Here is a 57,671-nt window from a genome sequence, read left to right on the forward strand (position 1 = left end):
GAAGACATGAACTTCAGAAGATATTTGTATAAGGGGACGAAGAATGTTCTTGCACAAAGTGTGTTGCTTGCAATCGGATTCGATATCAATAAACTGCATCACAAGATCATGGCCGGCCGAACAGGAACTCATCTTTTTGAGCTAAAGAAAACGGCATAATTTTTGATCCTTAAAAAACAAACTCCTGTATCTGATCCGAAGATATCTTCGGACTATTAAGTTACTCTAAAAATATGAGATATGAGCAGAAAGCAGATATAAGTACCGATTTTTAGGCCTGAAAAAGGGCCATCGCCCAGATGATTCAATCATCTAATGCGACAGCCCCTTTTTGTTTTTGTTTAAATCAAAGTGCTGTATGGCATGTACGTGCGATAACGTCGAGCTGCTGCTCCTTAGTAAGGTTGATGAACTTAACAGCGTATCCAGATACACGGATAGTGAAGTTAGCATACTCAGGCTTCTCAGGATGCTCCATAGCATCAATGAGCTTCTCCTTACCAAATACGTTAACGTTAAGGTGATGTGCACCCTGGTTGAAGTAACCATCAAGTACGTTAACAAGCTTATTTGCTCTCTCTTCGTCATCATGACCAAGAGCGTTAGGATTCATTGTCTGTGTGTTTGAAATTCCATCAAGAGCGTACTCGTAAGGAATCTTAGCAACAGAGTTAAGTGATGAAAGAAGACCGTTCTTCTCTGCACCGTATGATGGTGAAGCACCAGGAGCAAATGAAGCAAATGCTGGTCTTCCATCAGGTGTAGCACCTGTAGCCTTACCATAAACAACGTTTGAAGTAATTGTAAGGATAGATGTTGTAGGCTCTGAGTCACGGTATGTGTGATGCTTCTCGATCTTCTTCATGAATGTCTTAAGAAGCCATACAGCGATCTCATCAGCTCTCTCATCATCGTTACCGTATCTTGGGAAGTCTCCCTCTACCTTGTAATCAATTACAAGACCGGACTCATCACGAACTGTTGAAACCTTAGCATACTTGATAGCTGAAAGTGAATCTACAACGTGTGAGAATCCTGCGATACCTGTAGCAAATGTACGTCTTACGTTTGTATCGATAAGAGCCATCTCAGCTGCTTCATAGTAGTATTTATCATGCATATACTGGATGAGGTTGAGGATATTTACATAAAGTCCTGCAAGCCAATCCATCATGATATCGTATTTGTGCATAACTTCATCATAGTCAAGGACATCTGATGTGATAGGAGCCATCTCAGGTCCAACCTGCATGTGCTTGCCATCTTTTGTAAGGAATTTCTCATCCTTACCGCCGTTGATAGCGTAAAGAAGACACTTAGCAAGGTTTGCTCTGGCTCCGAAGAACTGCATTTCCTTACCTGTCTGTGTAGCAGATACGCAGCAGCAAATGCTATAGTCATCGCCCCAGATAGGTCTCATAACATCATCGTTCTCGTACTGGATTGAAGATGTTGTAACTGAGATCTTAGCAGCATACTTCTTGAAAGTAGCTGGAAGCTTTGATGTGTAAAGAACAGTAAGGTTAGGCTCTGGTGAAGGTCCCATGTTCTCAAGTGTGTGGAGGAATCTGAAGTCGTTCTTTGTAACCATGTGACGACCATCCATACCAAGTCCACCAACCTCAAGTGTTGCCCAAACTGGGTCTCCTGAGAAGAGGTTGTTGTATGAAGGGATACGAGCAAACTTAACCATTCTGAACTTCATTGTCATGTGGTCGATAAGCTCCTGAGCCTGAGACTCTGTAAGAGTACCCTCTTTAATATCTCTCTCAATATAGATATCAAGGAATGTTGAAACACGTCCAACAGACATAGCAGCACCGTTCTGAGTCTTGATAGCTGCAAGATATCCAAAGTAAAGCCACTGAACAGCTTCTTTTGCATTCTTAGCTGGCTGTGAAATATCGAATCCGTATACAGCAGCCATTTCTTTCATTCCCTTAAGAGCTCTGATCTGCTCTGAGATCTCTTCTCTCTGACGAATGATGTGATCAAGCATTGTGCCGTCACCGCAGTTGTTGAAATCTTCCTGCTTTTTCTTGATGAGGTAATCAATACCATAAAGAGCTACTCTTCTGTAGTCGCCTACGATACGTCCACGGCCGTATGTATCTGGAAGACCAGTTACGATGTGGCTGTGTCTGGCTGCTCTCATCTCAGGTGTGTAAGCATCAAATACTGCCTGGTTGTGTGTCTTGTGGTACTCTGTGAAGATCTTGTGGAACTTCTCATTTACCTTGTAACCATATGTTTCAGCAGCTTCTTCTGCCATCTTGATTCCACCGTAAGGCATGAATGCTCTCTTAAGTGGCTTGTCTGTCTGAAGACCAACGATCTGCTCAAGGTCCTTCATAGACTCATCGATGTATCCAGGGCCATAAGCTGTAAGGCTTGATACAACTTCTGTCTCGCACTCGAGAACTCCGCCCTTTTCACGTTCCTGTTTCTGAAGCTCCTGAAGCTTGCCCCAGAGCTTATCTGTAGCTTCTGTTGGGCCTGCAAGGAAGCTTTCGTCTCCATCATATGGTGTGTAGTTGTTCTGAATGAAGTCTCTTACATTAACGTCATCCAGCCAGTGGGTTCCTTTAAAACCTCTCCATGCTTCGTTCATAATGTACTCCTCTCAAAAAGCAATAACATTGTTTGTTAATTATTTATCTAGTCATTTACGAAGCATATATTAACACCTAGCCACAGAGTGAACATTGATTACAATCAAGTTTTTATTTATTTTTTATTTTTCACAAAAAGTTCAAAATTTTCTCAGATCACCACCAAAATGCTCCACTGCTGCAAAACAGAAGTCAGCACCAAAATGATCAAAAGGCTATCTCACTGCCTGTAAGAAGCTTTGATTTCATAGTTTCCTTTTGAGAATGTTCTTTTCACAAGTTCGTCAAAAGAGATACTATCACCATTTAATGTAATGTCAGTGATTTCCTTGTCAGGTACAAATACAGCTTCACCATCAAATGGCACAGTAAATGAATAAGTTACTGTGTCGTTATTAATTTCCCATCCTGACTCATATTTACCAACCGGCATGTCAACAGAAGCTCTCGCAAAGCTTAATCTCTCGTCAACATGCGGAGTTATACATACTTTTTTGCCTGCAACATGATCTTCATCAACACTTATGCCGCAAACCATTGTATATATCCACTCAACAATTGCACCATATGCATAATGGTTCAAGCTGTTCATCTCAGTTCCGCTTATACTTCCATCAGGCAAAAGAGAATTCCATCTTTCCCAAATGGTTGTAGCTCCAAGATTCACTTCATAGAGCCAGCTAGGATAATCCTCATTTAAAAGAAGTGTAAATGCCTCTTTTGCGTGTCCCGTCTTAGTTAGAGCGCTGCACAGAAATGTCGTACCCACAAATCCTGTTGCAAGGTGATATTTCCATTTTTTCAAAATCTCTATCAGATTGTTTCCGGCTACTTCCGTTTCATCTTCGTCAAAAACATCAAACCATATAGCTATAGCGTAAGCTGTCTGAGTGTTTATACTGATAGTCCCATTGCCGGTCCTATACTTGTCCCTTATAGCCTTCCTTACCTCAAGTGAACGAACATGATACTTTTCCGCATCTTCTTTTTTTCCAAGTATTGCTGCTGCCTTTGAAGTAATCTCAAGGGAAGTCATGTAATAGACTGATGAAACAAAGTATTTATCGGTTCCACCTTCTAGGTTATCCATTCCGGCTGCATCGCCCTCAACGTCAAGAGACAGCCAGTCTCCAAAATGGAATCCGCAGTCCCATAATCTCTTACCCTGACAATGCTCTTCCTCCATATGGATCATGAAATCGCACCAGGCCTTCATATTTGCATACTGCTCAGAAAGCCATACTTTATTTCCATAGTGTAGATACATGTTCCAAGGAATAATTACAGCAGCATCTCCCCAAACGCTGGAGCCTGCCTCTCCCCACTTATCTTCTGTAAGGTCATGTTCAGGCTCAGCCATTTTTTCTCTTCCAATGGTAAGTACATCAGGAACCACATAGGGAACTGCTCCATTTTTCTCCCCCTGCTCAAAAAGCATATCTTTCAAATACTTTCTAAAGAAGGAAGGTGTCTCCATGTGATAGGAAGCAGAACCTGAAAAGATCTGTGCATCCCCGGTCCATCCACATCTCTCATCTCTCTGTGGGCAATCAGTTGGAATGTCTACAAAGTTATCTTTTTGGCTCCACTTGGTATTGGAAATCAGCCTGTTTATCTTTTCATTTGAAGTCTCAATGAAACCAGTCTCTGCAATATCGGAATACAGTGCTACTGCCTCAAAATCAGCTCTCTTAATTTCCTCAAGGGTCATGCCTGAAACTTTTACATATCTAAATCCAAAGAAAGTAAAATGGGCTCTGGCCCTGTCTTTATCGCCCGAACTGATATAAGTATACTTTGCCTCTGCGGTGCGAAGATTATCCCTGTAAAAGTTTCCCTTTTGCAAAACTTCGCCATATTCAAGGACTACTCTGTTATCCTTTTCTGTTTCATTGGTAAACTCAACCCATCCGCTTATTTCCTGGCCAAAGTCAATTACATACTCACCTGCTGGAGTCAACAGGATCTCACTAGGTTTTATCCTTTCATGGGCGCGGAGCGGTGTTCCTATCATTGGAGTAAGTTTTCCAACCGGCTCTTTAGCCGCTACTGCTTTTGAAACTTCTCTTCCCTGTGCACCCAAGATATTCTTTTGTTTTCTAAAATCCCAAACCTCACCATCATATATTCCTGAAGATGCAACAGGTGACTTCAAGCAATCCCAGCTTTCATCAGTACATATACGCTTCTCAAAGCCATCACCCGATAGGATCATATCTGCTATCAGCAAAAATTTATCGCCATAATACTCACACATCTGCCCATAAGCCATATAGCCGAATTTACCTTTATACCAGCCATTTGCAAGATATACAGTTACAGTATTTTCCCCTTCTTTTAAAAGTTTTCCAATATCATAGGTCTGGTACTGTATCCAATATCTGTAATCTGTAAAATATGGTGTAAGGTAGTCGTTACCTACTTTCTGCCCATTAATGTAAGCTTCATATAATCCGAGTCCACATATATACAGTCTGGTTTTTTTTATTTTCTCAAGCTCATCCTTTGTAAGTGAAAAGACCTTTCGCATAACCGGATGCAATTCATGCGAAAACTTTGGTGTTATCCACATTCCACTGAATTGTCCATCGGGATGTCCACCTTCAAAAGAGCTTACTCCACTTTCACAGTAGTCTCCCGCATCATCCGTCACGCATACTTTCCAGTAATATGTTTTTCCTGCATCACAAATAAATTCAGGATGATATGGGCTTGCTATCTCACTGCTCTCTTCCTGGTGGATAACCTTTTCAATTTTGTCATCTTCCGCGATGATAAACCTGGTCTTAACACTTTTTGTTCCAAGTGTCTCTACGCACTTCCATGTAAAAACTATATCTTCCAGACTTATACCTATTGGATTAAACTGATAGTTACATTTTTGATCAACGATTTTCATGTCACCCTCAGTCCCTTTGTCCGTTCAATATCTCTCTTGCGTTATCTACTCTCTCCTGTGAAGGAGACTCAACTCCTTCGAGCTGGTATGGAATACCAAGCTCTTTAAATTTCATCTGTCCCATGGAATGATATGGGAGAACTTCTACCCTTTGTACATTAGAGAATTTCTCAATAAACTTTCTTGTTTCTCTCAAGTAGTTGTCGTCATCTGTGATTCCCGGCACAAGCACGTGGCGGATCCAGATTGGTTTTTTAATCTCATCAAGGTACTCAAAGCACTCTTTGATATTGTCATTAGGAAGACCTGTAAGTTTAATGTGCTCTTCCCTGTCGATATGCTTGATATCTACAAGGAGCAGGTCTGTATACTCCATAAGCTCTTTAAACTTTGAAAAGAAAGGCTCCTCTTTTGTAAATGGCTGCGCAGCAGTGTCGATACAGGTATTGATTCCGCGCTCTTTCGCCTTTTTGAACAATTCCAAGAGAAAGTCTATCTGAAGAAGTGGCTCTCCGCCACTTACTGTTATTCCACCATCTTCACCCCAGTAGCTTCTGTATCTTTCTGCAAAATCAAGAACTTCATCTGCAGTCCTGAGGTCGTCTGATTCAGGATTCCAGGTATCTACGTTATGACAATATTTACATCTGAGATTACACCCTTTTAAAAATACTATAAATCTTATTCCGGGTCCGTCTACTGAACCAAAAGTTTCAATTGAATGAATTCTTCCCTTTACCATAATACTCCTTACTAAATAACACAATGTTGCAGACAAATATAGATTTATCTGCAACAATAATTACTGCGAAATATATATTTCTCTCAACGTATCTCTGTCGAGCACCTTGATCCTTGCATGTCCCAGTCTCTCGATCAGTCTCATTTTTTCCATTTCTCTAAGTTTCCTGCTGACCGTTTCTGTTCTAAGGTTGACACTTGCAGCAATATCGTCGAGCTTTAATACTATATCATCTGATGGGCTTCTGTCTACTCTATACATCAAAAATCCTGCAAGCCTTGCCATTGGGTCTTTTGTGGATAAAAGCATGTTTCGTTCATTGGCATCATGCAGCTTCTTACTGAGAAGAATTATGATATTCATCGCTGCTGTCGGATTGTCTACAACTTTTATGAAGTCATCTCTATGAATAAGACAGATAGAAGCATTTGTAAGACACACCGCAGAGTATGGATAAATACTTCCATCAAGGAACATGCCTTCCCATATTATGTCATGATCTGCAAGAATTGTTATGATCTGTTCCCTTCCAAGTGAATCATATCGGCAAAGCTTAACTCTTCCTTTTCGTATTATACATATGGAATCAACAGGTTCACCTTCCCTAAAAAGATAACTATTCTTTTTTAGGGTTTCATGAATAGAATGCTCCATTAGGCTTACCTGCGCATTTACAGGAAGTCCTTCAATAAGTGGAACGCTCTCAGTACAAAAACCTCCGCACTCCTCACAGATATTTAAACCAATGATTCCTCTTTTCAGCTCCTCGCCATGATCTTCTTTCTGATATATGCCCCTTTGTTTATTATCTTTGTTATCAAAACTACTTTTCATATACTATAACCTGACTGTACATAGCCATCACTTTTTTACCCACATATAGCAATATGCCTGTGTCCTGACTGCAAAAGCCTCTGTTTCAAGAAGTTTTTTCACCTCTTCTTTGGTATACCACCCCGGAACTATCTCTTCCTGTGTAGATGTACTCTTTGAAAAAGTTCCATCAGCCACTCCTACGCAGCACGCATTTCTTTCATTTGAAAACCCTATTGCACTATAGCACTTTCCCCACCATTCATCTATACGCACAATGTCGAGTCCTGTTTCCTCTTTAAGTTCTCGCCTTGCGGCCTGTTCCCTGTTCTCGCCTTCATCGATGAGTCCGGCCGGAAAATTGTAAACCCACTCTCCCGGAGCCATTCTGAATTCTTTATTGATAAGTATTTTTTCTCCGGTTACGTCATGCATAATTATTGCAACTGCATCTTCTTTGGGATTACTTAAGTCTTCTCTGCTCTTAAGATCCGGGTTTCTGCTTATCATCTCATAAACTTTTTCCTGTTCATCCACTGTTTTGTAGTGAATATCATATCGTGTGATAAACTTGCCCTGTTCTTTTTTCTCTAAAAACTCAAACTCCATAGCCTATTTTTCCCTGAATTAGTATTTTACAGCCGGCAGTCTGTACTTTCTCTCATAGAAATCAACAGCCTGCTCAAATCCATCATTCTTCTCTGCCTTAAGTGTCTCAAGATATCCATGAGCAAAATAGTTATCCTCATGAGATTCAATTATGCCAACAGCAATGTTACTGCAATGATCTGCGATTCTCTCGAAATCTGTACCGATATCGCTAAGGTCAAAGCCCTGTTCTATTGTACATTTCCCTTTACGGAGTCTTCTGATATGGCGACGCTTAACCTCTTTCTGGATCTCATCAATTGTCTCCTCAAGTGGTTCTATAGTCTTGGCAAGCTTGGCATCCTGATTGTCAAAAGCAGTAACTGAAGTATCTACGATATCGATTACAGCAGATGAATATATATCCATCTCAGCCTGCGCCTTTGGAGTAAACTTTCTGCCATTCTCCTCCATGTTTCCGGCTTTCTGGGCAATATTAAGAGCATGATCACTGATACGCTCATAGTCTGTAATACAATGCAAAAGAAGTGACAAAGTATGGCTGTCTTCCTGTCCAAGGTGATGAGAGTTTATCTTCATAAGGTATGTTCCAAGCTCATCCTCATACTTGTCGACCTGGCGCTCAAGATACTCAACTTCACCTGCAACTTCATCGTTATAATCTGTGATAAGTCCAATAGCCTTTTCCAGTGACTCTTTCGTCATCACTGCCATAGTAACGGCTGCCTGCCTTGCCTGTTCAAGAGCAAATGGAGGGTTTGACAAAAACAGTGGATCCAATGTGCGGATTCCCTGCATTTCCTCGTGCTCTTTCTTTTCCTTATCGTCGATAGGGATTGTCTTAAGAGCAAGGTTAACCAGAACACCCGAAAATGGCAGCATAAGTGGTGTTGCTACAAGGTTGATAAGTGTATGAATTCCGGCGATTCCTGCCATTCCTATCTTTTCATCCATAAACTCAAAGTGGATAACTGCATTTAAGCTGTAGAAAATGATCATGAACAGAACTGCCTTTATTATATTGAAATAAAGGTGCATAAGAGCAGTTCTTTTACCGTTTTTATTGGCACCAAATGATGAAAGGATGGCCGTAATACATGTGCCTACTTCTGCGCCCACAACAACAGGTATAGCAACAGAATGCTTAACCTTAACTGATAAAGATAAAGCCTGAAGCACACCGATAGTACCTGCTGAGCTCTGAATAAGCATTGTGAAAAGAATACCTACCAGAAAACCAAGTATAGGATTTGAGAATGTTGTCAAAAGAGCTTTGAATTCTTCTACGTCCTTTAATGGAGATACCGCATCAGACATTGAGCTCATTCCAAACATAAGTACTGCAAATCCCAGAAGGATTGTTCCGATATTTCTCTTTTTCTCATTTTTGGAAAACATATAGAGCCCAATTCCAATTATGGCCAAAAATGGCGTAAATGACTTGGGTTTTAAAAGATTTATAAAGAAGTTATCACTGCTGATCGCGTTCAATGAAAGAAGCCATGCTGTAAATGTAGTACCAAGATTGGCACCAAGGATTACGTTAACGGCCTGCTTAAGAGTCATGATTCCTGAATTAACAAGACCTACAACCATTACGGTTGACGCAGATGATGATTGTACCAGTGCAGTTACTCCTACACCGAAAAGATACGCTATTACCGGATGCTTTGTGACCTTTGCAAGGACACTCTCAAGCTTTCCGCCGGCAGCCTTTGTAAGTCCGCCGCTCATTACATTCATTCCATAAAGGAACATCGCAAGACCACCTATGAGTCCTGCCACAAGTGTAAATAATTCTAGTGAGTCCATTTTACCTCCGATAGATGCCCTCCCTTAAGAGTCCTCTAACTCTTTGCATCTATTTTCCTAAGTTTTTCCATCTGTTACAAATATATCTTATAGGAAGAACTTAAAAATTACCATAAAAACTTAACCATTCTTACATATTTCCCAAAATGTGCTTCACTAAGCGGCACATTTTTGTCAGTTCTGTACTCTTTCCCATATATATTCTCTTCAACATCCACTGTGTCTGTGGTCTTAAATCCAAGCTTCTCACAAATATGGATAGACACTACATTCTCTGCTTTTACAAGAGTCTGAACCTTATCAAAAGAAAGCATATTCTTTCCATATTCAAGTATGGCCGAACATGCCTCAAACGCATATCCCTGCCTTTGATACTTTTTACCTATCAGAAATCCCAGTTCTATATCGTCAAAACCATTTCTGATAGAGAAACCTGCTCTTCCTATAACTTTTCCATCTTCTTTTCTTATAACTGTCCATACTCCAAAGCCCATAAGGCCATATACTTTTTCAATATAGTCTTTTTGGTATCTCTTTTCATCTTCAGGATTCTCAAAAAGACCTTCCATGTACCTGGTCATTTCAGGATCCTTATACAGTTCATAAAACTCATCAACATCTTCAAGTGTGGTTTCTCTTATAAGAAGTCTTTCTGTCTGTAGTACTTCCCAGGGCTCACCAACATATCGCTGGTAAGCCTTTACATAAGAATCAATCTCCACATCATCTATATCTGCGAAAACATACTTCAGTCCTTCAAAATCCTGATCCTTATTATAATCTCCGGAAACACCAACTACAGGAACTTCTGCTTCCCTAAGCTGCTGCGCAAAGCTCCCTTTGTCTGTAACGATAAGGATACTTTCTTTTGACGGAACAAATTCGCTCACAGTTACAGCCTCTATGGATTCATATGTTGACTCATATCCACATTCTTTGATATAAGTACATGCTTCCTCCGTAGACTTTAGGACTGAAGGAATTTTTAAGTTGTTTTTGGAAATAATAAAATAGACTTTTTTCAGCACCGTAGCCACCTCTATCAATCATTATACAATATAATACGCCTATATGCTTCACAAACACTGAAGCCATAGGCGTTAACAATTTGTTTACAATTAATTAAAAGAATGGTTACTTCAAATCATCTTTTAGACATATAGACTTGTTAATATAATATTGTCAGATGAGTTAAGACAATACCAAATAAAAACTTTTTCATAATATGCCAGGTAAGGAAGCTTACCTGGCATCCTCCCTTTTATGGGGTTTTTTTATAATTATGTCTTATTTATTTCCGTGAAGGAACTTTTCCATATCAGCTACTGCTAATTCTTCATCGCTTCCATCAGCAATAACAGTAACCTGCTCACCAGATGTGAGATTAAGTGTCATCATTCCCATGATGCTCTTTGCGTTTACCTTTTTAGACTGAGCCTCAATATGTACTGTGCTATCGTACTTACTGGCAAGCTGAACAAGCTCTGCAACAGGCCTTGCCTCAAGTCCTCTAGGCAATTTGATTTCGATAGATTTTGTTAACATAATTCCCCTCCTTTAGGATCTGATCTTATCCGCAAGTTCGCTTAGTTTCCTAAGCCTATGATTAACTCCTGATTTACCAACCGGTGGATCAAGATATGTTCCAAGCTCCAATAGTGTTGCATCCGGATGTTCTAGTCTTACCTCAGCCATTTGTCGTAGGCTCTCCTGTAGCTTGTTAAAACCATAATGGTCTTTGATATAGGTGATATCTTCTATCTGTTTTGTAGCTGCATTAACTGTTTTGGTAATATTGGCTACTTCGCAGTTAACTCTCCTATTAATTGAATTCCTCATCTCTTTAACGATTCTGAGATTTTCAAGATTCATGAGACTTACAGGCGCTTCCATAATATTGAGCAGATCGACAATTCCTGCTCCCTCTTTTACATAAAGCACATAGTATTTTTTACGTCTGACTATTTTGGCCTCTATGTCGAAGCTCTCAATCAGACTTTGTAAAAATAATGCCTGAACTTCTAATGAACAGTCAAATTCAAGATGATATCCCTTGTTTGGATCACTTATAGAACCGACACACAAAAATGAGTCACGCAGAAAAGCTCTTTTACAGCAGGAATTCTTCGTAACCATTGGATTGATACCTTCTGTCAGGTCTTTGATGTTGCCATCAGAGTCCATTATTTTAATTGCCTTCAAAAGATCTTCTATAAGTGCCGTATCCTCTACCACAGGCTTTAATTCATGCCCATTTTGAGGAATACTATTTCTTATATTAAATGCTTTCCTAATTATTGTAAAGAACTTTCTAAACACCATAGGATTATCGGTTTGCAATGATAGTCTGCATGCTCTGCCGTCTTTAATTTCAATACTACCAACCATAAACACTATAGCTGCAAGTTCTGCCAGCTGACAATGTCTTGAGCTCCCAATGTGCTTATCAAGTTCTTCTTTTACTTCAGATGAAAATGACATTTTTACTTTGCCTGCTTAACATCTCTGTGAAATAGCTTTAAACCGTAGTTGCCACCCGATGCTTTTAATCTTTCATATAATTCATTGGCAATAGTGACACTTCTGTGCTGACCGCCGGTACATCCTATTGCCACTACCAGCTGATACTTGCCCTCTTTTACATACCCGGGAATAAGAAAATTCAACATGTCCTCCAACTTGTCTACAAACTCGCCGCAAGCAGGAAAACTTTTTACATAGTCCTGAACACCCTTATCATTTCCGGTCTGATGCTTAAGTTCATCAATATAGAAAGGATTAGGTAAAAATCTTACGTCAAATACCAGGTCCGCATCATATGGTATTCCATACTTAAAACCAAAGGACAAAATTGTTACCATCAGCGAATTGTACTCTTCGTTCTTAACAAAAATCCTGTCTAGTTCCTCTTTGAGCTCTCTCGTCAAAAGCTGTGAGGAATCCATAATGTAATCAGCTCTCTTTTTTATTTCAGCAAGGACTTTTCTCTCCTTTGCAATTCCATCCTCAATTCTGTCGCCCACAGAATTAACATTCATAGGATGGATTCGTCTGGTTTCCTTATATCTCTTGATAAGAACCTGATCGCTTGCATCCATAAAAAGAACTTCCACAGGTATTCCACGCTCTTTAAGGGAATCTATTATTCCTGCAACTTCCTCAAACTGTTGACCAGCTCTGGCATCTATGCCCAGAACGACTTTGCTGATCTCGTTTTCAGGCATAGTTACAAGCTCTGCAAATTTCTCAATAAGAGAAACCGGAAGATTATCAACGCAGTAAAACCCCGCATCCTCCAACATATGAATTGCTGTGGATTTTCCACCTCCGCTCATTCCTGTAACGATAACAAATCTCATTTTGCCATCCTTTCAAAAAAGAAATAATATCAGAACTTTCCAAGCATTATTACTTCAGGTTCAAGTTTCACGCCTGAATTCTCGTAAACTCTTCTTTTCACTTCACTTATTAGTTCGTATATCTGTGCTGATGTAGCATTATCTTTATTTATTACAAATCCGCAATGCTTCTCTGAAACAGCAGCTCCGCCTACAGAAAACCCCCTTAGCCCTGCATCTTCAATAAGCTTTCCGGCAAAATAGCCTTCCGGTCTTTTGAATGTTGATCCTGCACTTGGAAATTCAAGAGGCTGTTTTTCTCGTCTCTTTGCCGCAAGTTCCTGCATATTTTGGATAATGGTCTCTTTTTTACCCTTTTTCAAGGAAAGCAGAACAGAAATTACAATATATCCTCTTCCCTTAATAGCACTGGAACGATATCCGAATTCCATTGAATCATTGTCCAGCACCATAATCTCTCCCTCAGGTGAAAGAACTGTCACCGACTTTGTAACAAGCTTCATTTCTCCACCATAAGCCCCGGCGTTCATAATCATAGCTCCACCGATGGTTCCGGGTATTCCGGCCGCGAACTCAAAATTTTTAAGCTCATTATCTCTGGCAAAAGCGGCTATCTGAGAATTAAGAGCCCCTGCTTCCGCCAAGATTGTGTGATCGCCTTTAAGAGATATATCGTTCAAATTACTAAGTGAAATAACAACTCCATCAAATCCTTCATCAGAAACAAGCAGGTTGCTTCCATTTCCCAGGACGAAAAAATCCGTTCCAAGCTTTCTGATAAGTGCCATCACTTCTACAAGCTGATCCTTGTTTTCCGGCCGTATAAACAAGCTTGCAGGCCCACCAGATCTAAATGTGGTGTGCCTGCTCATTGGTTCATTTTTTAAAACATTAGAAGCAGATACTATCTGTTCTATTGCATTACATAATACTTCGTTCAAAACAATCCTTCCTAAAACATCATGGTATCAAAAGCTTTGCAGCGCCATATACTCCCGCATCATTGCCAAGTTTTGCAAGAGTAAATTTAGCGTTGCTGCATCCGGAGAATACATATTTTTTGAAGCTTGGCATAAGAAGGTCAAAGAGCATTTCTCCTGCCTTTGATACTCCGCCTCCAAGAACGATTATCTCCGGGTTAACAACTGTTGCTGTTATAGCAATACCCTTTCCAAGATAGTAACCGTACTGTTCAGCAATTTTAACTGCCAGTGCATCTCCCTTTTTTGCTGCATCAAACACATCCTTGCACTCAAACTCACCATTTCTAAGAACGCTGTCTTCATTAGAAGATGCAAGCATTCTCTTTGCAAGTCTCATAGCGCCTGTTGCGCTTGCATACTGCTCAAAACATCCGTTGTTGCCACATCCGCAGGCATCCTCTTCGTCATCTACCAGATGAATGTGTCCAATCTCTCCGCCTGATCCAAATGATCCTGTAAGAATCTTGCCTTCGTTGATAATTCCACCACCAACTCCTGTTCCAAGAGTTACAAGTAGCATGTTCTTATAGCCCTTTCCGCCACCTTTCCAAGCTTCTCCAAGAGCTGCAACATTAGCATCATTTCCAGCTTTTACAGGGAGTTTCAATTTTGAATGAAACTCATTAACTACGTTATAATTCTCCCATCCAAGATTAACTGCCTGATAGCAAAGACCATCAGCATTAACAGCGCCGGGAACACCAATTCCTGCTCCGATTACTTCTGTATCTTCAATGTTTCTCTCCTTCATTTTTGCTCTGATGGAATCTGAAACATCAGCGAGGATCATTTTGCCGTGGTCCTCTGTCCTTGTAGGAATCTCCCAAAAATCAAGCATCTCACCTGTTTCTGTGAGAAGTCCTATTTTCGCAGTTGTGCCCCCTACATCTGCTCCAAATACGTATCTAGCCATTATCAAAACCTCTTTCTATATTTTTATTATTTAGTCATCGTCCTCATCATCAGTTCTTCTCTTTGCAAGAGAATTCTGAACTCTGTTGTAAAGCTCCTGTGCTGCATTGTAGCCCATAGCCTTTTGTCTGTGATTAACTGCAGCCGACTCACAAATAACTGCAAGGTTTCTGCCCGGTCTTATAGGAATTCTGTGACAAACCACCTTATTACCAAGGTACTCTGTATATTCCTCTTCCAAACCAAGTCTGTCATATTCTTTATCCTTATCCCAGTCCTCAAGCTTGATAACAAGATCAATATTCTGGGTCTCTCTTACACTTGAAACACCATAAAGAGTCTTAACATCGATAATACCAACACCTCTCATCTCAATAAAATGCTTGGTAATATCAGGTGCTGAGCCGATAAGAGTCTCTTCACTTACACGGCGTAGCTCAACAACATCGTCTGATACCAGACGATGTCCTCTTTTTATAAGCTCAATAGCTGTCTCAGACTTACCGATTCCACTTTCTCCTGTAATCAGAACGCCTACACCAAAGACGTCCACCAAAACTCCATGGATAGAAATGCATGGTGCCAACTTAACATTAAGCCATCTGATGATTTCAGCAGTGAAAGCTGAAGTTGATTTTTTAGTCATTAGCACAGGAACTTTTTCTTCCAGTGCAATCTTTATAAATAATGGATCAGGTGTCAGTTCTCTACAGAAAACAACTCCGGGAACATCGAATGAAAGAAATTCCCTATACATCTTTTCCCTCTTCTCTTCAGGAAAAGACTCCATATATGTGTACTCAACGAATCCAATAACCTGTAGTCTTGTTGCTTCAAAATGTTCAAAATACCCCGCAAGCTGAAGCGCAGGCCTGTTAATGTCCGGCTGGATTATTTTTATCTTTTTAATATCCAGCTCCGGAGTAAGATTCTCAAGCTTCATCTTTTCAATGATTGATTTTAAACTAACGCTTGCCATGTCACCCTCCATAAAAAAACATAGTTTTGTTCCATATTATTAATGAAACTCCCAGGTCAAATAATAACACAGTCATTACTCTTCTTCAATTTGTTTCACATTGTGGAAGAAGTCATAAATCTGCCGTGCAACCGTTTCCGGAATATCCGGAACCTCTGCAAGTTCAGATACATCAGCATTTCTTATATCTTCTATTGAAGAGAAATGTTTCATCAATGCCTTTCGTCTTGCCGGACCGATTCCAGGAATGTCATCAAGAGTACTTTTTACCTGTGATTTACTTCTAAGTGATCTGTGATATTCTATAGCAAATCTGTGGGCTTCATCCTGAATCCTTGTTATGAGCTTAAATCCTTCAGACCTTGTATCTATAGGCAGTTCAACATTGTTATAGTAAAGGCCTCTTGTTCTGTGGTTATCATCCTTTACCATACCACACACGGGAATAGTAATACCAAGTTCATCCAATACCTGGAGACATATATTGACCTGCCCTCGACCGCCATCCATAAGGATTAGATCCGGAAACTTGGTAAAACTTCCATACTGAGCATCTATATCTCTTACTTCCAGGTCATGTCTCTCCTCGATTCCGTGGAGAAGCCTCCTGGTCAAAACTTCGTGCATGCAGGCATAATCATCAGGTCCCGCCACAGATTTTATCCTGAATTTTCTGTAATCGCTCTTTTTGGGCTTTCCTTTTTCGTAAACGACCATGGAACCTACGTTTGCGAAACCGCTTATATTGGAGATATCATAGGCTTCCATTCTGTTAAGTCCCTTTAATCCAAGGAGCTTTTCGATTTCTTTTACGGCGCCTATTGTTCTTCCTTCTTCTCTCTTGATCCTCTCTTTATCTTTGGAAAGAACAAGTTCTGCATTCTGAGTTGCAAGCTCCATGAGCTTTTCTTTTTGTCCGCGCTCAGGAACCGTGATATAGACTCTGCTGCCCTTTCGCTGAGTCAGCCATTTCTCGATAACTTCCATATCCTCAATCTGCTCGGGCAAAACAAGCTCTCTGGGGATAAATGGTGTTCCTGCGTAGAATTGCTTTACAAAGTTAAGGAGTATTTCTTCTTTTGGATTTTCAGACACGTGTGTCATATAGAAATGTTCTCTGCCGATAAGCCTTCCATCTCGTACAAAGAACACCTGAACAACTGCGTCTTTATCATCAGAAGCAATGGCCACAATGTCCTTGTCTTCCATGGAAGAATCGGTCATCTTCTGCTTTTGTGCAACTACCTTTACACTTGCCAAAAGATCTCTGTATTTTGCCGCAGTTTCAAAGTCCAGTTCCTCAGATGCTGCTTCCATTTTTTCCTGAAGGTCTTTCATGATAACGCCATAATTGCCATTTAAAAAATCCAGGGCCTTATCAATTCTTTGTCTGTATTCTTCCTTGGAAACCTCCCCTGTACATGGGCCACAGCACTGCTTCATGTGATAGTTAAGGCATGGTCTCTCAAGTCCTATATCCCTTGGCAATGTGCGGTTACAGTTTCTGAGACCATAAATCTTATTTATAAGATCTATGGTATCCTTGACTGCTGCTGCGCTGGTAAATGGTCCGAAATATCTGGACTTGTCTTTTTTCATAAGTCTGGAAAAAAGAATTCTCGGATAATCTTCAGATACAGTCACTTTAATATATGGATAAGTCTTATCATCTTTTAAAAGAGTGTTGTATCTGGGCGAATTTTCTTTTATAAGGTTATTTTCAAGGACAAGCGCTTCAAGCTCAGAGTCTGTAACTATGTACTCAAATCTGGCTATCTGCTTTACCATCTGGTCAATCTGAGGTCCTCTTCCTATATTCGTACGAAAATAAGACCTTACACGGTTATGAAGGTTGATGGCCTTTCCTACATACATGATGGTGTCGTTTTCATCACGCATGATATAAACTCCCGGCTTATTGGGGAGTTTTTTCAATTCTTCTTTTACATCAAAGCCTGCTTGTGGCATGTCAGCTTAATTTCTCCTGACCTTATAGATAAAGGGGAACAGAATAAATTCTGCTTCCCCTTTTCTTTAATAATACTTTATCACTTGTCAAAATCACTTGGTACGTGTGAGAACAATCCACCACCCTGAGGCTGTGTCTGCTCATCCTGTGGTTGCTCTTCGTGAGGAACTTCTTCCTGCTCTGCAGGTTCATTTGCTGCATTCGCACTGTCAAAAGAGCTTTCCGGCTCGAAAATGCTCTGTGGTGCTTCATAAGCAGTCTGATGAACCGGTTCAAAAGTTTTATCTGTTTCAGGAGTCTGCTTTTTATCTTCCTTACTCTTAACCGGAACATTCTCCCCTACAAGAGCTGACTCAGCGCGAGTTGCATAGATTCTACCATGCTTTGCTGCTTCTGCCTCTTCCTCTGTAGGTTCAGGTATATTGCAAACTTCACGGTAAATCTTCATGAACTCTTTACCTGTGATAGTCTCTTTCTCAATAAGGAACTGAGCAATCTTGTCCATTGCATCAAGGTGTTCTCTGATGATCTGTTTAGCCTTCTCGTAGCAATCAGCAAGGAGTTTTTTAACTTCCTCATCCACAAGTGCCGCTGTCTGATCGCTGCAATTAAGAACTCTGTTTCCATCGAGGTATCTGTTCTGTACAGATTCAAGCTGCATAAGTCCGAATCTGTCGCTCATACCGAACATAGTGATCATGCTGCGGGCCATGTTGGTAGCCTTCTCAATATCGTTCTCAGCACCTGTTGTTACTGTGTTGAAGATTACCTCTTCTGCAGCTCTTCCGCCGAGTGAAACAATGATGTCATCTATGATCTCATCTTTTGTCTGAAGGTATTTTTCATCCTCAGGAACCTGCATTACATAGCCAAGAGCTCCCATTGTTCTGGGAACGATAGTGATCTTCTGCACTGGCTCTGTGTTCTTCTGAACTGCACTGATAAGGGCATGTCCAACTTCGTGGTAAGAAACGATCTTGCGCTCTTCTTTGCTGAGTATACGGTCTTTCTTTTCTTTTCCTACAAGTACCTGCTCAACAGCTTCCATAAGATCCTGCTGGCATACATATTCTCTGTGAGCTTTAACTGCATTGATGGCAGCTTCGTTGATCATGTTAGCAAGGTCTGAACCAACTGCTCCGCTTGTTGCAAGAGCGATACCCTTAAGATCAACTGTCTCATCCATCTTAACGTCTTTTGAATGAACTTTGAGGATTTCTTCTCTTCCCTTAAGATCAGGCTTATCAACGATGATACGTCTGTCAAAACGTCCGGGACGAAGAAGGGCTTTATCAAGGATTTCAGGTCTGTTAGTTGCACCAAGGATAAGTACACCCTTTGATGAATCAAATCCGTCCATCTCTGAAAGGAGCTGGTTAAGAGTCTGCTCTCTTTCCTCATTGCCACCGCCGTACTTGCTGTCACGGCTTCTACCAATAGCATCGATCTCATCGATAAAGATGATACAAGGTGCATTCTTACTTGCTTCGCTGAAAAGATCTCTTACACGGCTGGCACCCACACCCACGTATAACTCGATGAAATCTGAACCTGCAAGTGAATAAAAAGGTACATGAGCCTCACCGGCTACAGCCTTTGCAAGAAGTGTCTTACCTGTTCCAGGAGGTCCTACAAGAAGAGCTCCCTTTGGAAGTTTAGCACCGATCTTTGCATATTTTGCAGGGTTATGGAGGAAGTCTACAACTTCTACAAGAGACTCTTTTGCCTCATCTTCACCTGCTACATCTTTAAAGGTAATACCTGTTTCTTTCTGAACATAAACCTTAGCATTGCTCTTTCCAACGCTGAGTGGTCCACCGCCTTTACCCATTCTTCTGAAGATAACTGAAAGAATGAGCCAAAGAAGAAGGATTGGAGCAACATACTGAATAATAAAGGCAAGGATAAGCCCTGAACTGTCAGGCACTTCGCTGCTGACCTCAACACCCGCCTCAAGCATTCTCTGTGTAAGAACGCTATCCTCTTCGGCCTTACCTGTGTAATATGTCACATAGGAATTACCTGTCCAATAGTAATATCCGATTCCCAGCTGGTCTTCGGATTTATTCTCTTTTGGATAGATATCGATCCTGTCACTTTCGATGACTATTTTTTCTACTTCACCTTTATCTACCATATTAATGAATTCGGTGTAGGAAACTTCTCTGTTGGTATTCTCAGAAAAAGCTCTCAAAAAATATGTCATGCAGACCATAGTTACCAGGGCTGCCACTAGAAGAAGTATTATATTTTGGCGCCTTGGAGAATTGTTTCCCCCTCCAAGAGGGTTATTATTTCTCTGATTTTGATTATTATCCATTTTTTAATTCCATTCTCTAACGTGTTATGTTATACTACAACCTGTTTGTGCTATAATTATAATGATTTTTTATTGCACCGTATCATACTATTATATAGAGTACAATTCAATAATTCAATTACAATTAATTCTTAATCTCTGAAAGTTTTATTAATTCACGCAGGAGGAATCAAAAATGGCTGTAAAGTATATCTTTGTGACTGGTGGTGTTGTATCAGGTCTGGGAAAGGGGATAACTGCCGCTTCGCTGGGCAGGCTATTAAAGGCCCGCGGATATAAAGTTACAATGCAGAAGTTTGACCCCTACATCAACATTGACCCCGGAACAATGAACCCTGTTCAGCACGGCGAAGTATTCGTCACTGAAGATGGTACTGAAACTGACCTCGATCTTGGCCACTATGAAAGATTCATAGATGAGAATCTTGATAAGAATTCTAACGTTACAACCGGTAAGATTTACTGGTCCGTTCTTCAGAAAGAGCGCCGCGGTGACTATGGCGGACGCACAGTACAGGTTATTCCTCACATTACTAATGAGATTAAGAGTAAATTCTATAGAAACTTCACCGATGATGATACAAGAATTGCAATCATAGAAGTCGGCGGAACAGTCGGCGACATCGAAAGCCAGCCTTTCCTTGAAGCTATCAGACAGTTCCAGCACGAAGTCGGACACGAAAATGCAATGCTCATCCTTGTATCACTTATCCCTTATCTTCGCGTTTCACAAGAAATCAAAACAAAGCCAACCCAGTCAGCAGTTAAGACAATGCAAGGAATGGGTCTTCAGCCTGATGTTATTGTATGTAGAAGTGAAGTTGAGCTTGATGATGAAACTAAAGACAAGATAGCTCTTTTCTGTAATGTTCCAAGCAGCCACGTTCTCAACAACCTTGACCTTGAATACCTGTATGAAGCTCCTCTTGCAATGGAAAAAGAGCATTTAGCACAAGTTGCCTGCGAATGCCTTAAACTTGATTGCCCTGAACCAGATCTTACAGATTGGAAGGCAATGGTAGACACTCTCTATTCACTTAAGCACGAAGTTAGGGTTGCACTTGTAGGAAAATACACTCAGCTCCACGATGCTTACATCAGTGTTGTTGAAGCCCTTAAGCACGGCGGTATTTCAAATCAGACTGCTGTTGATATCAAATGGGTAGACTCAGAAGAAGTTAACGACGGAAACGTTGCAGAATTCCTTTCTGATGTAGACGGTGTTATCGTTCCCGGTGGATTTGGCGATCGTGGAATCGAAGGAATGATTTCTTCTATTAAATATGCCCGTGAGAACAACATCCCATTCCTTGGTCTTTGCCTTGGAATGCAGCTTGCGATTGTTGAGTTTGCAAGAGATGTTATCGGATACAAGGATGCTCATTCAATAGAATTTGATCCTAACACAACACATCCTATGATAGCTCTTTTGCCTGATCAGAATGGTGTTGAGGATATTGGCGGGACACTCAGACTTGGTTCATATCCTTGTGTTCTTGATAAAGAATCTATGGCATTTAAACTCTTTGGTTCTGAAAACATTACAGAACGTCATCGTCATAGATATGAAGTTAACAACGATTACAGAAATGTTCTCGTTCAGAATGGTATGAAGCTTTGCGGTATGTCACCTGATGGCAGAATTGTTGAGATGATCGAACTTCCATCCAACGATTTCCACATGGCAACACAGGCTCATCCGGAACTTAAGTCACGTCCCAACAGACCACATCCACTGTTCTCCGGATTCATCAAGGCTTCCCTTGAGCACGAGAACAAGAGATAATATCACTCAAAAATGCATACTTTATTGTAAACGGACGCAGCCGAGCTGAAAGTGCAGGTATAGCTCTGTTCACTCTGATATTTTTCAATGTGATAAATTGGACATAAAACATCCACAAAAGCCTTGTTTCATACTTATTCAGAGCACAAGTCTTTTGTGGGTTTATTTATATCCATTTATCATCATTTCAAAATAAATCGTTCACATCACTATGCCTGCACTTTCAGTTCGGCTGCTGTTCTTGCAAAAATACTAGTCTTTATAAGTGTAGTAAATCATAAATCCAGAAGTGCCCATAACTTTGGATAGAGCGATTTAGTATGAGCAATAGAGACAGTTAATATAAAATAAAAGCCTTGTTTTCTGTTCTGAATAAGCATGAAAGAAAACAAGGCGCATTATTTTATATTTACTGTGTCTTTGCGAATACTCCGAGATCTATCCAAAGTTATGGGCACTTCTGGATTTTTACACAGCCGAAAGTTTTCCATTTGCCACAATTTCCTTTTTGAGATTTTTTTCTATAATGTTGATCATTGGCAATGTATATTCAAATGCTGCATACTTCCACACAGTATCAGGTATATCTCTTAGATCATAAGGATTTCGTAAAGCGAATACTGCTGCTTTGGGATTTTTTTTCAGTACCTTATTTATCAGCTCGAGTTGGCCACGGAATACGTGGGCATTATAGGTTCCAACGACTACAAAAGAGCTTTTGTCGGCAAGTTCTGCTGCCCTTTCTATCTCTTCCTCACTTGGCTTTTCGCTTATTACCAGTGCTTTGGTACCAAATTTTTCTGCCAGGATTTCGCAAAATGATGAAGCGATGTCTTCTTTGACATTGCCAACAAGGCCTACATTAAATGGCTTTGGGCTTATAAAGAGAGTGTCCGAGTCAATCCCAAGAGGGTAATCTGCTTTTGAAACGAGAGTAAGAGTTTGTTTTCGTATGTCCTCTATTTCTTCCTTAAATTCTTTGCTGCTATTTTCCTGATTTTTATTCTTAAGATATTTATCCTTATATGAAAGTATTCGTTCTGCGCTTTCCTTGATGCTCTCAGCCACTATGCTTCCATCATTTATGGCCGCTTCTATCCTTGATATAACTTCCGGAAAGTATGAAGGAGTGTGGGATATCATTATGATGTCCGCGCCTGCTTTTAGCGCTGCCAAAGCCCCCTCTTCTACACCATAAAACTTTTTTATGGCCTGCATTTCAAGGCAATCTGTGAGGATAAGTCCCTCAAATCCCATTTCTTTTCTCAATATATCTGTCAGGATTTTCTTGGACATTGTGGCGGGAATCCTGTCTTTTTCAATCTTGGGAAAAAGAATATGCGCAGACATTATTGCAGGAACTTCGTTTTCAACTGCTGCTTTAAATGGCACAAGCTCCATTCCTCTAAGCTCATCCAATGTCTTATCAACGCAAGGAAGTGTCACATGGGAATCTGTTGACACATCGCCGTGTCCGGGAAAGTGCTTTGCACATGAAAGAACGCCTGCATCATCAAGGCCTTTTGCCATTTGAATGGCATATTCGACCACCTGCTTAGGGGCCTCACCATAGCTTCTGCATCCGATGATTGGATTAGACGGATTAGAATTAATATCCATGACCGGCGCCAGATTAAAGTTTATTCCCAGCTCTTTTAGCTGCAATCCGGTGTAATATCCGGCAACATAGGCATTATGCGGATCATCAGTAGCAGTTATTGCCATAGCTCCTGGAATATTTCCCATGTTTTCAGGAAGACGCGCTACCATACCTCCTTCCTGATCGATCATTATAAACGGAGGATAGCCTGTAACAGAAGTAATGAACTCTTTGATCTCTGCGCAGAGTTTTTTTATCTGTGCTTCATTCTTGAGGTTTTCCTTAAAAAGAATAATATTACCAATCTTATATTTTCTTATTACTTCCTTAACTTCTTCATTCAACTCATATCCCGGAAAACCAACAACAAACTTCTGGCCCACCATCTCTTCAATTGTCATTTCAAACCTCTTTCATAGCCAGTCTAAGGGCTCCTACTGATGCGTCTTCCTGCGGTAAAAACATTATTAGTCCTGCTCGTTTTTCCAGTTTTTCTCTGATATGATCATTCTTTTGAAGAACGCTTCCCCAGAGAGCCACCTCGTAACCAAACCCAAGTCTCTTTTTCACTGCACTGATCAAACTGTAAAGCTCATCTACAACAACATCCTCTATTGCCACTGCCACAGGATCACCTCTTTTTATCCCCTCTGACAGCAAAGGAGCCAATGCGGCAATATCTCCCTTGCTGGTGTCCTTGGAATATACATATCCGATCAGTTCTCTGACATCTTTGATCCCCAGCTTGTCAAATACCAGTTCCCTGAACACTGTGCTTTCGCCTCGGCCATCCTCTGCCCTTACTACCGCTTCCAGAATTCTTATAGAGATATCATAAGCGCTGCCCTTATCATCGATAAGATGGCCATAACCGCCTGCTCTCGCGCTCATTCCGTCAGGTCTTTTGCCGAAGCATAAGCTCCCGGTGCCGGAGATAAGAAGTATTCCATGCTGCTCTGGAAATGCTGCTGAAAATGCAGTTTCATGATCACCATAAATTTTATAATTTCTAAAGCCTATTTCGCTCATGGCTTTTTCATAACCATTTATTACCTTTGCGTTACTGATTCCAGCTGACCCTATAGCAAGCCCTATGCAATCTCTCGGACTTCCTGCCTTCTCAGAAATACTTCGCAATATACTTCGGATATTCTCCTCAAATGCCTCGTATGAAAGCCCATTCCCGTTTAGTGCCGGTCCATTTCCTGAGTAAATCTCTTTTCCATTTTCATCCGCGCAAACAAATCTGCTGCCGGTGCCTCCACCGTCAATTCCAGCATAAAAACCCATCTAGTCATCCCCACTTAATCATATATATGATACTCATTTTTTCTGATCTGAAATTCTTCCTGTTCCTGTTTTATCTTCTCGATTATTTCTGCTGCCTTAAAGCCTTTATCTAATGGCATTCCTGAGAGTAGTTGTATAAATGGCTTATCCCTACCCGCTACAGGTGGCAAAAACTCAAATTCATCATATGCTCTATCCAGTATCTCAAGAAGTGTTATTCCCATTTCAAATGGCTTTGCTTTTTCTCTGTCAGTGATATGAATATGAATTCCTCCGCAGTGCCTTCCGGAATGCTTGGAAGTATAGGGATTAAAGAAATATGGAGTTGCAACAAATCCCTCAAGTCTTCTGCCATTGAATTCCTTAGCGAGTTTTTCCGATTCCTTAATATAAGAAGCTCCAATGACACTAAAGGGGTTGGCTGTCCCCCTGCCCTCGGATGCATTTGTCCCTTCTATAAGGCAGGTTCCCACATAAACAAGTGCTGTCTCGAAGGTCGGAATATTGGGGCTTGGCATGATCCAATTAAGTCCTGTTTCAGGAAAAAGAGCTGCTCTTTGCCAGCCCTTACATGGAATGACCGTTATATCCGCCCCAAGCTTCTCCTCTTCATTGACCATGTTTGCAAATTCACCAGGAGTAAGGCCATACCTTACAGGAAGTGAATAGCAGCCAACAAAGCTAAACTCCTCTTTGGGTAATACATTACCTTCAATAGCCACTCCTCCAAGGGGATTGGGCCTATCAAGCACAACTATCTTTTTACCTCTTTTGGCACAATCTTCAATCACATTTTTTAGCGACGAAATAAAGGTGTAATACCTGCTGCCCACATCCTGTATGTCATAGACAATGATGTCAAAAAGGTCCAGCATTTCCTCTGTCATTCTTCGTCTCTGACCTTCGTAGAGGCTATATACCGGAAGTCCTGTCGCTTTGTCATGAAAACCTTTTACTGTGGCAGCATCCTCGATGTCTCCCCGTATTCCATGCTCAGCACCAAAAAGAACCTGGAGGTCACAAATTTCTTTTAACGCATCAATGGTACTCTTACCGTCAATTCGCCTTCCTGTGGGAGTAGTTATCAGCCCCACTCTTCCACCCTGAAATACATCCCTATATTCTTCTAACCTGTCCGCTCCACACAAAACCATGTAATTCCAAGCTCCTGCTAATTAGTGTAGCTGTTTTATATTAACTCGACTATATGCTTGCTATAATTTAAATCTACTGCGTTGTCATCAGTCGTCGATGGACGCCAATCGACTCCATCTTCCGCCTTGTAGATTGCAAATTATATCCAAGCAATATAGTCAAGAAATATAAAAACAGCCACACTAGTAAGTAATCCTTCCCATAATAACGGGGTGCTCTGCCCCTGTGACAGATGGTACATTATTGCATTTCCTCTGCATTGTCTCATGGGCCAGCACCGCCATAGCAACCGCTTCTTTGGCATCAGGATTTATTCCTGCCTCTTCTGCCTTCATCACCCTACAATCCAAAAACAGCTCTTTTAAGCGGCGCATGATTGCCTCATTGTGTGTGCCACCTCCGCTTACAATGAGCTTTGAAGGATAAACAGAGGAGAACTCTCTAACTGAATGATATACACATTCCGCTGTGTACCTGCTTACTGTCGCGATCATGTCAACTTTACTGATATTATTAGTGGTGCAAAACTCATATATATCTTTTACGAAATCAGAATTGTAATGCTCTCTTCCCGTTGATTTCGGCGGAGCAATCTTAAGGTAATCATCCTGCATCATGTAGTCCAAAAGAACTTTCGAAGTTTCCCCTGAAAGAGCTATTTTACCGCCTTCGTCATAGACTTTTTCGCCCTGAGTGTAGTCCTTTACCATCTGGTCTATAAGTAAATTCCCAGGGCCGGTGTCAAATGCTATTACGTCATCAATCCTGCCCTTTGCCGGAAGAATGGTAATATTGGATATCCCACCAATATTTAGCAGCGCCACATCTTTATCTTCTCTATACAAAATAAATTCTGTATATGGCACAATTGGAGCCCCTTGTCCACCTGCTGCCATATCCCTTGGTCTAAAATCACTGACCACAGGACATCCTATTTTTTCGCAGATAAAACCAGGATCTCCAATCTGAAGCGTTCCTCTTATTTTGTTGCCCAGATAATCTATGGCCTTCGGCTGATGCCACAGGGTCTGACCATGGCACCCGACAAAAGAAATATCGTGCTTATTCACATTTGCTTTCTGGCATAAACTGACACATGCATCTGCATAAAGTTTCCCAAGAAGCTCCTGCATGAGGCATATTTCTCTGGTTCCGCCATTAATTCCTTTCGAAAGAGATAACAATGTTTCTTTTACCTCTTCCGAATAGGAATAACATTCAAATTCTAAAAGCTCAGCTTCTACTGAGCTATTGTCCTGTGATATCTTAACAAGCGCCGCATCAATCCCATCCATAGATGTGCCGCCCATTAAGCCGATCGCAAGCTCACTCTGACAGTGCATCCGATATTATCCCTCCCGCATCAGCCAGTATGCTCTGTGCTTTATCAGCTTCAACGCCCTTCTTTATCATGACTATAGCTACCTTGGGCTTGTAGTCACATCTTTTGAGCACATCAGCAGCTTCCTGCCTCGTGACGCCTGTTGCCCTCTCAACTATGGTCTCGCATCTGTTTACAAGTTTTTCATTCGAAGCCTTAACATCGACCATCAGGTTACCATATACTTTTCCAAGCTTTATCATGGTTCCGGTGGATATCATATTCAGGATCATTTTCTCTGCAGTACCGCTCTTTAGTCTGGTAGAACCTGTTATGACTTCAGGCCCTGTCTCAGGCGCAATGCCTATATCTGCAAGTACATCTATTTCAGAGCCGGGACAGCTAGTCACGCCTACCACTTTGCAGCCAATGCTCCGCGCATACTTCATAGCGCCGATAACATAAGGAGTTCTGCCTGAAGCGGCAAGCCCAACTACCAGGTCTCTGTCAGATATTTTTTTCTCCTCCAGGTCTTTTGCCCCGAGTTCATAGGAGTCCTCTGCCCCTTCCACAGCTGAAAAGATAGCAGTAGTTCCACCGGCAATCAGCCCAAGCACCATTGATGGGTCCGTTGAGAAAGTCGGAGGGCACTCAACCGCATCCAAAATTCCAAGTCTTCCGGAAGTGCCGCACCCAACATATATTAGCCTTCCGCCAACTTTCAACCGCTCCGCAGCACTTTCAATTGCCTCTGCAACCTGTGGCAATACTTTTTCAACTGCATATGCTACCTGCTTATCTTCACTGTTTATGAGCTTTACCATCTCCAATGTATCAAGTCTGTCGATATGCTCCGTTCTCTCATTTCTTTGCTCTGTTGCTATATTAGAAAGATCCATTTATAACCTGCTCCTTATATCAGCCTTTTACTGCGCCAACTGTGACGCCTTCCAAAAAGTATTTTTGTAAAGAGAAAAACAATACAAACATTGGTATTACTGAAATGCAGGCTCCTGCCATCATAGGTGACAAAAGAGAGCCGTTGGCAAACTTAAATGTCTTAAGTCCAACCTGGATCGTGTACATTTCTTCTTTTGACGTAACCAGAAATGGCCAAAAGAACGTGTTCCACGAATTCAGGAATGTGTTTATTGCCATTACTGACAAAATTGTCTTTGATAAAGGAAGGATTATTTTGTTAAAGATCATAAGCTGACTGCATCCTTCAATTTTTGCACTCTCAATAAGCGCGGTTGGAATTCCCTGAAAAAACTGTTTAGCCATAAAAATGTTGTAGGCTGTGCACATCCCCGGAAGTATCAGCGCGGGGTATGTGTTTGTCATATGGAAGTTTTTTACTATTAAAATATAAAGCGGAACCTGCGTAACCTGATAAGGTATCATCATTGAAAGCAGTATTACAAAAAACAGAAAACTCCTGCCTCTGAATTTAATTTTTGAAAATGCATAACCTGCCATTCCGGCAAAGATAACATTTCCAAGTACAGTAAAGGTTGCCACAATAATACTGTTCCAGATCCACTTCAGCGAATAATTGCTAAAGCTTATAAATGCCTTATAGGAATCAAGTGACCACCTTCCCGGAAAAATGTTGTAGGACGTGGATGCAGATTCGATAGCAGGTCCAAACGACCACGCAAACATATATACAATTGGGAACAGTGATACCGCTGCGAACGCGATCAAAAAGACTGCGATCAGAGAATTTCTTATGTAAAAAATACTTCTATTATGTAGATGTTGAGAATAAAGTCCAGTTGCCATTTTTGCTTTCCCCTAATATGTCAATACTCAATATCTTCTCCCATTAACTTGAACTGGAGGGTCGTAAGTGCTGCTATAACAATGGCCAGCAATATTGCCTGAGCACATGCAAGTCCATATTTTCCATAGGTAAATGCATTGTTAAATATTAGCAGTCCGATCATGGTCGTATTATTGTCCGGACCTCCACCTGTCATCATGTAGGCATTCATGAACACCTGAAAAGAGCCGATCACACCCGTTACCAAAAGAAATAATGTTGTAGGTCTGCACATAGGAAGCACGATATATCTGATCTTTTGGAAAAATTTCGCTCCGTCCATTTCAGCTGCTTCATAATATGTATTATCAATACCATGAAGTGCTGCAATGTATATGATGATGTTGGCACCATGACTTGATAAAAGAGCCATGATGATCAGAGAGAGCATGGCAGTCTTACTTGATGAGAGCCAGTTCTGAGATGTTGCTCCAAAAAGAGCCAGTACTCTGTTGAATATTCCATTTGGAGAGGCATCATAGAGCCAGAGCCAAACAACTGAAATTGCTACACCTGAAGCTATTCCCGGCAGATAGTAGATTCCTTTGAACACTGACTGCACACTCTTTGTAAAAGGAACTATCATGATTGCTATAGAAAATGAAAGTATCAGGGACAGCGGAATGACTACCACTGTATAAACAAGAGTGTTCTTGATGGACTTCCAAAATAGATCGTTTCCCAATGCTGTTATGTAATTTTCAAATCCAACAAATTCAGAACCGAATGGCTTATATTCCTGAAAGCTGGTTATCACCGCGGATATTACAGGATATAGAGTAAAGATCACGAATACCGCTACTGCAACACCTATAAATCCCCATCCGCTTATGTTGTCTGCCATGTGATATCTTGGCTTTGAAAGATTCTTATTATGTATTTCCTGCTTTTTCAAGGGTTGTACTCCTTTTAAGAAAGCCCCACCTGCTCTCGGCGGGAGGGGCTTTTCACATTTTCATGTGGTATTGATTTATTTATTTGATCCAGCCGGATGCACAGTTCTCTTCGCCAAAGAGCTTATATGCTTCTGTGCAGATTGCATCATACACATCCTTAGCAGTTGTCTCACCTGCAAGAAGTGCCTGGAACTTAGGAACAATTGTCTCATCCATCATTGTCTTTGCGTTAGCGCTCTGCTCTGCAGAAATACCTGTTGGAGGTGCAACAACCTTAGAAATAGCATATGCTACAGCTGCTGCGTTCTCATCGGACTGATCAAGCTCGAAGCTTTCCTGTGCCTTTCTTGCTGATTCGCAAACACCTGTAAGATATACAGCGTTATCTACAGTTGCAGCTCTTTCACCTGAGCAAAGGAAATCCATGAACTTAAGAACATTCTGAAGGTGCTCATCAGTTGTGTTGTTGTTTCTAAGTGCGATCATTCCGTCAACTGTACCAAATACTGATGCTGTTGCATTTTCCATTGTTGGAACAGGAAGGAATACATATTCCATCTCAATTGTTCCCTCAACTGCCTCAGGGTCTTTTGCCTGCATCTTCTCAATATTTCTCTTGATATTGTTTTCAAAAAGAGGCATTGCCTTACCTGTAAGCATTGTCTGACCTGTCTGAAGCATTACAAGTCTCTGGCCTGCTTCTACAGCGTAGTTAGGCATATAGCCTGAGGATGTCATAGTCTCAACAGCTTCAAGAAGTGAAAGCATATTGTCTGATGTATAAGAATACTTAAGATCCTGTGTGAAGCTTGAAGTAATTCCTGCTGCTACACCAAAAATATTTATGAAGTCCTGTGTTGTTGCGCCTGCGTTGGCAAATACAAAACCAAAGCGGTCACTTGTTGTTCCATTTTTGATAACATCCAGGAACTGATCATATGTCCAGCCACTGGTCTGAATCTTTGTAACATCCGCGCCTGCTGCTTCGAGCATCTCTCTGTTTCCGCCAAGGGCCTGAATTGTGATATAAAGTGGAAGTCCATAGAGAGTTCCCTCAAGAGTCATATAATCCAGCGCATTCTGATCATAGTCAGACAGTCTTTCAGGATCTATGTACTTAGAGATATCAATTGCTGTTCCGTTCTCTACATAAGAACCTATAGCTGCATAGCTTACTTCTGCAATATCGGGAGCTTCGCCGGCGAGTGCCATTGTTGTGAGTTTTTCTGTGTGATCATCCCAGCTTGTTGATATAACATCAATTTTGATGTTGGGATATTCCTGATTAAAATCGCTTATCCATCCCCCTAAAAGATCAACATAGTCTCCCGTAATTGGTGGAACCATGATTGTGATCGTGTCTGTAACGTCTGAAGCAGCTGTTGTTGTCTCCTCAGCCTTAGTCTCTTCAGTTTTTGTTTCTGCCTGCTGGGTATCACTACCAGCTGTCTGAGTTTCTGAAGCAGCGTTTCCACATGCCACAAGGCTGGAAATCATTGCTACAGACAAAACCAATGCCAATACCTTTTTTACTTTCATACATTCCCTCCTTATATGGATATAGCTTGAATCCCGAAATAAATACCTTAACTAGATGTTAGCCCCTTGATAACACTTTTTCAACGATATCTTATCAATATGAAACATTGTTTCATATTCTGTAACTTTGACAGATCAGGTGTTAGTTTTCTGAATTCTTTTCAATGTGTGTGGAATTTATCTGGTTTATGCAATACTCATAATTTGCCGTAGCATAGGCAGTAAACAGAATATCTACAGTATTAAGTTGTGCTATTCGGGAAGAAGTTGCCCCACTTCTAAAAAGAGACTCACTTGCAGGGGTATAAAGAACATGGTCCGCCATTTTTGACATAGTCGAGGGCGCAAACCTTGTGATAAGGATGCTGGGAGTGTGGTTTATCCCTATGGCTTCCATGCATTTGATCATTTCTGATGTCTCACCGGAATAAGAAATAAAAATAGCTACGTCCTCAGGCTGGGAATTTTTGGCAATAAGATATTGAGAATGCCAGTCCTGTGCTATCAGACACAGCTTATTAACTCGCAAAAATTTGAGGTAAGCATCTTCTGCTACACATAAAGAAGCTCCCATTCCGAACATTCTAAGGCACCTGGCATCAGCTATAAGCTTTGTACACTCTTCAACCCTGTCCACATCCAGAAGCTGCTGTGTCTCCTGCAGAGTCATGATGTTTCTGCTTGTTGTCTTATCGATGATAGTTTTTATGCTGTCATCTTTTCTTATGCTGTCGCTGTTATCCCGCTGCTTTCCATTGTACTGCGCAAGCTCATAGAGAACAGCCTGTCTAAACTGTTTATAACCATCAAAGCCAAGATGCTTTGTAAGTCTAACGATAGTTGCAGGTGAAACATATACCTTTTTTGCAAGCTCCCTTATTCCATTTTCAATGACAATGTTAGGGTCTCTAAGTATATGCTCAGCTGCCATTTTCTCTGCACTACCGATATAGCCTTGCATTTCTCTCAGTCTCAGTAAAGGATTTTTCAAGTCAGTCACCTACTTTCAGGCATTTTTATATTTCCAAAAAAGAGTGCCACCCATCAGTTGTGACACTCTTTGTCATATCGAATTCTGTGATACTAATACATCTTTATTGAATCATGGACAGCGCCGCCTCATCTGCCACAAGTGTAAAATCGGGATGAAGTTGAAGTATTGATGCAGGAACCTGTGGTGTTATCTTTCCGAGGAAGGCCTCTTTTATAATCGGTGCTTTCTTCTCTCCATTTGCCACCATGACAATCTTTTTAGCTTTCATAATGGTTCCAATACCCATGGTGTAAGCCTGTCTCGGCACTAATGATACATCGGCAAAAAATCTCTTGTTTGCCTCTATTGTACTCTCTGTCAGGTCAACAATATGTGTTCTTGCAGGAAAATGGTCGGCAGGTTCATTAAAGCCAATATGTCCGTTATTTCCTATACCAAGCAGTTGCAGGTCAATTCCGCCAAGAGACTCGATTGCTGTCTCATATCGGTCACACTCTGTCTCGGCATCCTTATTTGTTCCATCAGGAATATTTACGTTGTTCAAATCTATGTTAACCTTTGAAAAAAGATTTATATTCATAAAGTATTTGTAGCTTTGGTCATTTTCAGGATCAAGTCCTACATATTCATCAAGATTTGCTGTCTTTATTTTGGAAAAATCCAAATCCCCATTCCTATACATTTCCACAAGTCTCTCATATAGTCCTATTGGTGATGATCCTGTGGCAAGCCCAAGGACACTTTCAGGCTTTAAAATAATCTGTGAAGCCAAAATATTTGCAGCCTTTCTACTTAGTTCGCCATAATCTTTTGCTCTTACTATCTCCATGCCTTCCTCCCACACATTTATATAAGCTTATTTTCAATGCAATTTAATAAATGAATTGCTACAAAGCCACAATTTTTCACATCCTGATAATATTATATATCATATCTATTTCGTCGTATATTCGATAACAGTTTTTACTTTTTGCATTGTAAAGGGGCTGCCTTTAGACAGCCCCTCTTTTATATATACATACCTTCTCTAAGTATTTATATATCAGTTGATTGAGTCGTAATATGCAGCTCTTGAATCAAGGATCTTCTGAAGTCCTGAATTAACAAGTTCCTGATATCCACTCTCGTAAACAGATTCAAACTGATCTGCAGGAGCACAAATACATGTGTAAACAAATGAAAGCATCTTGTTCTTTATATCTGTTCCGTATGTAGCCTGCTCATCAGAAACATATCCGTATACAGGGAAACGATACTTACCAGTCTGGCAAACTGTGTAGTAGTTCTTGTACCAGTCAACCGAAGCCCAATCCTGCTCCTGTGTCTGGTAGTTAGACTCTGACATTGTGTCGTAGTTGTTTACCCAGTCAAAGTTAAGGTTCATGATGCAAAGGTCATCACATGTTCCAGGATATCCCTTAGCTTCCTTATCAGCTGTTGAAGGCTCTACAGCTACGCCAAGATCATTGTATGTAAGGTCTGGTGTGTAACGAACCTGAACTGCGTTTGCTGGATCTGCAAGCCAGTTGAGGTACTTCATGCAAGCTACTGCCTGCTCGTCAGAAGTTGTCTCCTGAGGAATCATTACGAACATGGCATATCTGTACTCATAAGGTGTTCTGTATGATCCGTCTGGAAGATCGAAGCACTGTACAGGGATGAATGAAGCATCTTCAGCGCCAAGTGTTGTGTTGAGAACTGCTGTTGAATCCCAAATATGTGTTGTATCATCAAGAACAAATCCAATCTTGCCGTTTGCTACATCTGCAAGGAATACAGATTCATCTGTATCTGTTGGGAAGTCCTGAGTGATAAGACCATCGTTGTACCATGTGTTGAGCTGCTTGAGACCATCCTTTGCTCCAGGAGCAACTGCCATATATGCTTCAGCATATGTGTAAGCAAACTTGTCATCCGGAATATCTACATAAGATCCAAGGAAGTTAAGATACATCTTCTCTGTATCAGCACGTCCGCTCATGCCCCAAGGTGTGCCAAGTCCTGCATCCTTTACAGCATAGAGGTACTTGCCAAGTTCTTCTTTTGTCTTAGGAACATCCATTCCGAGCTGATCAAGCCAATCCTTACGGATATAAGCTGTGTGACGGGCATTTTCTGTTCCTCTCTGTTTCATAACAGCGAACTTCTGATCACCAAGATCAGCGATACCTGTCTGCGCTTCGCCACAGTACTGCTCAATGTTTGAACCATACTGCTTGTAAAGATCTGAAAGATCTCTTAAAGCCCCGCTTGATGCGTAATTGTAGAAAAGATCCTGTGAATATGTCATTACGATATTAGGAGCTGTTCCACCTGACATCATAATGTTAACTTTGTCATCTGACTCTGATCTTGGAACAGAAACGTATGAAACGTTAATGTTGTAAAGATCCTTCATCTGCTGCTGGATCCACTGTGTAAGTGCATTATCTTCAGTTGTTGTGTTAGGTGCAGCATTTCCTCTGTCCCATACCATAACTGTGATATCTACTTCATCGCCCTTAAGATCCTCTGCTGGTGCCTCTGTAGTAGCAGTTGCATCTGTTGTCTGAGTTGCATCTGTTGTCTGAGTTGCATTGTCAGTAGTTGTTGTAGTATCAGCCGTTGTTGTGCCTGATGAGCTGCCGCAGCCTGTCATTGCGCCTACTACCATAGCTGCGCTAAGAAGTGTTGCCAATAGTTTCTTTTTCATTTGAATCCTCCTTTTTTACTTCTTTATATACTTAACCCTTTACAGGTCAGATTCATGATTTATAAGGAAGTTAAACCTCGCTTCGCTCGGTTTAACACGTTCGAACTAGCTTCGAAAAAACCTCAGCAAGTTCTCACAGCTCAGCCTTTCACCGCGCCAACCATAATTCCTTTTGTAAAGAATTTCTGTACGAATGGATACACGATAAGCATAGGGAGCATTGAAATTACAATGCTGGCTGCCTTAATGTTTTCTGCTACAAGGTTAGTCTGAAGTCCCTCTTCTACTGATACATTGATGGACTCAACGAACTGCTTAAGTACCATCTGTACTGTGAAGTATTTGGATGAATTGATGTAGTAGAGAACATCACTGATTCCGTTCCATCTTCCTACTGCGTAGAAAAGACCAAGTGTTGCAAGTGTAGGATAAACAAGTGGAAGGATAACGCTTATAAGGCACCTCGCCTCACTGCATCCGTCAATCTTGGCTGCATCATAGATGGCTTCGTCGATACCTTTAAATGCGTTGCACATGATGATCATGTTATAAGCACTGAGCGCGCCCGGAATAATAAGTGCCCAGACTGTATCGATCATCTTGAAATCTCTTACGTTCAAGTACTCAGGAATTACACCCGGGTGTAAATACATCGTGAGAACGAACAGTGTCATGATTATCTTTCCGCCAACGAGCCCTTTCTTTGAAAGAGGGTAAGCGGCAAGAACTGTCATAAGAAGATTTATAATAGTTGATGCAAGCATCAGTACTATTGAATACCAGAAAGAGTTTACAAAGCTTCCGCTCTGAAGTGCTCTTGTATAAGCTTCTGTAGTAAGGTCAACAGGTAAGATAAATACTTTACCTGCAAGGATCGCGTTCTTTCCACTGAGTGATACAGCAAGTACTCGCAGAATAGGAACCATTGCTATACATGTGATTATTATGAAAAATGCTGTCCAGCAGAACTGGAATATTCTCTCGTTTTTACTATTGATAGCGCTCATTACATGATTCCCTCCTGTCCCATTTTTTTGATAACAGCATTAGCTGCAAAGACAAGAACTATTCCGACAACTGTCTGGAAAAGGCCTACAGCTGTAGCGAAATCGAATCTTCCTGCCGCAAGACCTACTGAATAAACGTAGGTACTGATAACATCAGAAGCATCTCTTACCAGAGTATTTCCCATCATGTATGGTCTGTCAAAACTGATGTTTACAAGTCTTCCGATCTGCATGATAAGAAGAACTGTTATTGTAGATGAAATCTGAGGAAGTGTAACATGCCATATTCTCTGAAGTCTTGTTGCTCCGTCGATATAAGCAGCCTCACCAAGTGAAGCATCTGCCGCCATCAGCGCTGCAAGATAAACAATGAGCGAGTAGCCGGCCCCCTGCCATACACCCATGATCCAGTATACAAATCTCCAAATAAATGAGTTGCTGAGGAATGATACGTTCTCACCGCCAAGTGCTACGATAAGATTGTTAACAAGTCCTGAATTTGAAAAGAGCTGAGTAACGATACCTGAGATGATAACCCATGAAAGGAAGTTTGGCAGATACAAAAGTGTCTGTGTTGTCTTTCTTACACCTTCACTTCTTAGCTCATTTAAAAAGATCGCCAAGAAAATCGGGAATGGGAATCCAATAATAAGATCACCAATGTTCAATACCAGAGTATTCTTCAGTGCGCTCCAGAAATCCTTTGATGTAAAGGCCTCTTTGAAGTTTGCAAGTCCAATCCATGGGCTGTTCCAGATACCTTTAAATACGTTGAACTTCTTGAATGCTACTATTACTCCGAGCATTGGTTTGTACTTGAAAAGAATCATATAGATAACCGGAATTATCAGCATAAGATACAGCTGCCAGTTATTTCTTAAATAGACTTTTACTTTACCGTTCTTATCTTTTTTCATAGTCTCTCTTTCCTAACCCCTGTTTTTAAAACGCCTGTTGCCGATAAAATGATAACTCTTTATTACTTTATCATTATATAATAATATTTTACCCATGTCATGAATAAGAAACTATAGATAATTTGCTATTATTGCTCTAAAACATTGCATTTTTTGTTTTTGGCAAAAAAGTGCACAAAAAGAGCAGATAAACTTTTGTTCATCTGCCCCAAAACTATGATACTAATTATTTTGTTTCCTCATAGCTAAAACCGCGAAGGCTTAATTCATTTGCAAGACTGCAGGCTACAAAGTGTCCCTTTTCAATCTCAAAATACTCAGGAGTACACTCCTTACACTTTTCAGTGCAATATCTGCAACGTGTGTGGAAATAGCATCCACTTGGTGGATTAGCCGGGTTAGGAATCTCTCCCCTAAGAGGTATTCTCTCCTGGATAAAGTTTGGATCAGCAACAGGAACTGCTGACATCAAAGCCTCTGTATATGGGTGCTTTGGATGTGTGAATATCTGCTCTGTCTCACCGTATTCAACCATTTTTCCAAGATACATTACACCAACTCTGTCAGATATATGCTCAACTACAGACAAGTCATGGGAAATGAAGATATAAGTGAGTTTCATTTCTTTCTGTAAATCCTTAAGAAGATTTATTACCTGTGCCTGGATTGAAACATCAAGAGCTGAAACAGCCTCATCACACACAATGATCTTGGGCTTTATTACCAGCGCTCTTGCAATACCGATACGCTGTCTCTGACCGCCTGAAAATGCATGTGGATATCTCATAAGATAAGCAGGATTAAGTCCTACTTTCTCCGCCATTTCTTTTGCCATCTGATCCATCTGGCTGTCAGGCATCTTGGGATAGTTGGCCTTTAAAGGTTCCTTTATGATGTCAAGTACAGTCATTCTTGGATCAAGGGATGAATACGGATCCTGGAAGATCATCTGGATCTCCTTGCGGATTCCCTTCATCTTCTTTTTATCAACTTTCAAAAAGTCTACTTCTTCTCCTGCTTCTGTGCGGTAAAAAACTTCTCCCTCTGAAGCATCATACGCTCTTACAATGCATCTTCCAAGAGTTGTCTTTCCACAGCCGGACTCTCCAACAATTCCTATTGTCTCTCCTTCTCTTACGCTAAAAGAAACATCTGTAACCGCCTTAACAGTGACATTCTTGGAGGTAAAGCGCTTGTGGAGATGCTTTACTTCTAAAATATTATCTTTTTCCACGCTTTTTTCCTCCCTCATCTGGCTCAACAGGATTTGCTGCCTCTTCTGCAAGCCTCTTTTCAACTTCAGCTCTGTGTGCCTGGCAAGCAGGATTAGAGCAGTTAAAGCATGCAATCTTATATCCGGGTTCTATCTCAACAAGTTCAGGCTCTGCTTTATCACAAAGTCCCTCAATCCTGCAGTCACATCTGTCATAGAATCCGCACTGTTTTGGAAGATTCATGGCAAGAGGCACTGTTCCTTCAATTGAGAATAATCTCTCATCTTTTTTTCCACCGATCTTATGAACGGAACCCATAAGTCCGCGAGTGTATGGATGCTGAGGATTTGCATATATTGTCTTGGAATCGCCTGTCTCCACGACTTTTCCAAGGTACATAACTGCTACTCTGTCGCACATCCTTGCAACTACTCCCAGGTCGTGTGTGATGAACAGAATAGCCATGTTGAACTCTTTTTGAAGCTCCTTCATAAGCTCAAGGATCTGAGCCTGAATTGTCACATCAAGAGCTGTTGTAGGTTCATCAGCGATCAAAAGCTTTGGATTACATACCAGCGCCATTGCTATAAGTGCTCTCTGAAGCATACCGCCGGAAAACTCGTGTGGATACTGATTATATCTCTTTTCCACATTTGCGATTCCAACTTTTCTCATGACTTCAAGGGAAATCTCTTTTGCCTTCTTTTTGTCTTTTGTGATATGCAAAAGAGTTGCCTCAGTGATCTGGTTTCCAATGGTATACATTGGTGAAAAAGCCACCATAGGCTCCTGGAATATCATTGAGATCTGTTTTCCGCGGATATTTCTTATTTCTTTTCCCTTAGGGTCCATCTTAAGAATATCCACCTCAGTGTCATCCTCATTCCTGAACATGATTTCGCCGTGAGGTGTGCACTTTCTGTCATTGATCGCAAGAATTGATTTACAAGTGATTGATTTACCGCAGCCTGACTCTCCAACAAGTCCAAGAGTCTCGCCGCGCTTTATTTCGAAGTTTACGCCTCTTACTGGTGTAAGAGTACCTTCCATCATCTTTATGTCTACATGGAGGTCCTTTACTTCTATAATGTTGTCCTTTTCCATAAGTTCCTCCCGATTACTTGTATGGATCTGCTGCATCTCTCATTCCATCGCCAAGGAAGTTAAATGCCAAAACTGTGATAGTAACGAAAATAATTGGAATAAGCTTGTGTGGGTTTGCCGCCACATCTGTTACTGAGCTTGCTTCCTGAAGAAGAACACCCCAGCTTGTTGCAGGTGACTTTATACCAAGTCCAAGATATGACATTGATGTCTCACCTACGATTGAACCCGGAATTCCAAGAGTCAGAGATACGATAAGGTAGCTCATAAAGCCCGGAACAAGGTGCTTCCAGATTATCTTCCATGTTGATACGCCTGAGATTCTTGCAGCCATAACGTAGTCTTCATTCTTAAGTGAAAGGAACTTACCTCTTACAACTCTGGCCATTCCTGTCCAGTTAATGAACGAAAGAATGATCGTCATGTAGAAATACATCTTAACTGTAGAGATTCCTGCAGGGATAGCTGCTGAAAGTGCCATCCAGAGCGGAATCTGAGGCACAGCTCCTATAACCTCTATTATTCTCTGAATTATGATATCTATAACGCCACCAAAATATCCTGAAATCGAACCAATAGCAACGCCCAGAAAAAAGCTTATGAATGCGCTGGCAAATGGGATTGAAAGGGAAATCCTTGCTCCCAAAAGCACTCTGGAAAAGATATCTCGTCCAAGTGAATCTGCTCCGAAAAGGTATATTTTTGCTCCTGTTCCTCCATTGGAGCCTTCGCCCACACCAAAGAGATGAAGGTCACATGGGAAAAGACCTAATATCTTATATTCAGTTCCGTGAACAAACCATTCAATCTTGTAGTATTCAGAAAGATCAGGTTCAAGTTTTACTTCAAATGTCTTTTTATCAATAGTCTTTGCAAGCTTGTAAACATGGGGGCCTACATGCTCGTCGTTAAAAATAGTATAAATTTCTGTCGGAGCTGAGTTCCTGTACAGTCCGTCGAACTCATCAAGTGAATATGGCGCAAGGAAATCTGCAAACAATGCTCCAATGTAAAGAACTGCCAAAATAATAAATGAAACCTGAGCAAGTTTATGCTTTTTAAGCTTTCTTGCCATCAGAGTCCACTGGGAGGCAAGATAATAATCTTCTTTTGACTTAGTACGTTTTGCCATTATCTGTTACCTCCTGAATATCTGATTCTTGGATCAAGGAAGGCAAGAGCTATATCAGATAAAAGAACTCCGATAACAACCAGCACTGCCTGGATCATAACGATTGCACCTGCAAGGTACATATCCTGAGACTGAAGGGCCTTATAAAGTACAGGTCCCTGGATCTGCATGTTAAGCACAAGAGCTGTTACTGTAGATCCTGAGAACAGGCTTGAAAGAACTCCGCCAAGTCCTGATACAGTAGGGTTTATAGCTGCTCTGAAGCAGTACTTCATGATGATTTTTCCTTCAGGAACACCCTTAGCTCTTGCTGTAAGTGTGTACTGCTGCGCAACCTCATCGAGCATCTGGGCTCTCACTGAACGGATGATTCCGCAGGTGCCGCTTGTACCAATTACGATAATAGGAATGATCATTCTTTTTAAGAAGTCGCCGAAATTGTATAAATGAACGCCGTTTTGTAACATCTCCTGGCTAAAAAGGCCTACATTGGCATTTCCCGTCCATTTATAGGAGAGATACATAAGCACAATTGCCAAAATAAAGTTCGGTATGGCAGTACCTAAGAATCCGATTATGGCCGATATGTAATCGCCAACAGAATACTGATGCGTACTTGCATATACCGCTATCGGTATAGAAACCAGATACTGGAACAACATGATGATAGCCGTTACACCGATTGTCAGCCCCAGTCTGTCATTAACTACACTCCACACGTCTCTTCCGTATGCAAAAGAGTATTTCCAGTTGTGATGTGAATGATAAAGTCTGTAATATGCTGAATCTGTAGGGGTCCAGATAATATCTTTTACCCACTTTAAATACTGCTGCCAAACAGGCAGATCAAGTCCATAGTCTGCTCTCATTGATGCCGCATAATCTGCATCTACTAATTCACCCTCGGTTGCAAGCGCCGCTATATGTGCGGATACATAGTCCCCCGGAGGAAGCTGAATAACGAAGAAAACCAAGATTGAGATTAAAAGAATTGTTGGAATGAACATAAGTACACGCTTGATGATGTACTGAACAAGATCCTTCTGAAAAAAGGCCTTAAGACTGTCCCCAAAACTCCTTTTTGCCACTTTTTCCTCCATTAGAAATGTCCCTTTCCTTAAAAATCCGGAGACGTGGAAACCAACCACGCCTCCGGTACTATTTAAAATAATACTACTGTGTTGTCCCCAGAATTACTCTGCCTTAAACATTACTTCGTAATGAGCCATGTTTGCGTACTGGTAGCAGTCAGCCCATACAAGACCATCTGCATAGTTCTTAAGCTTTGAGGAGATGATCTCGTAAGAATTCTCTGCCTTAAGGTATGCAATTGACCAGAGGTTCTCTTTGTGGATGTTGAAAATCTCAGCCTGATAACCATCTCTTTCAGCCTCATCAGATGTAAGACGCCACTTGTCATAGAGTTCAACAAGCTTTGCCATATCACCTGTAGGTTCAACACCCTGTGCTCCCTTAGTTGCGTAATATGTACCATACTCACCATACCATTCAGCTGCCTGAGCAATTGGAACGAATGGAGCTGCTCTATCCTTAAGTGAAGCACCGCCGATTGATGTGTGAGGTCCCATTACAGCTACCCAGTCATTATTGTCTATAGCTTCATCAAATGCTGAAACTTCGAGATTCTTAAGTGCGCAGTTGATACCTACTGCCTTGTAGTACTGCTCGAATACAGGATAAGACTCATCAGCACCACCATCATATGCAAGGAATGTGATCATTAGGTCTGAACCATCTGCAAAATCATAGAATCCGTCAGATCCCTTTACAAGTCCGCATCCTTCAAGAAGGCTCTGTGCCTTTTCAACATCATATTCAGTCCACTTTGTCTCCCACTCAGCGTCATAACCAACGTTGCCCTCTGCAGGAGCTGCCTGACCAGGCTCAAGGAATCCATCTGTAAGAAGCTGTGATACCTGTGCTCTGTCTACGCAGATTGACATTGCCTCACGGAAGTCCTTGTTAGCAAAAAGATCTGCATAATTCTTGTCTGTGTTTGTGTAGTTAAATGTGATCTGGTAGCTACCCCAGTTAGTTGTACCCCATTCACGGATCTCTGCTGCATCACCAAGGTCAGCCTTTGTTGCTGCAATATCCTGCATAGCAATTGTAATGATATCAAGCTCTCCTGAACGGAACATAAGAAGATCCTGTCCATCTTCAGAAGTTGTGTTAAAGTGAAGTGCATCAACATATGGAAGCTGGTTGCCGGCTGCATCAACTTTCCAGAAGTATGGGTTACGATCCATGATGCAAAGTGTATCATCCTTTGAGCTGTTTCCGGGAACAGTTGAAAGAACGAAAGAGTTAAGTGTTGGAACTCCTGATGTATTCCAGAAGTTGTAAGCTACTGCTTTTCCTAAATCCTTAACTGTTGCTGCATCAATATTCTTTTTCTGTGCGTTTGTAAGAACTTCTTCCTCTGAGAGGCCTGTGCTCTGCCAGTACTCATTCTCAACATATGGGAAGTCCTCAGAATCAGGAATGAGGTCGCTTAAATAGTGAGCTGGAGCCCAACACCATTTAAAATCGCCGTTCTCGATGAAGTCAGCAGGATACTTGGGATTAACGAATGTCCATGTTACTGTGTAATCATCAACCTTTTTAAGAGTTGCAAATGCGTCCTCTCCATCTACTTCTTCCTTAAGTGCTGACCAGCCGTTCTTCTTGCTGTCAAAATTTGAAAGGTGGCACATGTAGTACCAGAATGTGATATCGTCAGCTGTGAATGGCTCGCCGTCAGACCACTTCATGCCTTCTCTTAATTTGAAGGTCCATTCTGTGTAATCATCATTATGTTCAAAAGATTTAATAACGTTTGGATAATATGATCCGTCTGTGTTGTAACGGATGATAGACTCAAGAGTAGGTCTTGATAATCCCCAACCGCCGCCTGCACCTGCAAGATTGATAACCCCACCATAATTACCAATCTCAATCTTTGCACCGGTAGCATCTGCTGTCTCAACAAAAATGTTGTCAGCATTAGGAATTCTTTCCTCTACTGCAGGAAGTGTTCCTGCTGTTACCTGCTCTGCCAGCATAGGTGCTTCTGAATAACCTGAAATCTCTACGGCTTCTGCTGTTGTAGCCTCAGTTGCAGCAGTTTCAGCCGCTTCTGTAGAAGCCTGTGTGCTCTCTGCAGTATCCGCTGATGTGCTTGGTGTAGCTGCCCCACCACAGCCTGCAAGCATTGTTACAGATGTTGCTGCCAGGAGAACTGCAGATAATACTTTATTACTTGTACTCTTTCTCATATTCCCTCCTTATTTTGAAAACCTTCAACACCATTATGATATCATTGGTTTCCTACACTATATAGCCAAAATTTTATCTTTTTTTAATAAAACATTGCATTTTTTGTCATTCTGACATTTATTAACATTTAATTAAATTAATCTGATCACGGATACATTTTGCGATAAAGACCTTTCAATACTTCAGCATCCAATTCTCTGATTGTATTAGAAGGGCTTCCACTTATCATTGCATCTTCAGCCATTTTATCTATGCTGGCATGGAACTCTTCTCTGTTTATTCCATATCCTTCAAGAGTCGGAATCTGGCAAACATCACAGATTTTTCTGATCTGTACCATAAAGGCATCTGCAGCTTTATCATCAGAGTCCTCATCAGTGGCTGCCCCTATCGCTCTTGCCATATCTGCAAATCTGTCCTTTGCGCCCTCTTTTGCATAATCAAGACAGACTCCCAAAAGCATGGCATTGGATATTCCATGAGGAACGTGGAAAAGAGCTCCAATTGGGCGGCTCATTCCATGAACAAGAGTTACACTTGAATTGTTAAACGCCATTCCTGCTTCAAGAGCCGCAATAGACATCTGTGTTCTGGCTACGTCATTTCCTCCGTCGTGATATGAAAGTGGAAGGTAGTTGAATATTCTTTTTATTGCAGATATTGCCAAGGTATCTGTCAGAGCCTGTGCTTTTCTTGATGTATAGGCTTCTACTGCATGTGTGAGGGCATCAAGTCCTGTTGATGCAGTCATTTTAGGTGGAAGTGTAAATGTAAGCTCAGGGTCAATGATCGCTACGTCAGGAATAAGCTGAGCTCCTTTAAGAAGCATTTTTACCCCGGACTCAACATCCGAAATAATAGTGAACTGAGTGGCCTCAGAGCCTGTGCCTGCAGTTGTTGGAATGGCGATCATCTTTGCCTTTATTCCCGAAATCTCTTTTCCCATGTAGTCGGAGATCTTGCCGGGATTAGCATCCATTGCAGCCACAGCCTTCATGATATCAAGCGCGCTTCCGCCGCCAATTCCGATGAGGAAGTCGCAGTTTTCTTTCTTATAGATAGAAAGAGCCTCGTCGATCATGATGTTTGTAGGCTCTCCAAGGAAGCTGTCAAAAATTGCATATTTTATGTTCTTTTTGGAAAGGGCATCTGTAACGATCTTTACTTTTCCGAGTTTTTCTGTGATCTGATCACAGACGATAAGTGCCTTCTCTCCGAAATTATCAACATATTTTCCTACTTCCTTAAGGCTGCCTTTTCCTGTAACTATTTTCCCCGGTACAATAAATTCTTTTGCCATAACAAAAGTCCCCCTCACTCTACTTCAGAAAGTTTTACTGGTCTGTGTTCTTTTACTGAAAGGTTAGCTGCCATTGCCATAAGTACAGGCTTAAGTCCATCATCGATACCAACTACTGTATCTGTGTCGTTTTCTACAGCATCGATAAATGCCTTGATTTCATCTGAATAAGCCTGCATGTATCTCTCAAGGAAGAAGAATAATGGCTTTTCACCTGTTACGCCCTGTTCGTTTGAAAGAACTACATTAGACTGTGAATCGTTGGCATTTGCGACCATTCCCTTTGAACCGAATACCTCCGCTCTCTGATCATATCCGTATACGGACTTTCTGCAGTTATCAATAACTACAAGAGCTCCGTTTTTCATCTTGATTGTGATAACTGCGGTATCTACATCGCCTGCCTTTCCAATTTCAGGGTCAACCAAAACTGCTGACTGCACATAGATTTCCTCTGCATCACAACCGGCAAGGAATCTTGCCATGTCAAAATCGTGGATTGTCATATCCATGAACATTCCGCCTGACACTGCAACATATGCAGGTGATGGTGGTTCAGGGTCTCTTGATGTGATCTTGATGATCTGTGGATCACCGATTTTTCCTGCTGCCACTGCTGCCTGAACAGCCTTAAAGTTATGGTCAAATCGTCTGTTGAAACCAACCTGGTACTTGAGATTTTTGCCCTTAAGTGCATCGATAACTTCGTGGATCTTGCTTACGTCATGATCGATCGGTTTTTCGCAAAAGACATGTTTTCCTGCGTTAATTGCTTCGATAGAGATAGGAGCGTGAGTATCTGTTGATGAGCAGATAAGTACTGCCTGGATCTCCGGATCGTTTATGATTTCCTTATAGTCTTTTGTAACGTTCTGTATTCCCATTCCTTTAGCCCAAGCGGCCGTCTCATCATTCATGAAGGGATCTGCGAGGGTCTTTATCTTTGCTCCGGGAACGTTATTTGTAATGCTCTGTACATGTACCTTTCCAATTCGGCCTGCGCCGATAATTCCAACTGTAACCATTATTTTTCCCCTTTCGTTGGTTGACTGGACGAAGTGTGGGCGAATGGGAAGTTGCACGGTAATAGGCGCTTTGAGGACGCTTTCGCTCCATGTGCTTCGTAGCGGTACTAATAAGCTTTCTCATCGAATATGCCCGAAGCAAGCTTCAGCATATTCGATTCGCAACCTTATAAGTGCCGACGAGCACAAAGGCTCTCAAAGCTGCCTATTACCTATGCAACTTCTATCCGCCTCACACTTCTGTTCTGTTAAAAATGTAAATGCGAACAAAGTAGTTTGCTGTTTGTACTATCTTTGAATAAAAACTGATTTTATCTTTGTTGTTTATGCTATGAATCACATATCGTTATAAGAATCTGTTCTTAAAGTCCTGTTTTTTCTGCTATGTATGCTCTGGCTTTCTTTGCATATTCAAATGGATTTGCCTTAGCTGGGTCTTGTTCTGCTTCTACTACTACCCAGCCTTCGTAGCCGGATTCTTCGAGTACTTTGAAGAGTGGTGCAAAGTTTACGTCGCCATCTCCAGGTACTGTGAAGACACCTTCCCTTACTCCTTTAAGGAAGCTCCAGTTATTCTTTCTGGCTTCTTCAACTTTCGCTTTTCTTATGTCTTTTAAGTGAACATGCTTAACACGTTTTACATACTTTCTAAGAATTGGCTCCGGATCGATGCCTGCAAATGAGAGGTGGCCTGAGTCGAAGAGGAGGTAGACGAGTTCAGGATCTACCATGTCCATGAAGCGGTCTATTTCTTCCTCAGTCTGGACTACTGTGCCCATGTGATGATGGTATGTAAGTGTCATGCCGTGTTCTTTTGCGACTTTGCCGAGGCGGTTAAGTCCGTCGGTAAGTTTTACCCATTCATCGTCGTTCATGACATACTTATCCACAAAAATAGGCTGATCAAGTTTGCCCTGTGTGGAATAGCTCTGCTCAGAGGCTCCGATAACCTTTGCTCCGAGAGTTTTCAAGAATTCAAGCTGTGCAATAAATTCTTTTTCCACTTCTTCATATGGTTTTGTTAAAAGAAATGATGAAAACCACTGGTTACAAACCTGTATTCCCCTAAGATCCAGTGCTCTCTTTAATACTTCTGCATCCTTTGGATACTTGCTTCCAACCTCACACCCTTTAAATCCTGCAAGGGCCATTTCTGAAATGCACTGTTCAAAAGTATTCTCTTTTCCCAGATCAGGCATGTCGTCGTTGGTCCAGCCAATTGGTGCTATCCCCAAAGAAACCTTATTTTTATCTAACATTTTCCCTTCTCCTTTAAGTTTTTTACCCCTTATAGTCATATAACCAAACATACCGTTCATCATCTATTCTGTCGGTCCATGGATTGCCGGGCAGATGTCTTATCATCCAGCAGGTATACATCTGAAATCCCGGTGCGCAGGACTGCGGATGAACTTTGCCTCCGGGAATTGCTGAAAAGCTTCCATCAACGCTCTTAAATACTTCATCTCCCACAAAGCTTGCTCCGAATCCTTCCGGACGATCAAACAGGAAATAATATGTTTCAGGCTGTGGATGAGTGTGTGGAATATACCCTGACCAGTTGCCCGGATCATTTAATACTTCTCCCAGAACCATGTTTGAATATGGCGCTGTCTCATAATCAAATGCAGTGCTCACTCTTCTCTTTGCCGTGCCCCCGAATTTATCTTTGCAGGAATAGATCCAAGGTGTGTTTTCCGGATCATAGAACTTTGCTTCAAATTCTCTTTCATTGTCAGTGCACTGAATGAGAACCTCGACGTCGCTTTCTGCCTCGATCACAACCTTTGTGTTTTTGCAGACATGAAGAGCATATAGCCCGTCAGTAAACACGTCTTTTCTGTAAACCTCTTTTTCCTGCCCATTCCATGAGTATTTGAGCTTTCCTTTGAGCAAAAGAACTGCCATCTCCTCTTCAGGTTTAAGTAGTTCTTTTGTCTGTCCCTGTGACATGCGATAAACTCTGATGTCCATAAGCATATCTTTGTAATCATTGTCATAGGTTGTCAGGATTTTCTCACCGTTTTCGTCAAACTCAGGATATCCAAAAACTTTTCCCATCTGTGTAACCCCTTCTTTCTAATCCCTTTACATATCTATGTTTTTCTTTAATACTTTCTTGCTTCGCGTCTGCCTTCTTCGACTTCTTTTCTGCAGTCTCTTACGCTCTTACTCTCAGAAACAGCTGCCAGTCCTACATCCCACCAGGAATCATAGCCATCAGTCATGGTCTTAGGCATTACCTTAAGATCTATGAGTGTTGAAACTTTCTGTTTCTTGGAATCCTTGAGGGCTTCTTCCAGCTCTTCCACTGTTCTTACTGTGTAAGTCTTAAGTCCATAGCCTTTTCCGATCATTGCATAGTCGATTGGAATAAGGTCTCCGGAGAGCTTTCCATTTTTGTCTCTATAACGGAACTCTGTTGCAATTGAGCCCATACCATGAGTCATTTCAAGGTTGTTGATGCAGCCAAAGCCGCAGTTATCAAATACGAGGATGTTTATCTTGGCTCTTTCCTGCATAGCTGTCGCAATCTCACTGTGAAGCATGAGGAAACTTCCATCTCCAAGGAATGTGTAAACTTCCTTTTTAGGATCTGCAAGTCTTACGCCGAGAGCTCCGGCAACTTCATATCCCATGCAGGAATATCCGTATTCTGCGTGATATCCGCACCTTTCGTCTGTGGTCCACATTCTCTGAAGATCACTTGGAAGTGAACCGCCGGCTGTCACTATTGTTGCGTTCTCGTCTATGCATCTTCTGACTGTAGCAATCGCCGCCGTCTGAGTCAGAGTTGCCTTTGTAAGTTCATGGAACTCAGGAAGTGTTCTTGGATCGCGAGCCTCGATCATTGGCTTAAACTTAGGGCCTGTATAAACAATTCCGCCAAGTCGCTCCATCTCTTTGTCCCATTTAGCTTTTGCAGTTTTTATCTCATCTTTATAGGCACTCTTATATTTGCTCTTTGAAAGCTCTTTTATCACCAAAAGAAGTGTCTCGTTTAAGTCGCCAACTGCCTTTGTAGCATCCATCTTGTAAGCATCAAAGCGGTTTACATTTATGGTCACAACCTCAGCGCCCTGGTTAAACTGCCTTTTTGAACCTGTTGTGAAATCTGATAGCCTTGTTCCAAGCGCGATGATAAGATCAGCTTTTTTGGCGATCTGGTTTGCTGCTGAAGTACCGGTTACTCCTATTCCTCCAAGGCACATAGGATCTGAGGACTTGCAGGCACTCTTTCCTGACTGAGTCTCTCCAAATGGAATGTTAAAAGAGTTGCAGAATTTCTCTATTGTTTCGCCAGCTTCCGAGTACTTGGCTCCGCCGCCAACTACTACGAGTGGCTTCTTTGCCTTTTTTATCTTCTCAACAACATCAGCTACTTCTTCTGAAGCTGCTGCCTGTCTAACAATTCTGTGAACTCTCTTTTTAAAGAAGTACTCCGGATAATCATAAGCTTCTCCCTCTATATCCTGAGGAAGTGCAATGCAGACAGCGCCGGTCTGAGCCGGGTCTGTCAAAACTCTCATGGCGCTTATCATAGCTGTCATAAGCTGCTCAGGTCTGTTTATTCTGTCCCAGTACTTGCACACTGGCTTAAATGCATCATTGGTTGTAACAGCTAAAGATGTGTCTATTTCAAGCTGCTGTAAAACAGGATCAGGCTGCCTTGACGCAAAAGTGTCCGCCGGAAAAACCAAAAGCGGAATATGATTAACAGTAGCATCAGCGCAGGCTGTAACCATATTTGCAGCACCGGGGCCAACGCTTGATGAACATGCGATAATCTTTCTGCGATTGTTTTGCTTTGCAAATGCGCAGGCGGTATGGCACATCCCCTGCTCATTTCTCCCCTGAAATACCTTTAACTTTCCCGGATTCTGATCAAGGGCTTCCCCAAGCCCTACCGCGATTCCGTGTCCGAATATAGTAAAAATCCCTTCTACAAACTTTGTCTCTTTTCCATCAAAAGAAACATACTGCTGGTCAAGGAATCTCACCAGCGCCTGTGCTGTCGTCAGCTTAACTGTCTTCTCCATAACCTTCTCCTTATAAAAAGCTATACCCACCAATTGCACTGCACCACTTCCTCATGTTTTACGGGCTTCAAAGTAATAATGCTTATCATGCAAGCATGAACGCATTACAGCTTTTATCCCCTATTATCAAAAAATGTATGATACAGAGCAAAATTTATCTCCATATCATACATTTTATTTTTATTTTATAGCATTATCTACGCGGTTTTTATTTATAGCCTTATAAAATATTGCATTTTTTGTTGTCGAAATATTTAGTTATGAATTAGCAATTATTCCTGCTATATCCACTGCTGTCATATAAGTTCCAAGTCCAAAAAAGTTATCATTGCCCATTATAACCATCTGGTTATCTACCATGTTCAATTGAAGAACATTAAAAAATATGGGCAGGTACATTGTAGATCACTCTCATTACAAAATTCCTGCCCTATTATTTATATTCTTATTCTGTTTCTATACTCACAATCCAAATCCTGCAAGCATATTTGCAAACTCTTGTGAGCCACCAAAGCCGTTCATGACATCTTCTCTGGAAGCACCATTTGCAAGTTTATTTAACCAATTTGCTCTTCCGACCTCATCGGGGGCGTAATCTCTATTATACGTTTCTTCACACTTCTTTCCATATATTCTTACCTTTTTGGAATGCTTCAATTTTCATGAGTTTCTGTTCGTACAGTTTTTTTAAACATGGAATTCTTATTCGCCGTTCAAACAGATCCTTCTCATATATGTCAAAATTCATATTGGCTTTCTCTAAATCCACAATTTGTCTATCTTGAACATATGATAGAAGTTTGCTCTCCTTTGCAATAAAGGAATGTGTTTTGATTGAAGAAAGTTTTACATGCTCAAGCTCTGTATATGGAATGTTATAAAACATTGAATTGCCAGAATCGTATATTGGGGCGAATCCCAATATTTCAAGAGTATCTGGATTACGCACAACAGAGATATTATTCATGTGTCTGTCCGTGTTAGATATAAGATAATCTGTCATAATTTCGTAATCCATGAATCTGGTGAAGTCATCATCACTGATTCCAAGACTCAGACATACTTTCTTGAGCGGATAATAGAGAGATTCATTCTGTTTTATCTTAATTGTCTGTAACAGTTCCCACGCACTTATACACTCAAGATTTTCACTACAAAAATCGTAAGACATGCATCCGATGCCTTCTATCCCGCCCTCAACGTCGACCGTTGTAAGGATATAATCCGTATGGTTTTTAAACCCCTGTTTCTTGTGGAGCTCAGTAGCAAAAATTTCATTCAGGCTCTGCTGATAAGAACTACCATAATTGCCCTTGACCATATATCTTTTTCCAGATTCATCTATACACCACTTCTTTTGCAGTTCACCTTGTGAAGCAGCACATTTAAATCGTGTCTTCATGCGTATGTCTATAACATGGTCCTTATTCATGGTCAATTCACCGAACGTATCCACGAAATCATTTGTAAAAAGGTTTACATCTTCCCATGAAAGATCTTCGCCACGAGGTTTTATCCAGTAGCAGTCTGATAAGCTGAGCGCAAGATTATCCACTAATGCACTATTAGTCGATTCATATCCGAGTTTTTGCAAGGCTGATTTAGCTCCATTTCTGGTTTTAGGAATTGCGCGATCTTTCCACCACTCATGAAATTTCATGTCATTCATCCTGCCACCCAATGGAAAATGATCAATCTGTGCCTCATTCTTTCTGCAGTTACCAAGTATGCCTTCGTCGGATATTTCCATCAGGCATACCGGTATATTCTTATGCATTAAATAATACTCATTTGCAATCTTTTTCATTTATCAGCTCCATATAATATCCTCTTTCTTGTCATACTCGCAGTCCTTTTCAAACTTTGCTCGTATTTCATAAAATGAGTCAAACATATCCTTAACATATAGAGGTAGGTTTTCTCTCTTAACCCCTTCCATTGAAGTACTTATCCGTATCATGTTGCCATAAGAATCAGTAATGCTATTAGCACTTTTGTCGTAATAATACTTGTCTCCAGCTGGCGTCTGAATAATTTCTGAATATCGTTCAGATGATGGAATCAGCATAGATAACATGCCTAAAATATATGGCGCAGGTCTGGATTCCCCCTGTTCCCACCTTCTCAATGTGCCCAAAGGTATTCCATACTTAATGGCAAAAGCCTTCTGTGTTAATCCAGTGTTATCTCTTAGCTCTTTTATCGTTATCGCCATTTTTGCTCCGTCTTTATATTTATAAATATACTCATTTTGAATACCGATATGTTTACAATAATCATTTTGATTACCTTCACTTATATGGTACTCAAAGTGATTACCACCGTCAAGTATTTTCCATATTAGTATGACAGTTCAGAGCTATGCTTGCCTGTACTTCCTGAATTTTTCTCACTCAAACCGTTTTCTTAGAGCGACTGGTGGATACGGCCGCTCTTTTTTGCAGTCATATATACATCCTTGAACATTCGTTTCATGCCGCCTCCAACAAGGATGTTGTATGGCATCACCAAGCCATCTGAGATGATAACATCCCGGAATGGCATAAATGTCGCTTCCAACATCAGCGGCATTGGAGCTCCCAAAAACATCTCCTCCCAACTCGATATGATGCCACTCACCTGATACACCTCTTCATCTTCGAGAGAAATGAAGATCGTACCCTTTTTCAGATGCCGTTCCATCATGAACTTTCCCTGAATCCGTCGTTTCCAACTTCGGATAATCTCCCTGTGGTCATCTGGGAGATCAGGGTTTTCAATCAGATAGGCATCTATTATTGTGACATCCGACCACAGCTTGTTCGCGATCTTTTTTACATCTGCCGGATCCAGTTCTTTTGCTGTCGCAACGCTCTTGAGTTTACGGTTAATTCGATACTTCCTGTTTACAAAATCGAGCATCGGCAACCAAAGTTTATAATACAGTTGTCCATCTTCTCGCGATAACGTCATCGATCATTCCTCCTCTTTTAGAAACGCCATGATCTCATCATAGGTTCTTGGGCTGTTCTCCACTGCTTTCAAAAGTTCCTGCTTTCGCTGTGCACTGGCCTTTTGATCTGAATAGTACAGGTGGAAGTATCGCTCTTCTTCATCCGATGCATAAAGCTGATGGCGGACAGTCATTCCATACGTCTTGTATTTTCGAATGTTGCATTCCCGCTTATTCTCGAACTTTCCTCTGTTCTCAAGAATCAGGCCGCTGACAAAAGTGGCCATTCCTTTGACCATGATCACAAAGTCATAGCCGCACTGATCCATGTACCGGATGTTTTCCTTGCTGAAGTATCCCCGGTCAAGGATGAAGCCTACTCTTTTATAGCCGTATCCCTTTGCTTTTTCCAGCATGAACTGCAGCTGTGAGATGTCTACAATACTTCCCGGGTACTGCTCATAAAATAGAGGCTCCCGGTTGTTTGTATCATAGGCAACTGCATAATTGAAGATTGGCAGATTCCTCGGATCCTTTGCATGTCCGAACTCAACCATCTCAATGTCGCCGGCCTGACAGTTCTTATTCGCTGAATCATAAGATATATATATCTTTTCCCTGTGGTCTCGGGTCGCATTCCATTCGTTCAGGAACCCTATACTCTGATCATCTGTAATTGAAGCAAAGAAGTCAGAAACCTTTGTATCGCTGTATATATGCATCTTCTCTGTAAAAAGAGGATGATTATACGCATACATCGGATAATACTGTCCGGCATTGTTCTCACAGACGATCGAGTACGCACACAGGTCAAGGAACAGCCCGCAAACCCGCTATTTTCTTGGTTTTTTTCAGTGTCACTCACTTCAGCTTCTCATTGAGTGAGAAATCTCGTGGGAAGTTCAGGATTTTTACAAATAATTATCTATTTATCACTAAATTGATAATGATTTTGAACAAATATCTACACCGTTTCTATAATACAAGAATGATGCTTAAATCCTTCACTTGTACTTGGAACATCCCTATCATAATTGATACCAACAAGCAGAATGTTTCCTTTGTAATGCTCTAATCTACTTGGGTAGTTTCGCCTTTTTATTTGAGATAATGCGGTCTCGACATCCTTGTTATACTTGAGCTCTACTACCATTGCCGGCTTATTGGGATATAGTGGAGAAGGAATAAAAGCTATATCCGCATATCCTTTTCCGGTATCCAATTCCAAAATCATAGTATAGTATTTTTGAGCAGCGTAATATGCATACTGAATTGCATAGCTTAATGCTGACTCATCATTATATGTTTTATTGCCAGTCAAATCGTGCACTTGCTCAATCAACTCAGCAACTTTTATGGAATCCTTATCCCATGTGGCTTTTAGCAATTCCTGTGAAACTTCAAATGCCTTGAAGCTACCAACCCATTCACTTCCTTTTGTAGATGTCTTAAACTCATCAAGAATCTCTTTATTTGGAATGTACACTTCACTTGCTGCATCGTCATATCCTAAATATCCCAAATGTATAAGAAGCGATAATACATCATCTTTGCTGGTGAAAGTAGTCATATCATTTTGATAAGTTGACGTATCCACATGTAGTCGAGCTCCATCCATCAACAGTGTAACCGCTTCCTTAAGCCCATCATAGTCCTTAACTATATAGTCAGCCAGTGCCTCATATGTTTCTGTTTTATTCCAATAATCCTTAACTAAACCAGTTCCAACAGCTTCAACTACAGATAACGGACTATACAAAGAATGTTTGATTCCTTCCAAAGTTTTTCCGGTTGCTTTCAATTCTTCATGGTTTGGATCAGGGGGAATAACATCACTCACTTCATACCCATCGTACCACTCTTTAATTGTCTCATAATCCCGCCCATAACTCTTGCATAAATCCATAACTTCAGCCTTGGTAAATCCGGTATATTTAGCAAGCTGTCTGGGAAACATCATTGAATATTCGGTGAACATATTAAGTGCTGAGTGCTTTCCATATTTTTTTATTGGCAGAATTCCTGTCATATATGCCAAAGCAATATAGCTCTTGTCTTTGAAAAGATCTCGTAAATAATTCAGATAGTTTTCTTGTCCTTCTTTATCAAATGGAAATTCTCTGAATACAGCATCCCACTCATCTATGACAATAATAAACTGCTGCCCTGTTTCAGCATACACGTCTTCTATAGTCTGGATCATATCTTCGCTGTCAAAATAGTCAACATTAGGATATTTTTTCTTTATCTCTCTGGAAACGAGTTTCTGCATCGCATCAAGAGCTTCATCAAAGTTGTTTTTGTTCCGTGTAAACTTGGTCATCACGATTCTTAATACATCAAACTTTCCAAGATATGCATCCCATGCAAGATTTCCAAATTCTCCATTAGCATCAGCCAGTTTAAGATTACTGAACAGTTCTCTACTATCTGCTTCTCTGTCATAGTAAGCACAGATCATGTCCACAGCCATTGTCTTTCCAAATCTACGTGGTCTGGAAACACTTACATATTTTTGTTTAGTTTTAACAAGTGTGTTTAAATAGGCTATCATTTCAGATTTATCTATATAAATTTGAGAATTTACTGCTTCCAAATATGATTCTTTTCCCGGATTCAAAAACTGTCCCATATCTTTCTCCAAGCATAAGTATTATTAAAAAGCAACCGCCATCTATCTTCATTCTAATTGACGTATTTCTATTTTACAACTTCGTTTATCTTATATCAGATTCAATTCCACCCTCCTTAAAATTTCCGGAAGAATTTTCACAGAATTTACTTTATATCTTTCTCGTAAGGTATCCAGAAGTTCCTTTTTTGTGATTTCTGGCAATTCGATCGTGCTACAGAATATACACAAAGCCGCATCTGCTACCTGCTTACTAAAAGGGCTCATCTGGATCAAAAGACTGTCAATCAAAAGAGATATTCCGGAAAAAACATCTGTCCCATAGGAAGTAAATGATATCTGCTGAAGAGAATAAAATGGCTCAACTTCTGAATAATCAAGGTCCGATGTGTAAAGATCCTGCAAATAGCTGTTAGCCATTTCTACCATATTTCCGGTAATGTCAGACATTCTTACCCAGAAGCCCTCTTCGTCACATTTTCTGGCAGATACAGCCATCGGAAGGCTTGTCGCCCCTCTTGTAATAAAAAGATTTATAGTATATTTATCACTTCCTAAGACATGTGAACTGATGGATTCCGGAAAAACATAAACTTCCTGATTGGTTCTTTTTATTGGTTCTCTTTTTGCAACTCCGTTTTTATTGTTTTCATGAAAAGAAACAATTACTTCCTCTCCCTTTGTCGCATCAAGCTTAATATATACAGAAATCCGATAGTACTCATCGAGCACACAAATTGCATTATCAAATTTCTCCTGAGTCTTTACCTCTTTTATCATAAAAGGCTGGATATGTTCCAGATATTTCTTGATATAATCCAATTTATCAACACCGATAAAATCAAAATACTTGAAAAGATGCTTGTTAAGACCAGAAGCGTGTTCTGACTCGTCAAGCTTTATTCTGTCCAGTCTTGAAAGCCTGCGAAGCCTCTTGCACAGAAGTTTCTTGCCTGCTAATTCATCGTCTTGCTTTTCGTGGGTGGTGCTCTCTGATTCTATCGGAACTGTTTCACCATTTATTTTCATCAATTCCAGCACATATGAATAAATCCTCTTCTGTTGCCCGGCATCTGCGTTTCTAAACAATTCGATGAGGTTCTTCTCATCATTGCTTAATGAAAAAGAATAGTCTATGTTCTCTTTTGAGTTACTTGAATCTGCATCATCATCCAATAATTCATCTAGTGACACTCCCAGCACATTGCATATAACCGGAAGTTTCGCTGCAGATGGATTAAAGCCTTTTCTCTTCCAATCGCTGATAGTGCTCTCTGCTATTCCTGTCTTCATCGAAAACTCTTTTTGTGTTATACCTCGCTTCTTAAGAATTTCAAAAATCTTGCTTCCTATCTGCATAGAACCTCCATAAACCTAAAAAGCTACAATTCGATTAGTCGGATTCGTTTAATCGAATTGTAGCTTTTACAATCTTATGAGTCAAGCACCACCTCACGATGGTCACCGATTTTAATATAATAAAAAATGTTCTTGCATTATGTTTTGCCTTTATCTGGATTCTTTCTATCAGTTGTGTTTTTCGAATCACAAAAACAAAATATTGTAGTTCTCATTTATAAAAAATATGTAAACTTGCATTTTATTGCTATTTTAGAAAGTTTCCTTGCATTTTCAGGTCTTTATTTTCATCCTCTTGCAATCATCTCGCCGTACTCAGCCTTCTCTTCCTCGATGAACTTTCTGACTTCTTCTGTTGTTGGAAGTTCTTCTGAGCAGGAGTGACTCTTTACCATCATTGAAGCTTCTGCACTTCCAAACTCAAGGCAGTCGATCATATCCCAGCCTGAGAAGATTCCGTAGAGGAATGCTGATGCGTAGCCATCCCCACCGCCAAAACCTTTAAGGGCCTTTACAGGGAATGGCTTTATTGAATATTTTTCTCCATCCTTAGTATAAGCGGTTGAGCCTTCTTTTCCATGCTTGATAAGAACTATCTTGGCATTCTCATTGAACCAGGCACC

General features: G+C 40.9%; 46 protein-coding genes and 1 pseudogene (1 of these 47 running past the window's edge). 1 reads left to right on the top strand and 46 read right to left on the bottom strand.

What is annotated here, in order from left to right; all coding sequences use genetic code 11:
* Window positions 1–346: 346 nt before the first annotated feature.
* The 15 genes from pflB to ftsH all read right to left on the bottom strand — a co-directional run bounded on the left by pflB (window position 347) and on the right by ftsH (window position 20,009).
* Window positions 347–2,611, bottom strand: coding sequence for a formate C-acetyltransferase (gene pflB / locus BM146_RS10735; RefSeq protein WP_074888507.1), 2,265 nt, complete (start codon window positions 2,609–2,611; stop codon window positions 347–349).
* A gap of 221 nt (window positions 2,612–2,832) precedes the next feature.
* Entirely contained in the window at window positions 2,833–5,511 is a 2,679-nt protein-coding gene (locus BM146_RS10740; RefSeq protein WP_074888510.1) for an alpha-L-rhamnosidase, read from the bottom strand.
* 7 nt (window positions 5,512–5,518) lie between these two features.
* Entirely contained in the window at window positions 5,519–6,253 is a 735-nt protein-coding gene (gene pflA, locus BM146_RS10745) for a pyruvate formate-lyase-activating protein (RefSeq protein WP_074888513.1), read from the bottom strand.
* Window positions 6,254–6,313: 60 nt separating this feature from the next.
* Window positions 6,314–7,087, bottom strand: a complete 774-nt coding sequence (locus BM146_RS10750; RefSeq protein ID WP_074888516.1) for a Crp/Fnr family transcriptional regulator — start codon at window positions 7,085–7,087, stop codon at window positions 6,314–6,316.
* A gap of 27 nt (window positions 7,088–7,114) precedes the next feature.
* Window positions 7,115–7,675 (bottom strand): NUDIX hydrolase, encoded by a 561-nt coding sequence (locus BM146_RS10755; RefSeq protein WP_074888518.1) that lies wholly within the window; start codon window positions 7,673–7,675, stop codon window positions 7,115–7,117.
* Between the two features lie 18 nt (window positions 7,676–7,693).
* Window positions 7,694–9,487, bottom strand: a complete 1,794-nt coding sequence (locus tag BM146_RS10760; RefSeq protein WP_074888521.1) for a Na/Pi cotransporter family protein — start codon at window positions 9,485–9,487, stop codon at window positions 7,694–7,696.
* Between the two features lie 107 nt (window positions 9,488–9,594).
* Window positions 9,595–10,515 carry a GNAT family N-acetyltransferase gene (locus tag BM146_RS10765; protein WP_074888524.1) on the bottom strand — a complete coding sequence of 307 codons (921 nt, stop codon included), beginning with the start codon at window positions 10,513–10,515 and terminating at the stop codon, window positions 9,595–9,597.
* A 259-nt stretch (window positions 10,516–10,774) separates the two neighbouring features.
* Window positions 10,775–11,032, bottom strand: coding sequence for an HPr family phosphocarrier protein (locus BM146_RS10770; RefSeq protein WP_022772551.1), 258 nt, complete (start codon window positions 11,030–11,032; stop codon window positions 10,775–10,777).
* Window positions 11,033–11,044: 12 nt separating this feature from the next.
* Entirely contained in the window at window positions 11,045–11,968 is a 924-nt protein-coding gene (gene whiA / locus BM146_RS10775; RefSeq protein ID WP_074888527.1) for a DNA-binding protein WhiA, read from the bottom strand.
* Between the two features lie 2 nt (window positions 11,969–11,970).
* Entirely contained in the window at window positions 11,971–12,846 is an 876-nt protein-coding gene (gene rapZ, locus BM146_RS10780) for an RNase adapter RapZ (protein WP_074888530.1), read from the bottom strand.
* A gap of 29 nt (window positions 12,847–12,875) precedes the next feature.
* On the bottom strand, window positions 12,876–13,787 hold the full coding sequence (murB, locus tag BM146_RS10785) for a UDP-N-acetylmuramate dehydrogenase (protein ID WP_074888533.1): 912 nt from the start codon (window positions 13,785–13,787) through the stop codon (window positions 12,876–12,878).
* A 19-nt stretch (window positions 13,788–13,806) separates the two neighbouring features.
* Entirely contained in the window at window positions 13,807–14,742 is a 936-nt protein-coding gene (locus tag BM146_RS10790; protein ID WP_074888536.1) for an ROK family glucokinase, read from the bottom strand.
* A 30-nt stretch (window positions 14,743–14,772) separates the two neighbouring features.
* Window positions 14,773–15,720, bottom strand: a complete 948-nt coding sequence (gene hprK, locus BM146_RS10795) for an HPr(Ser) kinase/phosphatase (RefSeq protein WP_074888539.1) — start codon at window positions 15,718–15,720, stop codon at window positions 14,773–14,775.
* 75 nt (window positions 15,721–15,795) lie between these two features.
* Entirely contained in the window at window positions 15,796–17,688 is a 1,893-nt protein-coding gene (uvrC, locus tag BM146_RS10800; protein ID WP_074888542.1) for an excinuclease ABC subunit UvrC, read from the bottom strand.
* Between the two features lie 80 nt (window positions 17,689–17,768).
* The gene (ftsH, locus tag BM146_RS10805) at window positions 17,769–20,009 is read right to left on the bottom strand and encodes an ATP-dependent zinc metalloprotease FtsH (protein WP_074888546.1); all 2,241 of its coding nucleotides are present in this window, start codon (window positions 20,007–20,009) and stop codon (window positions 17,769–17,771) included.
* Between the two features lie 175 nt (window positions 20,010–20,184).
* On the opposite strand from ftsH, the gene BM146_RS10810 reads away from it, so the two are divergent.
* Window positions 20,185–21,795 (top strand): CTP synthase, encoded by a 1,611-nt coding sequence (locus BM146_RS10810; RefSeq protein ID WP_074888549.1) that lies wholly within the window; start codon window positions 20,185–20,187, stop codon window positions 21,793–21,795.
* Between the two features lie 468 nt (window positions 21,796–22,263).
* On the opposite strand, the gene nagZ is transcribed toward BM146_RS10810, so the two are convergent.
* The 31 genes and pseudogenes from nagZ to iolC form a co-directional block, all read right to left on the bottom strand.
* Window positions 22,264–23,796, bottom strand: coding sequence for a beta-N-acetylhexosaminidase (gene nagZ / locus BM146_RS10815; protein ID WP_074888552.1), 1,533 nt, complete (start codon window positions 23,794–23,796; stop codon window positions 22,264–22,266).
* A 1-nt stretch (window position 23,797) separates the two neighbouring features.
* A complete protein-coding gene (locus BM146_RS10820) occupies window positions 23,798–24,685 on the bottom strand; it encodes an N-acetylglucosamine kinase (RefSeq protein WP_074888554.1) in 888 nt (295 codons plus the stop codon).
* Window positions 24,686–24,699: 14 nt separating this feature from the next.
* Window positions 24,700–25,839: an exo-beta-N-acetylmuramidase NamZ family protein gene (locus BM146_RS10825; protein WP_074888555.1), complete on the bottom strand. Its 1,140-nt coding sequence runs from the start codon at window positions 25,837–25,839 to the stop codon at window positions 24,700–24,702.
* 183 nt (window positions 25,840–26,022) lie between these two features.
* Window positions 26,023–27,183 carry an anhydro-N-acetylmuramic acid kinase gene (locus BM146_RS10830; protein ID WP_074888558.1) on the bottom strand — a complete coding sequence of 387 codons (1,161 nt, stop codon included), beginning with the start codon at window positions 27,181–27,183 and terminating at the stop codon, window positions 26,023–26,025.
* The gene (gene murQ, locus BM146_RS10835) at window positions 27,167–28,060 is read right to left on the bottom strand and encodes an N-acetylmuramic acid 6-phosphate etherase (RefSeq protein WP_074888564.1); all 894 of its coding nucleotides are present in this window, start codon (window positions 28,058–28,060) and stop codon (window positions 27,167–27,169) included. Before murQ ends, BM146_RS10830 begins: the two co-directional genes overlap by 17 nt.
* Window positions 28,061–28,079: 19 nt before the next feature.
* Window positions 28,080–28,946 carry a carbohydrate ABC transporter permease gene (locus tag BM146_RS10840; RefSeq protein WP_022772568.1) on the bottom strand — a complete coding sequence of 289 codons (867 nt, stop codon included), beginning with the start codon at window positions 28,944–28,946 and terminating at the stop codon, window positions 28,080–28,082.
* Window positions 28,947–28,966: 20 nt separating this feature from the next.
* Entirely contained in the window at window positions 28,967–29,881 is a 915-nt protein-coding gene (locus BM146_RS10845) for a carbohydrate ABC transporter permease (protein WP_242949385.1), read from the bottom strand.
* 79 nt (window positions 29,882–29,960) lie between these two features.
* A complete protein-coding gene (locus tag BM146_RS10850; protein WP_074888567.1) occupies window positions 29,961–31,421 on the bottom strand; it encodes an ABC transporter substrate-binding protein in 1,461 nt (486 codons plus the stop codon).
* Between the two features lie 142 nt (window positions 31,422–31,563).
* The gene (locus BM146_RS10855) at window positions 31,564–32,412 is read right to left on the bottom strand and encodes a MurR/RpiR family transcriptional regulator (protein ID WP_074888569.1); all 849 of its coding nucleotides are present in this window, start codon (window positions 32,410–32,412) and stop codon (window positions 31,564–31,566) included.
* A gap of 103 nt (window positions 32,413–32,515) precedes the next feature.
* Entirely contained in the window at window positions 32,516–33,244 is a 729-nt protein-coding gene (nagB, locus tag BM146_RS10860) for a glucosamine-6-phosphate deaminase (protein WP_074888572.1), read from the bottom strand.
* A 213-nt stretch (window positions 33,245–33,457) separates the two neighbouring features.
* Window positions 33,458–35,107, bottom strand: coding sequence for an extracellular solute-binding protein (locus tag BM146_RS10865; protein ID WP_074888574.1), 1,650 nt, complete (start codon window positions 35,105–35,107; stop codon window positions 33,458–33,460).
* 140 nt (window positions 35,108–35,247) lie between these two features.
* Window positions 35,248–36,114, bottom strand: a complete 867-nt coding sequence (locus BM146_RS10870; RefSeq protein WP_074888577.1) for a carbohydrate ABC transporter permease — start codon at window positions 36,112–36,114, stop codon at window positions 35,248–35,250.
* Window positions 36,114–37,031, bottom strand: a complete 918-nt coding sequence (locus tag BM146_RS10875; protein WP_074888580.1) for an ABC transporter permease — start codon at window positions 37,029–37,031, stop codon at window positions 36,114–36,116. The genes BM146_RS10870 and BM146_RS10875 overlap by 1 nt, the downstream gene beginning before the upstream one ends.
* Before the next feature lie 226 nt (window positions 37,032–37,257).
* On the bottom strand, window positions 37,258–38,265 hold the full coding sequence (locus BM146_RS10880; protein ID WP_242949386.1) for an ABC transporter ATP-binding protein: 1,008 nt from the start codon (window positions 38,263–38,265) through the stop codon (window positions 37,258–37,260).
* Entirely contained in the window at window positions 38,252–39,349 is a 1,098-nt protein-coding gene (locus BM146_RS10885; RefSeq protein ID WP_074888584.1) for an ABC transporter ATP-binding protein, read from the bottom strand. The genes BM146_RS10880 and BM146_RS10885 overlap by 14 nt, the downstream gene beginning before the upstream one ends.
* Window positions 39,350–39,362: 13 nt before the next feature.
* The gene (locus BM146_RS10890; RefSeq protein WP_074888588.1) at window positions 39,363–40,481 is read right to left on the bottom strand and encodes an ABC transporter permease; all 1,119 of its coding nucleotides are present in this window, start codon (window positions 40,479–40,481) and stop codon (window positions 39,363–39,365) included.
* Window positions 40,481–41,569, bottom strand: coding sequence for an ABC transporter permease (locus tag BM146_RS10895; RefSeq protein ID WP_242829978.1), 1,089 nt, complete (start codon window positions 41,567–41,569; stop codon window positions 40,481–40,483). The genes BM146_RS10890 and BM146_RS10895 overlap by 1 nt, the downstream gene beginning before the upstream one ends.
* 105 nt (window positions 41,570–41,674) lie before the next feature.
* Window positions 41,675–43,759, bottom strand: a complete 2,085-nt coding sequence (locus BM146_RS10900; protein ID WP_074888592.1) for an ABC transporter substrate-binding protein — start codon at window positions 43,757–43,759, stop codon at window positions 41,675–41,677.
* Window positions 43,760–43,905: 146 nt separating this feature from the next.
* Window positions 43,906–45,060 carry an iron-containing alcohol dehydrogenase gene (locus tag BM146_RS10905; RefSeq protein ID WP_074888596.1) on the bottom strand — a complete coding sequence of 385 codons (1,155 nt, stop codon included), beginning with the start codon at window positions 45,058–45,060 and terminating at the stop codon, window positions 43,906–43,908.
* Window positions 45,061–45,074: 14 nt separating this feature from the next.
* Window positions 45,075–46,085 (bottom strand): inositol 2-dehydrogenase, encoded by a 1,011-nt coding sequence (gene iolG / locus BM146_RS10910; RefSeq protein WP_074888599.1) that lies wholly within the window; start codon window positions 46,083–46,085, stop codon window positions 45,075–45,077.
* Between the two features lie 362 nt (window positions 46,086–46,447).
* Window positions 46,448–47,344, bottom strand: a complete 897-nt coding sequence (gene iolE, locus BM146_RS10915) for a myo-inosose-2 dehydratase (protein WP_074888602.1) — start codon at window positions 47,342–47,344, stop codon at window positions 46,448–46,450.
* A 22-nt stretch (window positions 47,345–47,366) separates the two neighbouring features.
* A complete protein-coding gene (locus tag BM146_RS10920; RefSeq protein ID WP_074888606.1) occupies window positions 47,367–48,146 on the bottom strand; it encodes a 5-deoxy-glucuronate isomerase in 780 nt (259 codons plus the stop codon).
* A 47-nt stretch (window positions 48,147–48,193) separates the two neighbouring features.
* Complete coding sequence (gene iolD / locus BM146_RS10925) at window positions 48,194–50,125, bottom strand: 3D-(3,5/4)-trihydroxycyclohexane-1,2-dione acylhydrolase (decyclizing) (protein WP_074888609.1); 1,932 nt, start codon at window positions 50,123–50,125, stop codon at window positions 48,194–48,196.
* Window positions 50,126–50,587: 462 nt separating this feature from the next.
* On the bottom strand, window positions 50,588–50,782 hold the full coding sequence (locus tag BM146_RS10930; RefSeq protein ID WP_074888613.1) for a DUF4214 domain-containing protein: 195 nt from the start codon (window positions 50,780–50,782) through the stop codon (window positions 50,588–50,590).
* Window positions 50,739–51,932 (bottom strand): HipA domain-containing protein, encoded by a 1,194-nt coding sequence (locus BM146_RS10935; protein WP_074888616.1) that lies wholly within the window; start codon window positions 51,930–51,932, stop codon window positions 50,739–50,741. Before BM146_RS10935 ends, BM146_RS10930 begins: the two co-directional genes overlap by 44 nt.
* Window positions 51,933–51,935: 3 nt before the next feature.
* Window positions 51,936–52,340, bottom strand: coding sequence for a helix-turn-helix domain-containing protein (locus tag BM146_RS10940; RefSeq protein ID WP_074888619.1), 405 nt, complete (start codon window positions 52,338–52,340; stop codon window positions 51,936–51,938).
* 191 nt (window positions 52,341–52,531) lie between these two features.
* Window positions 52,532–53,077: a hypothetical protein gene (locus tag BM146_RS10945; RefSeq protein WP_074888622.1), complete on the bottom strand. Its 546-nt coding sequence runs from the start codon at window positions 53,075–53,077 to the stop codon at window positions 52,532–52,534.
* A gap of 81 nt (window positions 53,078–53,158) precedes the next feature.
* Window positions 53,159–53,890 (bottom strand): annotated as a pseudogene (locus BM146_RS10950) (IS1634 family transposase); the annotation flags it as partial.
* A gap of 131 nt (window positions 53,891–54,021) precedes the next feature.
* Window positions 54,022–55,689 carry an AAA family ATPase gene (locus BM146_RS10955; protein WP_074888627.1) on the bottom strand — a complete coding sequence of 556 codons (1,668 nt, stop codon included), beginning with the start codon at window positions 55,687–55,689 and terminating at the stop codon, window positions 54,022–54,024.
* Window positions 55,690–55,779: 90 nt separating this feature from the next.
* Window positions 55,780–57,048, bottom strand: coding sequence for a helix-turn-helix domain-containing protein (locus tag BM146_RS19005; RefSeq protein WP_083413501.1), 1,269 nt, complete (start codon window positions 57,046–57,048; stop codon window positions 55,780–55,782).
* Between the two features lie 287 nt (window positions 57,049–57,335).
* Window positions 57,336–57,671, bottom strand: partial view of a 5-dehydro-2-deoxygluconokinase gene (iolC, locus tag BM146_RS10970; protein ID WP_074888630.1) — the 3' end only. 681 nt of this gene lie beyond the right edge of the window; 336 of the gene's 1,017 nt are visible here — the last part of the coding sequence; its start codon lies off the right edge, out of view — the gene reads right to left on this strand; its stop codon occupies window positions 57,336–57,338.

This window comes from Butyrivibrio proteoclasticus (assembly GCF_900115735.1).
GTDB lineage: Bacteria > Bacillota > Clostridia > Lachnospirales > Lachnospiraceae > Butyrivibrio > Butyrivibrio proteoclasticus_B.

Excerpts from the sequence above, each read along its gene's own strand:
- BM146_RS10840 (WP_022772568.1), bottom strand. The coding sequence starts at position 28,946 with ATGGCAACTGGACTTTATTCTCAACATCTACATAATAGAAGTATTTTT.
- BM146_RS19005 (WP_083413501.1), bottom strand. The coding sequence starts at position 57,048 with ATGCAGATAGGAAGCAAGATTTTTGAAATTCTTAAGAAGCGAGGTATA.
- BM146_RS10955 (WP_074888627.1), bottom strand. The coding sequence starts at position 55,689 with ATGGGACAGTTTTTGAATCCGGGAAAAGAATCATATTTGGAAGCAGTA.
- BM146_RS10830 (WP_074888558.1), bottom strand. The coding sequence starts at position 27,183 with ATGCACTGTCAGAGTGAGCTTGCGATCGGCTTAATGGGCGGCACATCT.
- BM146_RS10900 (WP_074888592.1), bottom strand. The coding sequence starts at position 43,759 with ATGAGAAAGAGTACAAGTAATAAAGTATTATCTGCAGTTCTCCTGGCA.
- BM146_RS10750 (WP_074888516.1), bottom strand. The coding sequence starts at position 7,087 with ATGAAAAGTAGTTTTGATAACAAAGATAATAAACAAAGGGGCATATAT.
- BM146_RS10935 (WP_074888616.1), bottom strand. The coding sequence starts at position 51,932 with ATGAAAAAGATTGCAAATGAGTATTATTTAATGCATAAGAATATACCG.
- ftsH (WP_074888546.1), bottom strand. The coding sequence starts at position 20,009 with ATGGATAATAATCAAAATCAGAGAAATAATAACCCTCTTGGAGGGGGA.
- BM146_RS10755 (WP_074888518.1), bottom strand. The coding sequence starts at position 7,675 with ATGGAGTTTGAGTTTTTAGAGAAAAAAGAACAGGGCAAGTTTATCACA.
- BM146_RS10885 (WP_074888584.1), bottom strand. The coding sequence starts at position 39,349 with ATGGAAAAGGACAACATTATAGAAGTAAAGGACCTCCATGTAGACATA.
- BM146_RS10920 (WP_074888606.1), bottom strand. The coding sequence starts at position 48,146 with ATGGGAAAAGTTTTTGGATATCCTGAGTTTGACGAAAACGGTGAGAAA.
- hprK (WP_074888539.1), bottom strand. The coding sequence starts at position 15,720 with ATGGCAAGCGTTAGTTTAAAATCAATCATTGAAAAGATGAAGCTTGAG.
- BM146_RS10770 (WP_022772551.1), bottom strand. The coding sequence starts at position 11,032 with ATGTTAACAAAATCTATCGAAATCAAATTGCCTAGAGGACTTGAGGCA.
- murQ (WP_074888564.1), bottom strand. The coding sequence starts at position 28,060 with ATGGATCTTTCTAATATAGCAACAGAGCAAAGAAATGAGAGAACGGAG.
- BM146_RS10825 (WP_074888555.1), bottom strand. The coding sequence starts at position 25,839 with ATGGTTTTGTGTGGAGCGGACAGGTTAGAAGAATATAGGGATGTATTT.
- BM146_RS10760 (WP_074888521.1), bottom strand. The coding sequence starts at position 9,487 with ATGGACTCACTAGAATTATTTACACTTGTGGCAGGACTCATAGGTGGT.
- rapZ (WP_074888530.1), bottom strand. The coding sequence starts at position 12,846 with ATGAGATTTGTTATCGTTACAGGAATGAGCGGAGGTGGAAAATCCACA.
- uvrC (WP_074888542.1), bottom strand. The coding sequence starts at position 17,688 with ATGCCACAAGCAGGCTTTGATGTAAAAGAAGAATTGAAAAAACTCCCC.
- BM146_RS10865 (WP_074888574.1), bottom strand. The coding sequence starts at position 35,107 with ATGAAAAAGAAACTATTGGCAACACTTCTTAGCGCAGCTATGGTAGTA.
- BM146_RS10890 (WP_074888588.1), bottom strand. The coding sequence starts at position 40,481 with ATGGCAAAACGTACTAAGTCAAAAGAAGATTATTATCTTGCCTCCCAG.
- pflB (WP_074888507.1), bottom strand. The coding sequence starts at position 2,611 with ATGAACGAAGCATGGAGAGGTTTTAAAGGAACCCACTGGCTGGATGAC.
- BM146_RS10740 (WP_074888510.1), bottom strand. The coding sequence starts at position 5,511 with ATGAAAATCGTTGATCAAAAATGTAACTATCAGTTTAATCCAATAGGT.
- iolG (WP_074888599.1), bottom strand. The coding sequence starts at position 46,085 with ATGGTTACAGTTGGAATTATCGGCGCAGGCCGAATTGGAAAGGTACAT.
- BM146_RS10790 (WP_074888536.1), bottom strand. The coding sequence starts at position 14,742 with ATGGCTAGATACGTATTTGGAGCAGATGTAGGGGGCACAACTGCGAAA.
- BM146_RS10820 (WP_074888554.1), bottom strand. The coding sequence starts at position 24,685 with ATGGGTTTTTATGCTGGAATTGACGGTGGAGGCACCGGCAGCAGATTT.
- whiA (WP_074888527.1), bottom strand. The coding sequence starts at position 11,968 with ATGTCATTTTCATCTGAAGTAAAAGAAGAACTTGATAAGCACATTGGG.
- BM146_RS10875 (WP_074888580.1), bottom strand. The coding sequence starts at position 37,031 with ATGAAAAAAGATAAGAACGGTAAAGTAAAAGTCTATTTAAGAAATAAC.
- iolE (WP_074888602.1), bottom strand. The coding sequence starts at position 47,344 with ATGTTAGATAAAAATAAGGTTTCTTTGGGGATAGCACCAATTGGCTGG.
- nagZ (WP_074888552.1), bottom strand. The coding sequence starts at position 23,796 with ATGACAATTGAAGAGATGGTGGGCCAGAAGTTTGTTGTTGGTTTTCCG.
- pflA (WP_074888513.1), bottom strand. The coding sequence starts at position 6,253 with ATGGTAAAGGGAAGAATTCATTCAATTGAAACTTTTGGTTCAGTAGAC.
- BM146_RS10940 (WP_074888619.1), bottom strand. The coding sequence starts at position 52,340 with ATGGCGATAACGATAAAAGAGCTAAGAGATAACACTGGATTAACACAG.
- nagB (WP_074888572.1), bottom strand. The coding sequence starts at position 33,244 with ATGGAGATAGTAAGAGCAAAAGATTATGGCGAACTAAGTAGAAAGGCT.
- BM146_RS10870 (WP_074888577.1), bottom strand. The coding sequence starts at position 36,114 with ATGAGCGCTATCAATAGTAAAAACGAGAGAATATTCCAGTTCTGCTGG.
- BM146_RS10945 (WP_074888622.1), bottom strand. The coding sequence starts at position 53,077 with ATGACGTTATCGCGAGAAGATGGACAACTGTATTATAAACTTTGGTTG.
- BM146_RS10810 (WP_074888549.1), top strand. The coding sequence starts at position 20,185 with ATGGCTGTAAAGTATATCTTTGTGACTGGTGGTGTTGTATCAGGTCTG.
- iolD (WP_074888609.1), bottom strand. The coding sequence starts at position 50,125 with ATGGAGAAGACAGTTAAGCTGACGACAGCACAGGCGCTGGTGAGATTC.
- BM146_RS10905 (WP_074888596.1), bottom strand. The coding sequence starts at position 45,060 with ATGGCAAAAGAATTTATTGTACCGGGGAAAATAGTTACAGGAAAAGGC.
- BM146_RS10850 (WP_074888567.1), bottom strand. The coding sequence starts at position 31,421 with ATGAAAGTAAAAAAGGTATTGGCATTGGTTTTGTCTGTAGCAATGATT.